Below are 57,671 nucleotides of genomic sequence, written 5' to 3' on the forward strand. Positions count from 1 at the left end.
TAGCCAGCTTGGTAGAGTCCCTGTACAGCCAACTTAGAAGTAAATCGCTCATCTTCGTAATAGAAACTTTGTCCTGGAAAGTTTTTTTTTAATTGCGTGCCGATCTGCTCTACGATCTTACCCATTTTAGAAGGTTTTCCATTCAAATGTTTGGGCATACCCATCACAAAGGTGACCACCTTTTCTTGTTGCAGATAATCTTTCAAAAAAAGCCATAAGATGGGGGGATCAATTGTTTTTAAAGGAGTCGCAATTATTTGTAAGGGATCCGTTACAGCAATACCGATCCGCTTAAGTCCATAATCTATAGCCATAATCCTACCTGATTTTTTTTCCATCATTTTTCTGATTTTGAAGGGGCTGTTTGGTCTGGGCTAGGATGCGCCTTGCGACGGTTTCAGCCGCATGCTGTGGTCCTAGTAATCGGCGAATCGTTGGATAGGCCGCTTGTTGTTTGGCTTTACCATTGCCCGATAAAAGGTTGGTTAAAGTTGCATGAAGTTTTTTATCTGTTAGCTGATATTGAATCAGCTCTGGAACAATTGGCTGGTTCATCAAAAGGTTGACCAACGAGATATGCTCTACCGTGATGATGCTTTTGTAAAGAAAGTAGCCTAATGGATGCAACTTGTAGACGACTATTTGTGCCAGATTAAATAAAGCAGCTTCTAAACTAGCTGTTCCAGCAGCAATGATCGCTACTTTTGCAACCGCCATTAGGTCATAGGTTTGGTCATAAATGACTTGAACCGTAGGGGGGCATAGCGCTTGATACAAACGGTTTGGAACCACACTTAATCCAGCTACTACAAACTGATAGGATTTAAAATAAGCAGCCTGCGCAACCATTAGAGGCAATAGACGCTGAATTTCATCCAATCTACTACCAGGTAATAGTGCTATAATCGGCCGATAGTCGAGGCGATTGTCTGCCATAAAAGAGGGATTGATGCGATGATCACCAACTTTTTGAACCAATGGATTACCGATATAATCAATCGTATGGTAGCCATGTTCCTGATAATAGCCTACTTCAAAAGGTAAAATGGACCACACTTGGTCTATATTTCGCTTGATTTTTGTAATTCTTTTTGGACCATGTGCCCAGATTTTAGGCGGTATATAGTAGTGTACTAAAAATCCATTTTTTTTAGCAAATGCAGCAAGCCGCATATTGAAGCCACTGTAGTCAATTAAAACGACAACAGCTGGCTGGTAGTGCTTTAGACTTTTTTGGCAAAACTTTAGCAGCTGCCATAAGGTATACCACTTTTTTAAAAAATCTATCCCCATATAGGCCACTTTTGAACCATCTACGCTACAAGGCTTACCGATCGCTTTAGACATAGCCTCCCCTCCACAAGACCAGAAATCGGCATGGTGATCTATTAATTTAATATGTCTAATCAAGTCAGCTCCATGCATATCGCCGGAGTGCTCACCCGCAATAACATAATAACGCATAGATAATTGGATTTTACATGCCAGCCCTGTCATATATGCTGGAGGCAATAGGCCAAATGAGGAATATCTGTTTACCACAGGCTACAACTTCGGTGAAGTTAAGCAATAAAAGTAAAAAATCTAATTTAACCTCGATTTGAAATTATACTTATTGTAAATCAGTAATAAAAAAGTTATACTTGTTTTTTGCTGCAATGTAGGTAACAAATATCTTTCCATTCTATTTGTCTATGAGCTATTATATATTTATTTGTTAATCAGCACAAAAGAAACCAATTTTGTATTGGTTAATGACTAGGTTTTTAAGTTTTTTTGTATAAAAAGCTTGCAAAATAAAGATTGGGATTTTAGGGTAAAGCCGTTGCAATTTTCTATTGCAACGGCTTTACTTTTAATCTTATTACCAAGATACAATGCTGTCATTTAATAAATCAGCCGCATAGATGTAGGATAAAAAACAACAAACTCTTAATATATTTGCTTTTGGCAATAGCCTTTATCATTGTATTGTTTACAAAATTAATAGTAAAAATCATCTATATATTTAAATGGCTCATCCAAAAAGATATACGGTTACCGCTGCATTGCCCTATGCAAACGGCCCCATTCACTTAGGTCATGTGGCAGGTGCCTATCTTCCTGCTGATATTTACGTGCGTTATTTAAGGCAAAAAAAAGCTACCGTAGTTTTTGTCAGTGGTTCTGATGAACATGGGGTACCTGTAGTCATTCGTGCCCAGCAAGAGGGAACTACCCCCCAAAAGATAGTGGACAAATACCATATGCTTATTAAAACAGCACTGCAGGAATTGCATATTAGTTTTGACATCTTTGCAAGAACTTCCTCGTCTGCTCATTATACAATAGCGTCTGACTTTTTTAAAGAATTGCACCAAAAAGGCATATTTGAAGTCCATGAAACGGAACAATATTACGATCCTGTTTGTAAGCAATTTCTATCCGACCGCTACATCAAAGGAAACTGTCCAAAGTGCAATCATCCAGGTGCCTATGGAGATCAATGTGAAGCATGTGGTAGCACACTTAGTCCAGAAGAGTTGGTGGATCCTATTTCTGCTATTAGTGGTGCAAAGCCTATTTTAAAATCAACCAAACATTGGTATCTACCCCTACATAAGTATGAAAATTGGCTTAAAAAGTGGATTTTAGAAGAACATAAAGATTTTAAAACCAATGTATATGGTCAATGTAAAAGCTGGCTAGACCAAGGGTTACAGCCCCGTGCCGTCACCCGTGATTTAGCTTGGGGCATTCCTGTTCCACTTCCTGAAGCCATAGGAAAGGTGCTGTATGTTTGGTTCGATGCGCCGATTGGGTATATTAGCGCAACCAAAGCTTGGGCTGAAGCACAACAGGTCGACTGGGAGCCTTTTTGGAAAGATCCTGATACAAAGCTGGTCCATTTCCTTGGAAAGGACAATATTGTATTTCATTGTATTATCTTTCCTGTTATGCTCAAAGCCCATGGCCAGTTTATTTTGCCGCAACAGGTAGCAGCGAATGAATTTTTAAATCTAGAGGGAGGAAAAATTTCTACTTCCCGCAACCATGCGGTTTGGCTGCATGATTATTTGGAAGCTTTCCCCGGTAAAGCAGATGTATTGCGTTATGTACTCTGTTCCATTGCGCCAGAAAACAAAGATAGCGACTTTACCTGGCAAGATTTCCAAGATAAAAACAATCGTGAACTGGTAGCCAACCTCGGTAATTTGGTACATAGAACCTTAAATCTGGTACACCAATATTTTGGCGGATTGGTGCCACCTAACATTGCGCTTAATGAGGCAGATCACGCTGTATTGGCTACATTAACGGCTTCTTTTACAGCAGTAGGTAAGGCTATAGAGCAGTTTAAGTTTAAAGAAGCACTCCAATTATGCATGGGTTATGCTACATTAGGTAATAAATATCTAACGGATAGGAGACCGTGGCATTTGGTAAAGTGTAATCCAGAGGAAGCGGCCCCTGTATTGCATGTCGCGTTGCAGCTTATTGCTACCTTAAGCCTGTTGATTAAACCTTTTTTACCTACAACCAGTGAAAAAATTGCGCATATGCTGGGGGTACAAGAAACAGGGTGGGACGATGTCGATGTAGCCCATCTTGTCAAATCAGGAAGTCCAGTAGCATCGCCTGTATTGTTATTTGAAAAAATTGAGGATACGGTGATTGAAGCACAACGGAAAAAATTATACAGTAGATCTACTGACCCAGTCGGATAAACAAATAATTGGCTTAGGAAACTATTTATTTAAAATAAAGCAGCTGTTTAAACTTATATAATAATAGTCTGTGCAAGGAGATAAGTATGCTCTAAAATCAATAGAGCGCTTATACAGCATGCTAGGCTGCTATTATGTAGGAAGCACTTAGCAATTTAATCTATCTATAAAATACTAATATAGCATGTTGCATAAAAAGCAAATCGAACAATGGGTATATCGTTTTGGTTACGATACAGATTATTCTAATGGACATCCATCTATATTGGGCAATAAAGGGTATGGCCTGGCACAAATGTCTTCTTTGGGCTTTCCGATTCCACCAGGTTTTACCATCATAACCGATGGTTGTAGGGATTATTATGCAAAGGGACAAACGATTGCCCAACCCATTTGGGATCAAGTGGTAGCTGAGATCCAACTACTTGAAAAAGAAACAGGTAAGCATTTTGGAGGTGGTCCTTTTCCATTGTTGTTGGCCCTACGTTCTGGCGCTAAAAGCTCTATGCCAGGTATGATGGATACATTGCTTAATCTTGGTCTAAACGATGAAACGGTGCAATTGTTAGGTCATGCTACCCAAGATTTTAGATTTGCCTATGATAGCTATCGCCGTTTTATAGAAATGTATGGACATATCATTATGGGCATCCCCCATCATCTATTTACAGCTGTACTAGATGGCATAAAACAACAAGACAATCTGCGTCATCAGGAAGGATTAAGTCTTAACGCGTTGCATACAGTTATTGATAACTATAAAAAAATAATTTGGACCCATACAGGTACTACCTATCCACAAAATGTCTTTGAACAGCTTAGAAAAACTATAGCGGCCATTTTTGCATCTTGGAATGGCGCAAGAGCAGTTACCTATAGAAGCTTAAACCATATAGATGATCAAGATGGTACAGCGGTTACCATTCAGTCTATGGTATTTGGCAATAGAGGTACAGATAGCCTAACAGGCGTTCTATTTACTAGAAATCCATCTACAGGAGAACGAAGTTTATTTGGTGAATATTTAATAAATGCCCAAGGCGAAGAGTTGGTTTCGGGTCTAACGACCCCTTGGCCCATCACTAAACAAGGTATACCATCCATTCAACAAGCTGACCATGCATTGGAAGAAAAATATCCCCTTATTTTTAGTCAGCTTAGCAACTTAGCGATTGAATTAGAAAACTATTTTAGGGAGATGCAAGATATTGAATATACCGTTGAACAGGGTAAACTATGGCTGTTGCAGACTAGAAATGGCAAGCGTAGTGCCAAAGCCGCTGTTAAAATAGCCATTGATATGATGCAAGAAGGTAAGATTGATGCAAAAGAAGTATTGAAAAGGATAGATTGTAACCACATAGAGCGGCTGTTGCATCCTACATTAGATGAGAGCCAAACCATCGAAGTATTAACCCAAGGGCTTCCTGCTGCACCAGGTGTTGCCTCTGGCGTAATTGTCTTTTCACCAGAAGAAGTAGCAGCCATTTCAAAAACAGAAAGTGTGTTATTGGTTAGGCCGGAGACTACACCTGATGATATAGGTAGTATGGCGATGGCAGCAGGCATTTTAACCACCAAAGGCGGCATGACGGCACATGCTGCTGTAGTAGCCAGAGGTATGGGAAAACCTTGTGTATGCGGTGCACATGATATTACCATAGATCGCCAAAATAAATGGCTGCTTATTGGCCAGACAAAAATCCCAGTGGGTAGTTGGTTGACCATTAATGGTACCACCGGGCAAGTGATAAAAGGTAAAGTAGCCACTATTAGACAGAAGCCTTTCCCTGAGTTTATAACCTTTATGCAGCTAGTAGATAAGCTCAAAAGAATGGAGGTAAGAGCCAATGCAGAAACTGTTCAAGATGGAGCCGTAGGACGATCTTTTGGTATGGCAGGCATAGGTCTTTGTAGAACAGAACATATGTTCTTTCATCCAGATAAGATGTGCCTATTTAGAAAAATGATCTTAACCTTTTCTAAAACATCCCGTATCGACTTTTTAACAAAATTGATGCCCATGCAAAAAAGAGATTTTAAAGCGCTTTTTCAAATGCTAGATGGCTTACCCATTACCATAAGATTATTAGATCCACCTTTACATGAGTTTTTACCTAGCCATCCAAAAGATCTGGCTGACTTAGCCTTGCAAATAGACTATCCCCTTTCTGAAGTAGAAAAGCGTATAGAGCTACTTTCTGAAGTAAATCCAATGTTAGGCCATCGTGGTGCTAGGTTGGCCATAACCTTTCCAGAAATTTATGTGATGCAACTTCAAGCCTTATTTCAGTCGGCATTAGAAGTAGAAAAAGTTGCATTAGAGATTATGCTACCCCTTGTTTTTGATGCCAAAGAAGTAATTTTTCTTAAAAATATCATAGAAGAAGTACATCAAAAAATAGCACCGCATATTGTATATAAACTTGGCGTAATGATAGAGTTACCAAGAGCAGCCTTACAAGCGGCAACCATTGCACCATTAGTGGATTTTTTTAGTGTGGGCACGAATGATTTAACCCAAACTACATTTGGTATTTCACGGGATGATGGCGTAAAGTTTCTAGAGGATTATCAACAAAAGGGGCTGTTGCAAGCAGACCCTTTTGTTACGATTGATCAAGAAGGCGTTGGCGCATTGATTCAAATGGCTGTGACGAACGGTAGGTCCACAAATCCAAGATTAAAAGTAGGCATTTGTGGTGAACATGGGGGTGACCCAGCTTCTATCCAGTTTTTTGAATCGATAGGTTTAGACTATGTATCTACTTCTCCCTATAGAGTACCTATTGCAAAGTTAGCTGCTGCAAAGGCAAATTTGCTCTAACCCTCTTATCCTTAACAAAATATACGGCTATATGTCCCTTATTTTAAGCATTGAAACTGCCACAACTGTCTGTTCTGTTGCGTTACATCATGGTGGTAGACTTATAGCCCATACTGCACTTTGCATGGATCGTTCGCATTCCGAATACTTAATGCCAATTATAGAAGCTTTATTAAACAATAGCAACTGTGATAAAAAATCATTGGAGGCCATAGCTGTGTCTGCTGGTCCTGGTTCCTATACTGGGTTACGGATTGGTACGGCAGTGGGAAAAGGTCTTTGCTACGGATTAGATGTGCCACTTATTTCAGTTTGTACGCTGGAAGCTATGGCCTATGGCATGCGTACATTTGTTGATCAGGGTACCTTACTATGTCCCGCCATTGACGCGAGGCGAACGGCTATTTATACCCTTATAGCGGACCAAGTTGGCCAAATCAAATCTCCTCCCCATGTAGCGCTATTGGATAATAAAATATACCGAGATGGACTTCCCAACCAACCTTTACTTTTTTTTGGAGATGGTGCATTGAAATGCAAAACATTCCTTGCAGAAAATAAAAATATCCGTTGTATAGCAGAAGTGGCTCCTTCTGCTATACAAATAGGCTACTTGGCTTTTGCTAAGTTTCAACAGCAGCTTTGCGCAGATGTTGCCCGTTATACGCCTTGTTATTTAAGCCAGTTTCAGGAAAAATAAAAGAATTTAGGATATTTATTTGGTTTTTTTTTGGATTAGCCTTAATATTGCTTCTATTAACTCATTAGTGAAACCAGATTAGCTTATAATAGCGTCAAATTACTGCTGATCAGTAAATTTCATGTATAAATGAATAAATAATAATAAAAAGTTCTTTACACACAATTTTTAACATTAATATGAAAAACATAAAAAAAACTTTAATGGCAAGCCTTTTGGCTTGTGCTGCATTTAATGCTAAGGCAGAAGTAAATCCATTTAGTTGGGGTGCTAAAATTGGCCCAAGTCTATCCTTTGCCACGGCGTCTGATGATACTAAGATTAATGGAAACAAAGCAAGTGGTAAGTTTTTTGATACCCTTTTTGCTCACGGTGGTCTCTATGTTGAATATGCATTTAACGATTATATAGGTATGGGGCTAGAAGCTGGCTATATGAAGCTAGGAGGAACCTTAACAGAAGACAAGTCCGCGAATGGCAATGATAATACCAATGAGGCCAATACCACTAATTCCAACCCATCTTCTATTAGCATGGCCAGCCATGGTGTGGCTATTCCGCTCCATTTACAATTCTATCCATTGGGTCGTGAAGAGGAATCAGGTATTTTAAAAATTAATGTAGGTATTACGGGCTATCTTCCATTTGCACCAACTTGCACAGAAACTAATAATGGTACAGAAACAAATATAGAGCTTACTTCGGAAAAAAAAGATGAATTACCAACTTTAAAAGGCGCTATTCATCTTGGCCTTGGGTATGAACTTCCATTTGGGTTATCTATTGATGCTAAGTATGGATACCAGATTTATGGTAGTAAACTTAAAGTAAAAGAAGGTAACTCTTCTCAAACTATATTTAATGCCAATAATCCCAACTTAAAAGACAATAAGTTTCCTATCCACCATGCTACGATTGGTGTAGGTTTTAATTTTATGTCTTTATTGACGTAGTAGGCTAGAAATAAAGCAGTAAGCCTTTTTGAGCTTATTTTTTATTTTATCTGGGTTAAATAGGAGCCAGCTGATGTATACATCAGCTGGCTCCTATTTAATAAGGGCCCGTTCGTCTAGGGGTTAGGACGTCAGGTTTTCATCCTGGAAACAGGGGTTCGATTCCCCTACGGGCTACGCTTTCATGCATATGCTACTTATTAAATCTTTTAAATTTTTAATAAAATTAATTTCTATATTAGAAGATATAGATAGCTGTTCATGTTGTGTAGCTACAAAAGCCTCTTTAAACCCTAATTTTTCCGCTTCTGCTATTCTGTGCTCTACTCTTTCTACCCCTCTTAGCTCGCCGCCTAGTCCAACTTCTGCTATAAAACATTTGCTATTGGAGATAACCTTATCCTTTAAGGAGCTTACAACTGCCATACAGATGGCCAAATCTAATGCCGTATCATCTACCCTAAGCCCCCCTGTAATATTTAAAAATACATCACGGTCATGTAGCCGCAAACCAGTCCGCTTTTCTAATACAGCTAGCAACATGTTCAACCGCCTGGGGTCACAGCCTGTAGCATTTCGTTGAGGATTTCCATACCTGGTTGCTGTTACCAATGACTGAATTTCAAGAATCAATGGCCTAGTGCCTTCTAAACAAGCGCCGATAGCTATACCAGGATAGTCCTGTTGAGAAAGTAGCATAGAGGAGGGATTGTTAACACCATGTAGTCCAGTTACTTTCATTTCATATATCCCTAATTCTGATGTAGGACCAAATCGATTCTTTATGATCCGTACCATGCGATATAAGCATGACTTATCTCCTTCAAACTGGAGCACTGTATCTACCATATGTTCCAATAATTTAGGACCTGCTAATCCACCATCTTTATTGATATGCCCTATTAAAAATAGGGCTACATCTTTACTTTTGGCATACTGCAACAATCGTGTGGTACAAGCCTTAATCTGATTGATACTCCCTACTGATCCTTCCTCTTCTTCATCATATAAGGTTTGAATGGAATCTATAACCAATAAAGTTGGTTCCAAATCATTTGCATGTTTGAGTATCTGGACTAAAGCAGACTCCTGTAGCAGAAAGCAGTTTGGTGAAGATAATCCAAGACGAGAAGCACGTATTTTAATTTGATTTTCTGTTTCTTCTCCAGATACATATAATACTTTAATCGCTTTTAATTGTAAGGCCATTTGAAGCAAAAGAGTTGATTTACCAATACCAGGCTCGCCGCCTAACAGTACTAATGATCCTGGAACAATCCCTCCACCCAGGACTCTATTGAACTCCGCATCTTCAGATAGAAGACGTTTACTAGTAGTCGGTTGAATCTCCTCTAATCTTTTGGGATAGTTGGGAGATGGTTGGTTTACCATGATACCACGTTTGGTATTACCGCTTGCACTAAATTGGGTGACCCTATTCCATTCTTTACACCCATCGCATTTTCCTTGCCATTTAACATATTCAAGCCCACAGTTTGTACAAAAAAATGTCATATAAATTTTGTTTAGCGCTGCCTAATATAAAACATATTTTATGCTTTAGTCCATGCCATTTCACATACCATTTGTGTGGTTTCGTTTACCTTAAAGCGTTCGTCTATTCTATGGCCTATTACCCATACAATTTGATCATTACTTATCATGACGCATACCCTTTCTTTGATGGCAATTGGTATTTTGAGATCAATTAATAAATCGCTGATCTTTTTACGTCCTTTCATACCAAGGGGATAGAAAAAATCTCCAGGATGCCATGGACGTATGATCAACGGAAACTGCAACTTATCATAGTCCAATGCTGCGATCATGGTTGTTTTTTTTAGTATATAGTTGGCATTTCTGTAACAATGAAAGTGCAAAAGATGATTCCTGTATGGAATGGATTGTGTCGTATCTGCAATTACCTTTTCTGGTAACCGTTCTATTTTTTTTTTGCTTACCAACCAATTCTCTCTATCTATATATAGTGTATATTCTATTGAATGGATCATTTTTCCACTGGTTCTAGTTGTTGTAAGTAGCTGTTTGATTTGTTTAAAGGTGAAGCCATAAGGACGCAATAGTTCAAATGTTACCGTAGTGGCCCATGGCTGATCGATTATGGAGTCCATGGCTAGGTAATGGATCTCCTCTTTAAAAGTGCTTACCTTTTTTTTTATCTGATCCATATGATTGTCAAACAGGTTTCCAATATCTTTCAATTGTATAGCCGTTGCTTGCATCGTTGACGCAAGCTTTGGATTGACTTGATGTAAAAGGGGGATCACTTTATTTCGAATAAAATTCCTTTGGTAATAGTTGCATTGATTGGAACTATCTTCTTCCCAATCCAACTTTTGTTCTTTTGCATAGTGTATAATTTCCTTTTTTCTAGCAAAAAGTAGTGGACGTATGATCTGATGGTGCATCGGCTGAATGCCATAGAATCCTTTAATACCTGTGCCTTTAATAAAGTTGAGTAGTATGGTTTCCATCACATCGTCCCAATGATGTGCTGTAGCTATTTTATCCCATCTATATTGTTGTAGTAGTCTATCAAAAAATTGGTAACGTAAGCTTCTAGCAGCCATTTGTATAGAAACCTTGTTGTTATGTGCGAAGCTTTTTGTGTCAAATCGAGTGGTATAAAAAGGAACTTCATAAAATGCGGCCAACGATTTTACAAATTCAGTTGCTACATCTGCTTCTCTGCCACGTAAATTGAAATTACAATGGGCTATAGCAAAAGGTAAGCAGGCCTTTTTAAAAAGGTGACAGAGTACCACAGAATCTACCCCACCACTTACTGCTAAAAGAGTGGTTTGATCCCTATCTACAATTAACTTTTTGTGGGCTAGAAAGTATAAAAAAGAGGTGAGCATAGTTTTAAAGTTGAAGCCTTTCCGATAAATAACAAACGATGCATATGGTTACCTTTATCTAAAGGAAGCATAAAATGAAGCAGTATAGTTGCCAAATTATATGTAAATTTATTCTAAAGTTAGGGAATATAGATCCCATCACCTACCATACGCTAGCTAGGCTAGGTAGTTTAGATTATTTTAATTTGTTATTCAAAGCATATGGCAGAGTGCATTAGGATGCCTAAAATGAGTGATACCATGGAGCATGGTATCATAAGCCGTTGGATCAAGAAAGTGGGGGATAAAGTAGCAGCTGGTGATATATTGGCTGAAGTAGACACAGATAAAGCTACTATGGAGTTGGAGTCCTATGAAGATGGTACATTGCTGTATGTAGGCGTAGCAGAAAAGACAGCTGCAAAGGTTAATGATATAATTGCCATTATAGGAGACCCTCAAGAGGATATTAATACGTTATTGGCCTCTACTGTTGCTATAGATGGGGATAGACCTGGTGATACGCATATAGATATAGATCTACCACCTATTCAATTGCCAATTGCAGATGGCCAAATGATAGCGGCTACTGCCGATATGCAGCCATCTTTGCCTTTAGATCGATTTATTGCTTCCCCTTTGGCCAAAAAAATAGCAAAAGAAAAAGGCTATGATCTCGCACAAATTCAGGGATCTGGTGAAGCAGGACGGGTTGTAAAGAAAGATGTTATCCATTTTGTACCCGATAGACTGGACCAAATTTCGATAAATGAGCAGTCTACTACAGCAGTTTATGAAGATTTCCCCATTTCTACTATGCGCCAAAAAATAGCAGAAGTGCTGACAGAGAGTAAAATGAATATTCCTCACTTCTACTTAATGGTTGACATAAATATGAATAAAGTAGTTGAGATCCGTGGAGAGCTGAACCAATACGCATCAACAAAAATTTCTATTAATGACCTAATTATTAAAGCTACTGCCTTAGCGCTTATCCAACATCCAAAAGTAAATGCTGCATGGTTGACTGATAAAATCAGAAGCTACCAGTATGTGCATATAGGTGTAGCAGTAGCCGTTGAAGATGGGTTACTAGTTCCTGTAGTGCGTTTTGCAGACCAAAAATCATTGGTACAAATTAGTAAAACGGTAAAAAAGGTATGTAAACAGGCACAACAAAAAAAATTGACGCCTAGAGATTATACAGGTGCTACTTTTACTATTTCAAATCTAGGTATGTTCGGTATTACATGTTTTTCGGCTATTATTAACCCGCCAGCGGCTTGTATTTTAGCGGTTGGTGCCATGCAAAAAATACCTATTTTTAAGGATGATCAGGTTGTTCCTGCACATATGTTACAACTTACATTGTCTTGTGACCATCGCGTCGTAGATGGCCATACAGGGGCATTGTTTTTAGCTACTTTAAAAGCGTTGTTGGAACAGCCATTGAGTCTATTACTATAAAAAACGTATCCATCTACCTGATAATAATCATATGATCCAAGTTAAATCGACTACTGTTTTAGCTATGATCCACAATGGAGCAGTAGTTATTGGTGCAGATGGCCAAGCTACATTTGGCCATACCGTTGCTAAAAGCAATGTTAAAAAGGTAAGAAAGCTTTTTGAAGGCAAGGTTTTAGCTGGTTTTGCCGGTTCTACTGCTGACGCTTTTACCTTATTAGAACGTTTTGAAGAAAAGCTGCAAAGCTATCATGGTAATATGAAGCGATCAGCTATTGAGTTAGCTAAAGATTGGCGTACAGATCGTATGCTAAAACGGTTGGAAGCTATGTTGGTAGTGGCCAATCGAGAAGGATTACTAATGGTTACGGGTACAGGTGATGTGTTAGAACCGGATTATCCCTTAGCAGCTATTGGATCAGGCAGTATGTATGCCCAATCTGCTGCCATTGCTTTGATGAAACATGCGCCTCATTTAACCGCTATGCAAATGGTACGAGAAAGTTTAACCATAACAGCGGATATCTGTATCTATACCAACCATAATTTTGTATTTGAGTCGATTCAAGATGAACCTTTGATGGTGTAAGTTTATAAAAGAATGGATCTACAAAAAAAATTACATACAGCTTCTATTCTATCCCATTATTTTCCTGAATTGACAACCAGCCAATTAGAACTTTTTAATCGTTTAGGAAGTATCTATAAAGATTGGAATACAAAGATCAATCTTATATCCCGTAAAGATATAGTCCATCTTTATTTGCACCATGTTTTGCATGGATTAGCCATTGCTAAGGTAATTACTTTTTGTGCCCATACTAAGATTTTAGATTTTGGCACAGGAGGAGGGTTCCCTGGTATTCCGCTGGCCATTATGTTTCCAGAGGTAAATTTTCATTTAGTCGATGCGACCGCAAAAAAGATAAAAGCTGTACAATCAATTGTAAGAACCCTTGGGTTAAAAAATATTAGTGTGGATTGGGCAAGAGGAGAAGACTTAAAAGGCGTCTATGATTTTGTAATCGGAAGGGGGGTTGCCCATCTAGCTTTATTCTATCATTGGGTAAAAGACAAAATAGCTAAGGAAAATAAGAATAGCTTATATAATGGCATACTATACCTAAAAGGCCCATCATCCGACTATTTACCCATATCTATGGATGTATATCCACTTCATCGCTTTTTTATTGAGCCCTTTTTTAGGGAAAAGTATTTGGTCCATGTCTATACTACATTAATAACCTGAACTCTGGATTTATTTAATTGATTTATAAAAGTTTTAGAATAGTATTTTATTCGTATTTTTACTAAAAAGTTAGCTACTTTACCTACTTATACAAAATAATTTATGACATAAAAACCTGATAACCAATATAATTTATATAAATATATTCTTTGCTATTTAGCTTTCCCACTGCCCAGTCCCACTCAACTGTAGTTTTACCTAATGCTTTGGCTAAGGTATCATTTTCATCCTTTAGATGAGCTATTTCATCTTTGTATACACTGAAACCGTTGCTATAGATAGTTATTGTAATTTTTGTTAAGTTTTTAGTGTTATTTTTTATAGTTTTCTGTGTTAAGGATACATAAATTTCACTATTTTAGGCAGGTTTGCCTAATAAACGTAAACTTTTAGGTATTTAAATTTTTTTTTAATAAAATGCACTTGGTATTTTTATCTATACGGTATTGTTTCAGGTAAAGCAACAGTTTAGAACCTAAGTTGTTTCTGTCAAAAATTATAAAACCCTACTATAATGAGGATTAATTTAAATCTAAGATTAAATCTTATCTTTTCATCTTTTATACTAGTTATTTCATCGTGCAGTGGAGTACGTAATGAAATGCATCCTTATAAGCAGCATTCCAATGACTCGATAATCAATGATCCAATAGTAATGGACTATAGTCATCCTTCTCAAAATAAAAATCAACGTATAACGCATCTAGTGATGCATTACACTGTAGCTGATTTAGAAGAATCATTGAAAATATTAACTGATCCTTTACGTTCTCTACGTGTTAGTGCGCATTATCTAGTGCCCAAAACAGCTATAGATAGCCAGAGAAAAGTTTTTAACTTGGTTGCTAATGAAAAGTCTGCTTGGCATGCAGGTATTAGTGGATGGGGAAAACATATCACTCTAAACAATACCTCTATAGGTATAGAAATAGTGAATGCAGGCTTATCTGATAAGCCGAATTTAACTAATGCAGAAAAATGGGAACCTTTTAGTGATTATCAAATGGAAACTGTTATATCTTTATCAAAACAAATTGTTCAAAAATACAATATTGAACCCACTAATGTAGTAGGTCATTCTGATATAGCATTACCCTATGGAAGAAAGCAAGATCCAGGTCCTGCCTTTGATTGGGAAAAACTTTATAAAAACGGTGTAGGTGCATTTTATAATAGATCTGAACTTGATATAAACGAACAATCTAACATAGACATTGAAAAAATTCAAGATCAACTGCAAATGTATGGCTACCGAGGAGTTGTTAAGACAGGTATTTTGGATGAAAATACTCGTCGAGCGCTAAGCGTATTTCAGATGCATTTTAGACCTAGTAGCTATTCAGGTGAACCGGATCCAGAGACAGCTGCTATTTTAAAAAATTTATTAGAAAAATATCATAATAAATAAAACATACTAATTAGGATTTAATATAACAAACCAATAAATATATCAATTAAGTAAGTAGCTATCAGAAAACAAAAAAAATACTGCTCGGATCTGTCCAGTTAAATGTGTAAATTATTTTTATATGTTTTAAATTCTATTAACGCGATAGAACTAAATCAAGTGCGGCTGCAGCTACCTTATCTTGAGCGTTGGCATGCGATGCCGTAAAAAGTTCCATTTGCTTGACTAATTTTAACTGCTGTGCTTCGTCATTAAATAATTCTACTATCTTAGGTATGAGTAGAAAAGGGCATTCCTGATCTGTAATAAGTATAACAGCTCCATGATGGGCCAATGACAAGCTGTTTTTAGTTTGGTGATCTTCTACCACATTGGATGATGGCACCAAAATGGTCGGTTTCCTCCATACACAAAGCTCTGCGATAGATAACGCGCCAGCTCTAGAAACAACAATATCCGCTGCTGTATAAGCCATTTCCATATTGCTTAAATAGGGATAACATTTTATATAAGGATAATCACTCATCGCTTTTTTAATCGGCTTAAAGTAGCGCTTACCTGTAATCCATATAATTTGTATATCCAAGTTAGACAACTGATCTTTCCATTCCAGTATCGTTGTATTCAATATTTTTGCACCTCCACTGCCACCAACCACAAGCAGACATTTTTTATTTTGAAAGGAAGAAAAACTAAAATACTCAAGTGCATCCATTCGGTCTTCTTGGAAGGTACAGAGCGAGGAACGTATGGGATTACCTGTATAGACTATTTTTCCCTTTTCACAAGGAAAAATAACATCTGGATAACCTGTACAAACTTTAGCCACCCATCTAGAAAGCAATCTATTGGTTAACCCAGCTACGCTATTTTGTTCTTGAATAAGGGTAGGAATTTTTTGCATAGAAGCTACAAACAATGTAGGGAAAGAAGCATACCCTCCAGTTCCAATAACCAAATCAGGTTTAAATGATTTAATAATACGCCTTGCTTGGTATAAACTTTTTAAAAGAAAAAAAGGCATTAATAGGTTTTTAAGGATACTATTCCTTTGGAATCCTTTTATACTAATCCGCACAATGGGATAACCAGCAGTAACTACCAACCCCACTTCACTACTTTTTTTTGTCCCTACAAATAAGAAAACTGCATCTGGAACCTGTTTCTTAATGCCATCCGCAATAGCTATAGCAGGATAAATATGTCCACCTGTACCTCCACAACCGACCAAAATACGCATAAATAGTATAATGAATTAATCTTTTAGGACAGGTGCTTGATCGATCTCTGCTGTGCCATTAGGCATTGTAATCGTATACTGAGTTAAATCCCTTGTAGCACGTAACCCAATCCCTTTTAACTCATGGGATTTGTGTGCTATTACAATAGGTAAATCTGTAAATATTATTTCTTGCTTCATATCGTATGACAACTGTTCTGTTCGGATGGTCAATTGTTTTTCTGGAACACTAATGAGAATGTTTCCTGTTATGATACAGAGGCTTTGTTCTTTATTGTAAAGAAGCTTATTGGCTTGAATATAAATAGGAGCTTTTTCTTGATCTACTTTATTGCTTAATATAGCGATTTTTATATCATCTGTTAAGGTTACATTTCCATTTTGGGATTGGCACATCTCATGTGCTTTAATGGTCACCTGTAACCTACCATTACAATCTGTACCCAATAACTCAAATTGAATAGTTTCCAGTAAAGGGACCTCATTTAGTACATCATTTTCAGCATAGGCTGGCGCGCATAAGCCGATTAGGATAAGGCATAATCGCGCGATCAGATAATTAGATCGATAAGCAAAAAATCTTTTTTGATCATTGTACTCAACCATAACCTCTAAAATATGACAAACTTTATTATGCGCGATGAGCAGTAGCCTATTTGGCCCATTCAACTGCTAAATAATTGATCTCCCCTGTAGTAGGTTCCATCACCTGTATAAGTACTGCTTCTGCCGTTGTAGTTCGAATGATTTCAGCGAAATCCACTATACTTTTAACCGGTTGTTTATCAAAAGCAAGTACAATATAACCTTTTTTAAGGCCAGCAGTTTTAAATTTACCCTTGGTAACCTCTTGGACCAGGACGCCACCTGTAAGCTTACATTTTGCTTTTGTTTTTTCATCTATATTCTGAAAAATAGCACCTTCCGCTTTTAATGTATTGTTTTTTAGTATTATTTGTATGGCATCAGGTGCTTTTTCTAACAATAAATTGACGCGCTTTTCTTTACCCTTACGATATAAGATAACAGTGAGCTGATCACCTGGTTTGGCACAACCTATGATTTCTTGTAAATCTGCACTTTTATAAATTGGGCGGTTATTGATTTGTATAATCACGTCTTCTTTTTGCAATAACCTTGTACAAGGACTATGCTCTTGAACTCCATCAATATAGACACCAGTGGTTGCTTGTAAGCCCAATTTCGTGGCCAGTTCAGCATTCATATCCCGAATAGTTACACCCAATAGTACACGTTGTACGGCACCATACTGAATGAAATCATCAGCTACTTTTTTTACCAAAGAAGAAGGTATAGCAAAGCCATATCCTACAAAGGAAGCTGATCTAGTTGCATAAATAGCTGTATTAATGCCTACTAATTCCCCGTATAAATTGACCAATGCACCACCACTATTACCTGGATTGAGGGCTGCATCGGTTTGAATAAAAGATTGAATACCTAATTTGCCACTATCATCTAAATATCTAGATTTGGCACTTACGATCCCTTTGGTAACAGTAGAATGTAAATTAAATGGATTACCGACTGCTAAAACCCACTCTCCCACCTGTAGCTTATCGGAATTACCTAGTACCAAAGTAGACAGATTAGATGCTTCAATTTTTAAAAGTGCTAAATCTGTAGCAGGGTCTGCACCAACTAATTTTGCTTTATAACATCTATTATCATGTAAGGTTACTTCGATTTGATCGGCCCCGTCAATCACATGATTATTCGTAATAATGTATCCATTACTGGTATAAATAACCCCAGAACCATTAGAAATTTGGGGCCGCTGTTCATATTCCTTAGGAATCAATAATCCTTCTCCAAAAAATTGTTTAAAAAATTGCTCTAATGGTGTAATAGCTTCTCGTTTTAGGATTTTAGGATCCTGAGAGGCTTTGATGTACACCACAGCTGGTGTGGCTAGCTTAGCGGCATAGGTAAAATCAGGTAGAGCGGGTAGTGCAGATTTACCTTCTGGTAGGAATAGCCTATCTTGCAGTGGCTGAGTAGGCTCTACAATATTAACTTGCTGGAGACGCGTAACGGGCGCTAAGCTTTTTTTCCCTGCATAAGACGCAACCAACCATACCCCCATTATAACGATAATAGCAGTACCAAATAATTTTTTAACTGCGGCATGCTTATTAAGCTGTTCGTACATAGCAATTTTATTTTTGTATTTTTACATATTATTTTCTTGTGCCCTAGAAAGGGATGGCATACCAATCGAACTGGCCTACCAAAAAGGCTACCAAACCTACGCCAGCAAAAATCTAAAATATTTTTGACCTATACAAAGATGCATCAAATATTACGGATCTACAACAGCCTAACTAGGCAAAAAGAAGTGTTTCAGCCCCTTAAGCCACCTTTTGTGGGCATCTATTTATGTGGTCCCACTGTCTATGGGAACCCACATCTAGGTCATGCACGTGCAGCTATTACTTTTGATATAGTTTTTCGTTATCTGCAACATTTGAACTATAAAGTGCGATATGTGCGCAATATTACAGATGTAGGCCATTTAGAAAGGGATTTAGATGAAGGAAAGGACAAAATACAACAGCAAGCGGATCTAGAGGCGGTAAGTCCAATGGAGGTAGCGCAACGCTACACCAATAATTATCGTAGCAATATGCAACAGCTTAACGTATTACCTCCCAGCATTGAGCCGTGTGCAAGTGGACATATTCCAGAGCAAATTGCCATGATTGAAAAGATTATCGAAAATGGGTTTGCCTATATCGTAGATGGATCGGTTTATTTTGACCTAGCCAAATACAACCAAATGGAGCATTATGGCAAACTTTCAGGAAGGATTATAGAAGCGGCTCGCTCAGGAACACGTGCATTGGCGAATCAAATAGACAAAAAAAACCCAGTAGACTTTGCTTTATGGAAAAAAGCAACACCTATGCATATTATGCGTTGGTCTTCTCCATGGGGAGAGGGTTTCCCTGGATGGCATATAGAATGCTCTGCCATGTCGGCAAAATATTTAGGTAAACAATTTGACATACACGGGGGGGGAATGGATTTGCTTTTTCCACACCATGAGTGTGAAATAGTTCAAGCACAAGCTGCCTTAAAAACGAATTTGGCTACCTATTGGCTCCATAATAATTTGGTTACGATTGACGGGGTCAAAATGGGTAAATCATTGGGTAATTTTATTACATTAGATGAATTTTTTACGGGCAACCATAGGGCTATAGATCAACCCTATAGCCCTATGACATTACGCTTTTTTATACTACAGGCCCATTATAGAAGCACACTTTCTGTTACCGTAGAGGGTCTAAAAGCTGCTCATCAGGGATATCGAAGATTAATGAATGGTTGGTATTTGCTTGCTCAGCTCCATCACGAAACAATTGCCTTGTCTACCGAAAGTGGTGCATTAGATAGAGCGATCTATGAAGATTGTGCAGCTTGCTATAGGGCTATGAACGATGACTTCAATACGGCAAAAATTTTAGCAAGTTTATTTAATTTATTAAAAAAGATAAATGGATGGCACAATGGAACACTACGTGATGCATCTGTTTCAACAGCGGCATTCAACCAATTGCGTAGTACCTATTCTACCTTTATGATAGACCTCTTAGGGTTAAAAGAAGAACGTGAAGCCACTACCGATGAAATGATGGAAATCATACAAACCATTTACCAAAAGGCCAAGGCAGAAAAGCGCTACCATCAAATTGATTTTATACGCCATTCGCTGCATAAAATGGGGATTGCCATACAAGACCACCCGAATGGCATACACTGGGCATACCAGTAGATTATAGTGGACTGAAAAAATAGGACAATAAAATTCCTAAAAATTTGTCTTAAAAATCAGTCCACTACCTCCGCAAATTTAAAGCACAAAGGAGCTTTTTTAATCCTTTTTCTAATCCCTAATCCAGAATTCACGTTTATCCATTCAGTGCACAAGTGGGCATACGATATATCGAAAATTATCTTATATTTGCATGCTATAAGATAGAACAAACCGTTTAATCGCCTTTCTACCGGTATAGTTGCTGTTTGGAAGCGATATTTTCCCGCTAAAATAGGCTAAAAAAGCAAATAAAATTACATGATTGTAATCAATGATCTTACCTATCATTTGGGCAAGCGAACTTTATATGATTTAGCTTCGTTACATATTAAACCCAAGGATAAAATTGGCCTAGTAGGTCCTAATGGGGCTGGAAAGTCTACTCTGTTAAAGATTATTACCGGTACGCTTACACCAGATAGTGGCAAAGTCACTAAAAGAAAAGAATGTTCCATTGGTTTTCTGAATCAGGACTTACTTTCTTATCAATCTCAGGATACCATTCGGAATGTAGCCATGCAAGCTTTTAGTGCAGCATTGACTACGCAAAAAAAAATTGAGTCTTTGTGTCAACAGATGGAGGTAAACTATTCCGACGATTTGCTGATGCAACTATCGAATCTTCAAGAAACCTTTGAAAGAATAGGAGGATATGATATACAGTCAAGAACAGATGCGATGTTAGAGGGTATGGGTTTTACGACCAAGGATTTAGACCGTTCGCTTTCTGAGTTTTCAGGTGGATGGCGCATGCGGGTTATGTTTGCCAAATTGCTTTTACAAGAACCCTCTTTGTTGATATTAGATGAACCAACCAACCATCTAGATTTGGTTTCGATTAAGTGGGTAGAAACCTATTTAAAGAATTACGATAGTGCTTTTATAGTAGTTTCGCATGATAGAAGCTTTTTAGATGGTACAACTACTAAAATTGTAGAGATTTCTGATAAAAAATTTACTATTTATGTAGGGAACTACAGTGACTACGCCATACAAAAAGCAGAAAGGAGTACTTTACTAGAAAACGCCTATGCCAATCAACAAAAACAGCTGAAACACGCGCAAGAATTTATAGACCGTTTTAGAGCAAAGGCTAGTAAAGCAAAACTGGTCCAGTCTAGGATTAAAGCATTGGATAAGGTAGATAAGGTAGAAGCACCCACTATGCATCGTAAAACGATAAAGTTCCAATTTACGATCAAGCAAAATCCAAGTAAAATTATTGCTGTAATAGAAAAAATAAATAAGTCTTATGGTGCGGTAAATATTCTAAAAGATGCGACCATACAAATTGACAGAGGAGATAAAATCGCTTTAATTGGTGCAAATGGACGGGGTAAAACTACGTTGCTGCGTATTATAGCTGGACATGCGCTAGCCGAGCAACAACAAAGAAGTTTTGGTAATAATGTAGAGATGGCTTTTTATGCGCAGCATCAGTTAGAAGCCTTGAATATAGAACATACCATTATAGAAGCTTTGCATGCGCATAATAGCAATGAACGCACTGAACAAGAGTTGCGTGCCATAGCGGGTATGTTTCTTTTTACTAAAGATGATGTATATAAAAAAATAGCAGTGCTTTCTGGTGGCGAAAAAGCACGGGTTGCCCTAGCAACGGTACTGCTTTCTCAAGCAAACTTTCTAGTACTGGACGAGCCAACCAACCATTTAGATATGCAATCTATTGATACACTCGGACAAGCCCTACAGCAATATGAAGGTACTTGTTTGTTTGTATCACATGACCGTAACTTTATCCAACAGTTAGCCAATAAAATTTGGTATATTGAAAACAAAAAAGTAAAGGTATTTCCCGGAAGTTATGAAGCATTTCAAGAAGTAGTGGATCTAACCTAAAGGGAAATCAAATGTAGTTTTTTATACATCTATCTAATAAGTCCTCTGTTTAGGTAAAAAAAGCCTCTGCTATAAAAATCTTTTTTATACTAGCCTAAAAAGGTATAAAAAATACCTATTCTGATATAAATCCATTTGCTTGTCGCTCCCAAAGTTTTGCAAAATATCCATTTTTAGCTAATAATGCTGGTATAGTTCCCTCTTCAACAATGATGCCCCTATCAAAAACTAAAATCCGATCCATATCATTTATAGTAGACAAACGATGTGCAACAACCAAGGCAGTTGCACGCTGAATTACTTTTTTTAAATTTTCTTGGATCCACTTTTCCGTAATAGAATCTAGTGCAGAAGTAGCTTCATCCATAATGAGTATGGGTGCATTTTTTAAAATAGCACGCGCAATGGCAATACGTTGGCGTTGCCCTCCAGAAAGCTTTACACCACGTTCTCCAACCATCGTTTGAAATCCTTCTTTCATATTTTTTATAAAATCAATACAATATGCTAATTTTGCTGCTTCCAGTACCTCTGTTTCTGTGGCATCTAAACGACCATATTGGATGTTTTCAAAAATCGTCCGGTGAAAAAGAATCGGATCTTGAGGAATCATGGCGATTTGTGCGTGTAGAGAATCTTGCGATACTTTTGAAATATCCTGATTATCTATTAATATTTTCCCACTATTTAGGTTATACAAACGCAATATTAGATGAACGAAAGTAGTTTTTCCAGAGCCAGATAGACCCACCAAACCGACCTTTTCTCCACCTTTAATTTGAACAGATATTTCGTTAAATATATTCGTCTTTTCTTTATAAGAAAAGGTAACCCGATCCAAACAAATAGCCGCTTGGTTAATAAGTAGGGGACGTGCATTGGGGTGATTTTTGATCTCGTGTGGCGCACTTAAAATGGAAAGTGCAGCATTAGAAATACCGATTTCTTTGGCAATTTGTGTGATATGAAAAGTACTATGCCAAATTAATCCCATTAGATTAAAGAAAGTCATTGTAACTAGTGAACAATCCCCTATGGTAATCCAGTAGTTGTTCCATGCATAAATCAATGTAGAAAATGTAATTACCACAAAAATAAAAGTAAGCCATCCTTTATAAAAATTAGCTTTTTCAATGGCCCAAGAGGCCTGTTCAGATTTTTTTATTTCATCTGTTTGATATTTATTCAAATACTTTAGTTCGTAAGATGTGCGTGAAAATAAACGTACGGCCAACATAGCACCCAGGCTATCTACTATTTGGCCATCTAGTTCAGAGATAGCTTCTGCATGCGTTTTGGCTGTATGATTTATATCTTGCATGTTTAAAATGGTTAATGCCACAAAAATGGCTACAAAAACCAATAAAATTAGTCCAAAAAGAGCATGTATCTGCAGAACCAGTCCCAAGGAAATACAAAAAGTAAGTATGGTAGAGAAAAAGTTACATATGAAAATATCTAAAATGTGCGCACATGCACGAGGCAACTCTGCAATTTTATTGGCTAGTCCACCTGTAAAATGTTCAGAAAAATAGCCATGAGCGTGGCCTTGTGTATAGGTAAGGATGCTTTCTCGAATATCCTTTCGAAATCTCGGCCAAACATACATAGATACCATACCATAGAACCTGTTGGCAATTTCCATGAGCAACCAAGAGGTAAACAATCCCATTAGGGGAAAAGCTAGTAAGTTAAAGGGTGCATCTATACCTGGACTAAGTAATAGAAGCTTATTAATCAATACTTTAACAAAGTAAGGGCACAATGATTCATTCAGTGGCCAAAATATCATGGTAAAGAACATAAAGCTGAAATGAACCGATTGCCGTTTTACAAAAAAAATAATAAAAGGAAAGAGCTTTCTCGGTAAGGCATTCATTTCTTTAGGCATTGTAGTTATCTAGTTAATGGGTAATCAAAATGTTTTAGAATAGGAACGTTGTGTGTTAAAGATATAGGACCTAGTCTTCCTATATCAGTTGGCCCATAGCATGGGTTCAACCCATTATTTTAGAATAATATTTGATAAGAATAGCATTTGGTATAGACTTTGTATAAGTTATGGATTACAACAGCCGTTAACACTTTTTATTAATCTGAATAGACCAAATAAATATCGCTAAAAAGAATTATGTAAACAATATAGATGATTGGGGAAGTTCTGCTGATTCTGTCGCCTTTATTTTAAATAAATGTTATCCTGCTATTTGCATTTAAAAATTAGTGGCCATGTTTGCTATTATCCTAATAATTATGGTTTTGTTTCATCTGTAGCTAATTTTCTATAGTTCTCTCTTTTGTTAAATTTTGGGTGGTGGATACTTTTGAATTAATTTGTTTATTTTTTTCTTAAACTGGTTGCCTCTATCTTCAAAATTTTTAAATAAGTCAAAGCTAGCACATGCTGGGGATAAAAGGATTACTTCTCCAGGTGATGCAATCGATAGTGCCATATGTATGGCGTTATATAGGTTATCGGTTTCTTGTATGGGCAATCTTAGCGGACCAAAGGCTTTTATAATGAGGTGGTTGTCTTTTCCCAAACAAATGATTGCTTTTACCCGCTCTTGTAGAATAGGCAATAGTAGGCTATAGTTGTTTCCTTTATCTACTCCTCCTGCTATCCAGATAATAGGTTGGTTAAAACTAAGCAATGCAGCCGTTGTAGAGCCTATATTAGTCGATTTTGAATCATTATAACAGTCTATGCCTTGTGGGGCACCACACCATTCTAATCGATGGGATAGCCCATGAAACTTAGGTAAAGCAGCATAAATGGTTGCAGGTGCTACCCCTGCTAATGCCGCTGCTGTAATGGCAACCATAGCATTGTATTCATTGTGTCTACCTGGTAAAGCGATTTGTTCCCTGTTAATACAAAAAGAGGTGCCATCCACATTACAATTGCATAGCCCATCGCTATTCCAAATAGAGGATGGATGAATAGGGTGCAGTTCGGGTAAAATATTTTGTGCTTGAAGATATGCAGCAGTGATTGGATCCGATTTGTTATAAATAAAGTGGTCTAATGGAGTCATATTGCGCAATATATTCAATTTAGCTTTTGCATAGGCTTCTACAGAATAATTGTATCTATTCAAGTGGTCAGGTGTAATATTTAATAGGCAGGCAATATTTGGTTTAAAATTTTTAAGACTTTCGAGTTGAAAGCTGGAAAGCTCTAATACATAGTAGTCATAACTATCTTTTGCAAGACACCTTGCAAAACTATACCCCATATTCCCAGCCAAAGCTACATCGTATCCTGCCGCATGGAGCAAATGGTAGATCAGGTGTGCTGTAGTACTTTTCCCATTTGAACCCGTTATAGCTATGATCCTACCTTTTGCATAGGGTGCTGCAAAGGTTATTTCATCTATGATGGGTATACGGTATGCATGAAGCTGCTGAATGATTGCAGTTTCATGGGGTATACCAGGACTTTTAATGACTTGATCAGCCCCTTTTATTTTTTCTATCGTATGGTGGCCTTCTTCAAATGGAATGGCATAAGTTTTCAGTAAATGTTTATAATCATCCTTAATTATACCTATATCCGAAACGAATACCTCTATGCCTTTTTGTTTGGCCAGTAGTGCTGCTCCTGTACCACTTTCTCCTCCACCTAGTATAACCAATCGCATACTTGTATGATTTAAATAGTATTTTTTGTTTTTGGCTGAGTCAGTCTATAGGTTACATATTGATACACTGCTAAGAGAGCGCCAATCGCTAGTATGATACGCGTTATAATGGTTAGACTATTTATGGCTAAATCTAGTGGCTCATCTAATTTGAGATACATGATAGATATTGCGCATAAATTGTGTAGTCCATGGGCGATCATAGGATAAATAATGTGTTTGGTGTGGTAGTATAGATGGCTCAGAAAGCATCCCATCACAAAATACAATAGGTTATTCCGCATATTACCGTGCATCAGACTAAAGGCTAACGCACTAGTTAGCGTGATCCATAATCTGGTAGAAATGATTTTGTAGAGTAGTTTTTCTAAAATACCTCGAAACAGTAGTTCTTCTAAAATAGCAGCCAGGCAGCTTATTTCTATAATCCCATGGTATAAAAAATAGATCCTACTACTAAAATGTCGTATAGACTGTACATTAGGATACCATAATGCTTCTTGAATACTGCTTAGCAACAGTAAGCCAAATGTCATGGTCAGTTGCAATAATACCGTACCAATCATTAATTTGTAGCGATAGGGTACTATATCATCTTTTATGCCCTTGTTTTGTTGTAGATATAAATAATAAATAAAAGCAAGGCAACAAATGATGATGCGCAATATAAACTGCTCAAGTGTGTAATGGTGGCATAAAGGTTTATGCGTTGACTCGATCCATAGGATAAAAAACTTAATAGGCAGATAAAGTCCTATACAAAATAGGGTTAATCGTTTGAGTAATCTAATTTTTAACCACATGGTTGCTATTTTTTACGTATATTTTCATTGAGTTAAAGTTAAAAAAATGGATCATGATCTTATCAATGGCCCCTGTAGCGTGCTCAAAAAACCAGAAGAGCAGCTTGATAAAGCCTTGCGGCCCCTTCAATTTAATGATTTTTTTGGGCAAGAAAAATTAGTCCAAAATCTACAAATATTTGTAGCAGCTGCTAAGCAGAGAAAAGAAGCTTTAGACCATGTGTTGTTACATGGTCCTCCTGGTTTAGGTAAGACAACATTGGCCTATATTATTTCCTATGAGCTGAATACCAATATAAAAGTTACCTCTGGACCTGTATTGGATAAACCAGGTGATTTAGCTGGCATTTTGACCAGTTTAGAGCCTTCTAATGTACTTTTTATAGATGAAATTCATCGTCTGAATCCCATAGTAGAAGAGTACTTATACACTGCCATGGAGGATTTTAAAATAGACATTATGTTGGATGCAGGTCCTAATGCACGTAGTGTACAATTGTCACTTAATCCTTTTACATTAATTGGGGCGACGACCCGTTCAGGTTTGCTAACCGCACCGCTACGGTCCCGTTTTGGTATTAATGCGCGATTGGATTACTACCATACCACATTGCTGACTAAAATTGTTCAGCGGGCCAGTAGTATATGGGGTAGCCCTATTGATCAAGAAGCTGCTTATGAAATTGCCAGGCGCAGTAGAGGCACCCCACGTATAGCCAATAATCTGCTGAAACGTACCAGAGATTTTGCGCAGATTAAGGGGGATGGACACATTACCCAAGCTATCGTTGCATTAAGTTTAACTGCTTTGAACGTAGATGAGAATGGACTTGATGAAATGGACAAACGGATTCTTACCAATATTATTCAAAAATTCAAAGGTGGTCCCGTAGGGCTTACCACTATTGCAACTGCTTGTCTAGAGGAAGCAGAAACCATAGAAGAGGTATATGAACCATTTCTTATTCAAGAAGGATATATCAAACGCACGCCACGTGGAAGAGTCGCAACAGAAGCCGCCTATAAGCATTTGGGATTGCCTTATACCGCTGATGTTTTCGACAAATAGCGCCCGTTTTGCCTTTGTTTAGCACATTATTGTGTAGCAAGATCTACCTATATTTGTATAGGGTGATTTGGTTGGATAACGGCGGTTATGTACAATAATCTATAGGGTCAATATTTTCTCCATATTTTATTTATAATCAAGTAGTAAAATGGCAGGACATAGTAAGTGGTCTAATATAAAACGTAAGAAGACTATAAATGATGCAAGAAAAAGTAAAATATTTACAAAGCTGGTTAAAGAGCTAACCGTAGCCGCCAGAACGGGCGGCGCTGAACCAGAATTTAACCCACGATTGCGTTTGGCCATTCAAAATGCCAAAGGGGCTAATATGCCGAAAGATGCCATATTACGTGCGATTAGTAAGGCAAGTAGCCATGATGTAGCTACTTATCATGAAGTAACCTATGAGGGATATGGGCCACATGGAGTTGCCATCATGGTGATCTGTATGACCGATAAAGTGATTAGAACAGTAGCCAATGTGCGGGCTATTTTTGCGAAATATGGAGGCAGTTTAGAAAAAAATGGTGCCATTACTTTCTTGTTTGATTACAAAGGCTTCTTTACCATTCCTTCTGTTGATATTAAAGATTATGATAATTTTACCTTAGGGTTAATAGAAGCAGGAGCAGAAGCACTAGAAAACAATGGTGCATTTGCCCATGTAATTTGTGCAGTAGAAAATTTTGGAAAGATACAAAGACACTTAGAAGCAGAGTATATTGCACCAACTTTTGCTGGCTTAGAGTATATCTCTCATACTTTTGTTCAAGTAAGTGATGCTACATTGCCCAAGCTTATAAAGCTTATAGATGCGTTAAAAGATGACGATGATGTACAAAAAGTTTACCATAATATTGCTATGCAACCAGATCAGGAAGCTTTATGGGATTAAAAGACTAAAGCTGTCGTTTAATTTCTTTTCGCTCAAAACCCTCTATAATATCTCCTACTTCAATTTCGTCAAAATTTTTAATATGTATACCGCATTCAGAGACAGATTTTACCTGTTTGATCTCTTCTAGTCCATGCTTTATAGTCTGAATGGGACCTGTAAATACAATTTGCTCTTTCCGAATGACACGTATGGGGTTAGATTGTTTGATAAAACCTGTTTGAACTTGACATCCTGCAATATTACCAATTTTTGAAAAAGTAAAGATCTTTTTAACCTCTGCTCGACCTGTAGGTACTTCTTCGATAGTAGGTGCTAAAAGTCCCTGTATCGCATTGCGTACGTCATCTATAACACTATAAATAATTGAATAGTATTTAATCTCTACCCCTTCCCTTTCAGCGAATTTTTTAGCTTGTGCAGATGGTTTAATGTGAAAAGCAATGATAATAGCTTCAGAAGCAGCAGCAAGGAGTATATCAGACTCTGAAACGGCTCCTACACACTTGTGTAAAATATTTATCCCTACTTCTTCATGGGATAGGCTAAGCAATGCATCCGCCAATGCTTCAATAGAACCATCCATATCCCCTTTAATGATAATATTAAGCTCCTTGAAGTTGCCTACGGCTAAACGACGTCCAATTTCATCTAGGGTAAGTTGAGATTTTGTTCGCAATGCCTGCTCACGCAACATTTGTTGCTTTTTTTGTGCCAATTCCCCTACTTCTTTTATACTACCCATCACACGAAAGCTATCTCCTGCTCTGGGCGGACCATTTAATCCCAATACTTGCACAGCTGTAGCGGGAGGCGCTATTTTTTGCGCTATGTTTTGGTGGTTTAACATCGCTTTTACCTTTCCATAGTAGACACCCGCTAGCATAATATCGCCTAGCCGTAAGGTGCCATCTTGCACAATACCAGTAGATATATATCCCCTGCCAGGATCTAAGAAAGACTCAATAATTGTCCCTTTGGCTTTTCTAGAGGGTATCGCTTGTAAGTTTAACAGAGAAGCTTCGAGAAGAATTTTTTCTAACAGTTCGTTGACACCTTGCCCTGTTTTAGCTGATAGCTCTTGGCATTGGTATTTTCCACCCCAATCCTCCACTAGAATGTTAAGATTAGCCAAATCTTTTTTAACCTTCTCTGGGTTGGCTTGCGGTTTATCCATTTTATTGATGGCAATAATAATAGGACAACCTGCTACTTGCGCGTGACTGATCGACTCTTTAGTCTGGTTCATAATGCTATCATCTGCAGCGATCACAATTACAATAATATCGGTTACCTGTGCACCCCTGGTACGCATAGCTGTGAAAGCTTCATGGCCAGGTGTATCTAAAAAAACAATCTTTTTGTTTTGATCGGTAATAATAGCATAGGCTCCAATGTGCTGGGTAATACCGCCAGCTTCTTTTGCAGCTACTTTTGTAGTACGAATATAATCTAATAATGAAGTTTTCCCATGGTCTACGTGTCCCATAATCGTTACAATAGGTGGACGTTCTACAAGTGGACCACTGGTCTCTTCTATATCTTGATAGACTTCTTCCTCTTGTATGGCAACAAATTCTACACTATAGCCAAACTCATCGGCAACTACAGTGATGGCTTCTGCATCCAGACGCTGGTTGATCGATATAATCATACCTAAGGACATACAAGTAGAAAGTACTTCATTTACCGTAGTGTCCATAAAAGAGGCGAGTTCGCTCGCTGAGATAAATTCCGTAATTTTTAAGATTTTTTCTGCTGTTTTTTCTTGACTTTGACGTTTTTCTTCAGCTTTTAGATGAGCGTTACGCCTATCTTTTTTATATTTAGAGCGTGTGGCATCGCCGGTACCTTGGTTTAATTTTGCTAAAGTTCTTTTGATTTGACTTTCTATTTCTTGGGAAGATACCCCTTCTTGTTCTTTTGGGCCTAATTTTGTTTTAGAATCTTTTTCTTTACGAAAGGTATCCGAGTTTATATTAAAATTAGCTAATCCTGTTTTTTTACCATTTATAGATCTAGCTGTAACAGCGCTATCTATACCCTTTTTGAACCTATTTTGTAGTTTTGTACGCCCTATTTTAGATGTACCGATGCCAGCGTTGGATTTTTGGGGTAGAGAACCACTGTTCTGATGGTGCCTTCTAAAAGTAGGTTCAGGTAGGGTCATTTTACCTACGATAGTAGGTCTTTTAAGTGGTTCTGAAAAAGATATTTTATCTGGCTTAACAGGGACTGGTTCAACGCTTTCTTCTAAATAAGCTGCCTTAGCATCGGCCTCCGTTATTATTGAAGGAGGAGGTATTTCTGCAGTCTCAATCGGAGTGGAACGAACCGTAGAAGGGACTTTAGCTTTCGTTTTTTCAGTAGTCAAGTCAATTTTGCCAACTGTTTTTAAACCAGGTAAAACTGGAATAGAAGCTTCATAATGGGCAGGTAGGAGAGGGGAGGGTTGTTCTCCTATTTTCACTTTTACTGGTGTAGCTTCTTTTTGTAGGACTCGTGCTGGTTCTTTACTTTTTGCACCATCATGCTTATCAGATGGTGCAACGATATTTAGGTAGGTTTTACCAATGATTACATGTGCAGCTTCTTCTTTATCCATACCAGCTGAGACAAATTCAGTAGCTAATAGGTTAAATTGTTCGATCGTTATTTTAGCATTAGGCTTATTATCTACCACAAATCCTTTTTGAGCTAAAAAAGAAGTAAGGGTCTTTGTTCCTACATTTAATTTTCGAGCCACTTGGCTGAGTCGCATGTTTTTTTCTTGATTCATAGGATGTATTACGCTACCTAGCGGATGTATTTAGGTCAACGATTGAGCGCTTGATCTAATATAGCATAGATTTCGTCTATTGTTTCTTGTTCTAAATCTATACGTTGCTCAAGAGTTGCTCTGGACAAGGTTAAAACACTTCTAGCGGAGTCTAAACCAACTTTATGCAGTTCTTCCAAAATCCAAGGTTCAATGGTGTCATTAAACTCAGAAAGTGGAATATCATGCTGTTCTAAATGGTTGGACAGATCCCTATACACATCTAGTTCTTTGCCAATTAACCGACTGGCTAGTTTAATATTTTGGCCTCCTTTACCAATTGCTAGTGCTACTTGATTAGGATCCAAGTAGACAGAGATCCTATCGTTGCTTTGCTCAATTCGATTAATACATGCAGGGCTGAGGGCACGTGTAATATACAATTCTAAGTTATCAGTATAATTAATAATATCAATGTTTTCATACTGAACTTCCTTGACAATGCCGTGTATACGAGATCCTTTGATACCTACACAAGCGCCAACCGGATCGATTCTGTCGTCAAAAGTTTCAACCGCTACTTTTGCACGCGCACCGGGATCCCGTACAATTTTTTTTATGGCAATAAGACCATCCTGGATTTCAGGAATCTCATTTTCAAATAACTTTTCTAAAAAAATAGGTAATGTCCTAGAAAGTATAACACGAGGTATTGCATTATTAATTGTTACCTTGGAGACAACCGCACGAATATATTCTCCTTTTTTAAACTGATCCTTAGGTATTTGTTGTGATTTTGGTAAAAAAAGCTCATTGCTTTCGTCATCTAATAAAATGATTTCATTACTCAAAATTTGATTTACTTCAGCTGTAATCAAAGAACCCACCAGTTGTTCATATTTATTATAAAGGGATTCTTTTTCCAGTTCTCGAACCTTTTGTACCAGCATTTGCTTAGCAGTCAGAATCACCCTTCTGCTAAAATCGGAAATTTTCATTTCTTCAGATAGTTCTTCTCCTAGTTCAAAATCAGCCTCTATTTTTCTAGCCTCTGAAAGGGGTATTTTATCAGGGGCGCACCCATCTGTTGCATTATCTGCTACTACTTCACGAAAACGCCATATCTGGAGATCTCCTTTATCAAGGTTGATAATTATATCAAAATTATCACTATTCCCAAATTTGCTAAGCATAACTGCACGCAATACATCTTCTAAAATACGTATGACGGTGGGGCGATCAATATTTTTAGATTTGGCAAATTCTGCAAATGACTCTACTAATTTATTATTATCCATGTGTCACTAAACATAAGCATGTATCAAGGTAAAATATGCACAAAAAGCAGCATAAACCGCACGTCTGCAAGATAAATGGCTTTACCAGGGCTAAAACTAGGTTACGCGTTTTACTTTTTATTAAACGTTATTATAATGTACGGTAGGGATTAAAAATAATAAATTTATATTATTGCAACTAAAAATCTAATCCTAAATAGATGCCATGCAGCACCCTACACAACAAAATTATACTTTTTTAACATAATGCCAGTCTACAGCAGTAATATTAAACGCCAGACAATATACAAAAAATATCTCTAAACTATTTTAGCTTCTCTTAGAAATAGTAAAATAAACTTTGAATAAGCTATCGATCTCGGCCATTTTTTTTATATCTATTATAGCGAATGCCGGCCAATTCTTTTTGTAAATGTATCAGTTCTGTATCGATTACGCCTTGACCGATGCTTAATAGAATGCCTAATGCAATACCCGTAAATAAAACGGAAGTGCCACCCATACTCACAAATGGTAAAGGAAGGCCTGTAACAGGGCCGAGACCTACTGCAATTGACATATTCAATAAAGATTGAAATACAATTAAAAGAGTTATACCTATAGCTAAAATCCCCCCATAATAACTAGAAGCTGTAGGCAACAAAGCAATCGATCTATATAGTAAAAGTAAATAGAGCACTATGACAAATATACCGCCTATAAGGCCATACTCTTCAATTAAGATGGCATAAATAAAGTCTGAATAGGGGTGGGGTAAGAAGTTGCGTTGGGTGCTATTACCGGGCCCTTTACCCAAAAGTCCACCTGTTGCAATAGCAATATAAGATTGTTCGGCTTGAAAGGAGAGATTACCTTTCATAAATCCCTCTATTCGTTTAAGGGCTGTTCTCCCACGTTGACCCCAGATTAATGCGCCGCCTCCAACTAATATACCAGTAAGTACAATAATGAGTAAATACTTGATAGGGATTCTACCAATGAACATAAGGGTCAAGCAAGTGGCAAATAATAGAATGGCACAAGAAAAATTGGTTAAAGCAATTAACCCACTAATGAGGCCAGACCAGATTAACATAGGCAAACAGGCAGATCTAAAGCAGGTAATATTTTTTTGTTGCTTGGCTAGCATATGGGCGATCCGTATAATAAGGGAAAGTTGTGCCAGGTCAGATGGTTGAAAAGATTTATTAATAAAAGGAATATTCAACCAACGCGAAGCTTCATTTAATTTCAGTCCATATTGCCAGGTTACAAGCAAGAGTGGAATGGACATCCAAAGGGAAACTTTAGCGATAGCGGCATAGTAGCGGTAATCAATCCGGTGGCTTAACCACATAGCAGCTAATCCGCCACCTATAAGCAGCGCCTGCCTTATTAAATAGTATTCAGTATTGTGATCCATTTGTCTATAGGCTAAAGAACTAGAAGCGCTATAAACGACTAGAATACTGAGATGGGAAAATATAAAGGCAATGCCCCATATAATGGGATCTCCTTTTAGTTTTTCTTTAATCAACTGCTTCATAGGCAATGCACTATATCCTAATATCCCCTTACTTATATGCACTTAGTTAAAAGTAGGGTAACCGGACTTTTTTATTAGTCTATGGTATTTTTTTGATAGCATAGTTACTGCTGCAATCCAAGTGATGCAAATTAAGATAAATAATAGCATTGAAAATGGCGCCAGTTGATTGGGCTGTGCCGTAGCAAAAATAGTATAACAAATGACTTGTACAATCGCACCTACAGATTTTCCTATTTTGCCACCTAGTATGTCCACTGCTGCTTTGCCTTTTGTACCCATCTCACGGTCTAAAGGAATGTATACCATTTCTTTGGTTGCATCAAAGAAAGCGTATTTAGTCCCTTTAGCCAATACGTTTTGTAGACCACCTATAGCTATAATAATTGTTAAGGTAGATATACCCATTATAGTCTCTGGTAAAAAATTCAAATTCGTCGCTACTATAAAAAGAAAAAAAGAGCTGCCCACTACCAGTGTTGTAATGGGTGTAACCAGTGCTGCACCTAGCCAACTTAGTTCCCGAATGATTGTATTGCCGAAGCAAGAACAAGTAAGGGTACAAATGCCTGTCCAGAATAATACTTTTCCTTGATAATTAATAAAGTTTGCAGGGTCTTTTTTATAAAAAAGGCTGGTTTCATAGTACCAGAGTCCTTCTATTAAATGAACAACTGTGGAGTAAGAAATCATCAATACACAGATTAGGCCAAGGTATTTAGACTTGGAAACTAATTTAAAACTTTCATACAGACCCAATTGTAGTTTGGTATTTATGTGAACGGCTTTACCATAGATGATATGCTTTTCAATATACTTGTGTACAAATAGGATAAAGAGACACAAGAACATAATAACCACTGTAAGAGCAGCTATTTTTAGTTCTATTTCTGTTTTACGTACCCCTAGAAAGGGCAATAAAAAATGATCGCTACGAGAAAAGTAAACCATAATACTGCTGGAAATAAGTAGATTAGCTTGTCCAACTAAGTTCCAAAAAAAGTAAAAGTGGCTTGCTTCTTCTGTTTTAGTTATAGTATTAGCCAGCTGCCAATATAATAAGGTAAAAACAATCATAGGCCAAAGTTCACCCATTACATAGAAAAGCACCAATGTCCATTTCCCCCACATCATGAAAAACCATTTAAAATGGGGATGGAGCGTAATACAACCATCTACCATACAAGGATCAGGCTGTAGTAGCGCTTGATAAGGGAATAAAAAAAAACCAAATAGGATGAAAAAAAAGAGGAAAAAAAGTATAATGCCTCTGAAGATCTTTTCTGTAGTCGTCTTATTGCATAAGAGTGTATAGATCACTACAAATACAATCCCTGAGGGCATTTCAATAAATAGTTTGATAAAACTCAATACCTCTGCTCCTATTAAAGTAACGACAAGACTATCTTTTATGCCACGAATTAAATTTTGATTCAGTAGAATAAGAAACATTAAGATAGCCATAGAAAAAATTTTTTTTAGCGTACTGCTCTTAATAGGCCAGTGCGTAGAATACGATTTTTTTAATAGCGCGATTACTTGTTTCATATTTATTTTTATATTATAAAATGTATTGCACAGATCAAAAATGGTGGTATCACAGCTGGACTGTAATCTTTAGAATTTTCCCAAGAAAAGCATTACAAGACCGTGGGCAATACAATAGGGGACGATTTGCAAAATGCGCATGGTTAATCCATTAAAGATGGTAAAAAATTTCTTTTCTACTGTAATGTTATGTTTTAAGCGGCCTATCCAAGTCATACGCACCTCGGCACCACAATTTTGTGTAGCGATTAGATCAAAAGGCATTGTTAAGGCAGATACAGCTATACCCAATAAAGTATTAACCAGTATATTGATTCCTATTCCGTTTATATCTTTTGTAAACGCATAGGCTAATATGCATGGAGAGGCACTTAGTATATTTCTTAAAAGAACAGGGGTAAAAATATCCATAATCCTTTCTTTTCGCTTTATAAAAGGACCTTTATTGGCGGCAATTTCTTTTATTTCGCTGTATACGGTGACAATTGTTTCAACTATTCCCGCTAAGAAGCATTCCCAGCTAACCAATAAGGTAAAATAGGTTATTGGATAATAGTTAATAGAGCAAAGGAAGAGCCATTGCGAAAGTCCAAAGGATAAAGCAGCTATAACCTGTCGAAATGCATAAGTATGGGCACCTGAAAAAAACAATTTGATGTTTCTACTATGTATACATCTATTAATAATCGAGGCATAGGATTCGCCCGTTTCTTGGTGGACTACTTTTATAAATTGAGCAGGTGCTACTAGATAAGCTACCATCATGCAGACTATACCATGTGCAAGTGGATCAAAAAAAAAGCGATATAAAAGTGTATTATGCTGCATAGCCATAAATGATATAGATAATTTGGGTTGATCTATACATCTAGTGTGTCACTAAATGTGATACAAATAGATATATTTTTTAGGTATACAACCTAATCTTGTATTTAGTTGCTGCGTTGTATGCGAATTATCATTTGTTCAGGGGAAATGCCATGTGCATTTTGCAACGGGGTTAGCAACAGATTCTAAATATAAACTTTTCAAAGGATTTTTTCAATGGAGGCTGACCAGGTTCATAGCTAAAATGGCCGTAAATAGACAATTTCGGAGAGTTACCAAAAATAAAAAGGTTTTTCCTAATCATTTAGCTGTTTTTAAAACCTTATATCTAACTATTAACTACATGAGCAGAAAGTGGACTACACCTATTCATAATTGGAGTGAGGCTATGGCACATTTTTTAATTAAATTCGAAAATAGAATCTAAAACACAAAAAAATAATTTACACAATTAAATGGACAGAGCCCAACAAAAATTAAACATAGATGCGACAAAGCCCTAAAAAGTGTATGCAGTTTGCTTTTGTGCATATTTTCTTAGCTATATTCTATTTGTTTGCTGGATGTGGTATGGAACAGTTCAGTGGGCAATCGCTTGATTTAGCTAATTCATTTACTACTTTTCCTCCTTACTTTTCTATACAGGCTGTTTTCAATTTTATCAAACCACACCATTCTTTTGGTGGACGTATAGTTTGCTCTGTAGCCTATGATCAACAAATTCATTTTATCGTAAAGGGTCCTTTCGGGATAGAGGTCATGCGTGGCCTTATCGATAAAAAAGGTGTGACCGTTGTCGATCACTTGCGTCATCTAGTCTACCAATGGGATTATAAGTGTATCAACCAGTCATATCATTTCTATTGTAATTATTCATTTATTCAGTCATTGCTTTTAGGCACACTTGCTAGATCTGTTGATCATAAAATATCTATACCAAATGTATTACCTGCTCCTTTAGCCTACATTTATGATGCATTTACCAGTAAGGTTATAGGCATTGAATTAGTTGATAGACAACAGGGATATTGGTTTAGAGCTTTATATCAACATAAAGTAATCAAGAATAAAACTTTTTTATATGGGATTAAAATAGATTTTTCATTAAGAGATAGGAAACAGCCTAATAAAGGCAGGATAATTTTACATAAACTCCATTTTAAAGGGCTTAAAAAGCCGAATATTCGTTTAAAGATACGTGGTAATTATCGTAAAATAGTAGTATGCCCACAGAGCTGGTAAATGTTCATGTCTCCCTTTTTAAGTGGGTAAATATTTTCTAAGTTACCTATTCCTGTATCAACTAATCTAACAAAATAAAACAGTTTTAAAAGTAATTTGAATATATTTTTACATGCTGATTTTAAATGTAAAAATATATATCGTTCTCTATCTACTTTATTCATACATATACGTTATGTTAAAAAAGCATTAGATTTGTTTATAGACTAGAAAAAATATAGCCTAAACATGCTGATCCTATTTGATCAAAATGTCATTTATATCAAAAATTTCTTTTATTCTTCAATACCAAATAACAGCCCCACATAAAATTAAAAAAAATCCATTTTATGCTATTAGATTTCGAAAAACCAATTGTTAAACTTGAAGAAAAGCTTGTCAAGATGCAAGAAGCAGCTAAAGCGCAAAATGCACCGGCGCTTATGGCCTCAATTGCTAAATTAGCCAATGATATCAAGGCGTTACAAACGAAAACTTTTCAAACTCTAACCAGATGGCAACGGGTTCAGTTGGCCCGCCATCCAGATAGACCTTATACACTTGATTACATCCAGCAGATTACAGAAAAATTTTTTGAACTACATGGAGATCGTTTTGTAGGTGATGATAAGTCAATCGTTGGTGGTTTTGGTACGATAAATGGGCAAACTATGATGTTAATTGGCCACCAAAAGGGAAGAACTACCAAGGAGCGACAATTCCGCAATTTTGGCATGGCCAATCCAGAAGGATACCGCAAAGCACTTCGTTTGATGCGTTTAGCGGAAAAATTTAATAAACCTATTATTACCTTTATAGATACACCAGGTGCCTACCCAGGTGTGGAAGCAGAAGAACGTGGGCAAGCAGAAGCGATTGCTAGTAATATTCAAGCTATGTTTGGATTACGTGTGCCTATTATATCAATTGTCATTGGAGAAGGTGCATCAGGTGGTGCCTTAGGAATTGCAATAGGTGACTATGTACTTATGTTAGAACATGCGTGGTATTCTGTGATTACACCTGAATCTTGTTCCTCTATTCTTTGGAAAAGTTGGGATTATAAAGAACAAGCTGCAGAAATGTTACAACTAACTGCCAACGATATGTCTAATTTTTGTTTGATAGATGGACTGATCAAGGAACCAATAGGAGGTGCCCATAGAGATTTACCAACTGCAGCACGACTTATTAAAGAAAGTATTCTAGATCATTTAGAAAAACTATCCAGCAGGTCTATTGAAAAATTAGTTCAAGCGCGAACGGATAAGTTTTGTGCAATGGGAAGAATAGGCTGAGCAATTTTTTTGGTAGGGGAAGTGGATCTATTTATATAGAGCAGTGAATCGTTATGGAGATACAGTTTACTTTTTTCTAAGTGAGCGTATCAGATAAATTAGTAAATCGTATTGAATTTATACTTACAGGTGGTCAAGTTCATGATAGTCAATGTGCTCAGGCCTTTAATCGTCGTAAATGCAAGCATACTTTCTTTGATCAAATAAACAAGCTCATTTAAAAAGACTTAAATCTTAGCAAAAGCAATACTTGGAAAAATAGTGCGCATCGTTACTAATTTTTAAATTGAAATAGGGAGTAATAATAATATTTTTTTAGAACAAATGCAATAAAATCTTTTTTCAACTAGGGCAATTCTTTTTCTTCGAAAAACTTACTAGAAAAGAACTTACCTACTACATAACCTATACATGCAGCAGCGATTATTAAAAAAAGATCTTTTTCTAATTCTATCATTAAAAGAAGAATTTTCTTTTTCTCGTAGACTACTAAAAATAGATCTAGATACAAAAGTAAATACAAACAACTACATAGGATCCATCTTGTGGAAATTGATTTTTCATTTTTTATTTTCTTTATCCAAAGTCCACCCAGTACAATAGCTCCTACTGATAATAGCAACAGTAAAAAAGAAAAAATTGGATATAAAAGAAGATTGGTTAAAAAATTGTAACACAGTGCCAACCCACCTAATATGTTTTGAACGGCACCCCCAGAATGGGTCTCCTTTTTGAGTATTTCATCTAAAGAATCAGCAGGCATATCTTGTTCATTGGTAGTATCTGATTCTATATCGCACAAAGTTTGTACAGCCACCTCCCCTTTGTGGCAAGAGCTAATAGTATGACTCCATTTAAAATTTATTGTTATACAAGCAACTATGCTCAGTAGATAAGGTAAGAAGTGCATAAATTTTCAGCTTAATTACTTTTTTATAAGTGCTTTTTAGATTAGATTAATGTGAAAGCAAGTCGATTGTCTCCATATTTCCCTTACTTTTAACCCAATATCTTAATTTTTGGAAAAAGATCATAGTTTAAATATATGAATATTCAAAAAAAGCTTAATATTTTATTTGCCAGAAGAGGCACCTGCCATGCTGAACGATTACTTCCTCAATTAGTAGAAAGCGATCTATTGATTAGTGATAGACAGCTTAGTGATCACCTTCGCTTTCTTTATCTGTATACAGATTTATTAGCCTACTACGACAACAACAATCAGCGAATAGATCAAAATATCTGGCGAAGATTTCTAGAGCAGGATGATACGGTTGTACGTTCTCTAATTTTACATACCAATATTGATACATTAAAAAAACGTATTCATGAAGATTTTTTAACACTACGGCGCACGCATAGAGGCATTTTAGATGGCAAGTCTATGGAGACCATATTGTCCGTGGCGCAAGAGCTGATTATATTATTGGATTATTGGCATAAAAACCTATCCAATGAGGATGTGGTTCGAGTCAAACTAGCTACCATTATAGATGAAGAAATCAATACCCATATCACTAAAATATATGGGTTGCTCCAGCAGTATCATAAAACCAGTTCTATTCAATCTTTTATAAACTTTTCTACTTTTCTTTATCAGAAGTGCCATGATACTTCTTTATGGCAATTAAAATCCGATTTGCTTTATGATGAGCTAAAGGGTAGGCAGCTTAATGATGATCAAGTTATTGATATTTTTGATGATTTTTTTGACGCAGTTTTTAATACTATTTATACTTTAAAGGCGCTATCTGCTAGCGATTATTTTGACACTCTTTTTTCTAAAAACAAAGAGCCGCATATGGCACTTTTGATAGCTTTTTTACAGCTGCTAGCCTATGCAGATGCGCACCTTAATTACATCCCACAAAGGACCTTAGACCACTACTATAGGCATGTATTAAAATTTAATAATAATCCTTCCATTCCGGACCAAGCTTATGTACATTTTGTGCTTAGTCCCAACCATTCTTTTGCTTTTGTACCAGAAGGAAGCCTGTTGGTTGCAAAAAATCCAGTTAATGGTGAAGATATTTTGTTTGAAACAAAAAGGAATCTAACCGTAAATAAAGCCAAAATTTCTGAGATTAATACGCTATTTACTACTAAAAAAATTGATAAAGAAGGATATCAAACTATTGAATTATCTGCTGCTACTTATAATAACGAACTATTGCAAACCCTTCCTTTTCAATTATTCCCTACGTTAAAAGATAATAAAGTAGCCAGAAAGCAAACCAACCAACACTTGGCTTTATTGGTTGGTTCTCCTTTATTGTACCTTGCTGAAGGCAGTCGTACCATTTATGTAAAATGGAAGTTTAACTTTGAGTCTTTTCAGCTATTAATCACGCGAAATCCAAATAAAGAAATTAATAATGAAGAATTTTTAAAACAATTGTCAGATATCTTTCACAGCATGTTAAGGGTACAAATTACTACTAAAAATGGATGGTTGGATATACCAAAAGAATTTGTAGCGATACAGTTTATCCATGATACCTGTTGCCTAGATATGACACTATCTCTAAATACAGAAGTACCACCAGTTGAAGCGTTGCCTACCGGATATGAAGGGAGTATAGTTAATCCTGGTACCCCTACTTTATCTATTGGCATACGTGATGGGGCATCACTTACTGGTTTGCATCTTTTAAGTGGATTGGTACTGGAAAGAATAGATCTAAAAGTTAGTGTACAGGGATATCGTGGATTAGTTCTTCAGAATCAATTAGGTATTATTGATAATAGTCAAAATTTTGAACCTTTTGGCCCGTTAGCCAAACTAGACAGTAGTTTTTATATAGGAAGTGGCGAAATTTTTTCTAAAAATTTGACTGATTTGAAAATACATATCAAATGGGATAGTCTTCCTACTATAGAAGGAGGGTTTAAGAGTTATTATGATGCTTATCCTATTAAGGTGAACAACGATGACTTTAAAGTAAGTATAGCCTACCTAAACCATCAGCATTGGAATCCATCTTATGTTCAAAATAGGCAGCGTGTATCTCTTTTTCAAATTGTTAAAACCAATAAAGGTAGTGAGCGATTAGATGATCTTAGAACCATTAGTGAAATTGATGTAGCTGCATTACGGATTACTAAAACAAATACGCCGTTAGATGTTTCCGTTTATGGTCCTAAAACAGCGGCTGGCTTTTTAAAATTACAATTATGTACACCTGAGCAAGCTTTTGGCCATGCCATTTATCCTAATTTGATGAGTAGTGTACTCGTTAAAAACGTTCAGAAAAAGCAGGAAGAAGATGCCATTATTTTGAATGAACCTTATACACCCCGTATCAAGACCATTACCGTAGATTATGAAGCAGAGGAGTCTATTGTATTGACTTCTCCTCCTGGAGAAGAGGAAGAAAAGTATCTAAACAGTTTTTTTCGTATTGCTTCTTTTGGCTATTTAAAACTATTTCCCAGCAGGTTAGTGGCACCAGTTATATTATTGCCATTGATACCAGAGCAATTTATAGCTTTTGGCATAGAAGATCTCAATGGTACAAATTTATCCATGCATATAGTCATTCGTGAAAATAGTTCAGATCAAGAAACCCCCAAACCCAAATGGTTCTACTTATATGATAATATTTGGGAACCGTTTGAGGAAGCGATTGTTGTAGACGGCACCAATGGGTTATCCAAGTCTGGCATTATGATCTTTGATTTATCTAAATTGCCTAGTGATCTCAATAAAAATAATACCTGCATGAAGCCAGGATTAACTTGGTTTAAAGCACAATTTATCAATGATATCGGCATCCTACCCACTATAATAGGCGTTTATATACAAGCCGTTGCTGTATCAAGGTTTATGGATAAAAATGGAGTTTTCTCTGCTCCAGTGTTACCCGAAAAAGCGATTCAACAGCTCCAAAACCCTATAGAGGGTATTGAATTGATCCTACAACCTTGTCAAAGCTTTGGAGGAAGACAGTTTGAAAATCATGAAGCTTTATATAGACGGGTTAGTGAGCGGTTAAGGCATAAAAATAGAGCCATATCGGTCTGGGATTATGAACGAATTATCCTTGAAAAATTTCCAGAAATTTTCAGAGTAAAGTGTATCAACCATACCTCAAAAAGCAGGAATAATATGGTAAATCCTGGTCATATAACCATTGTAGTGATGGCTAAAACAGATCTTAATGTGGGTATGCCTATGATAAGTAGGCAGCTATTAGCTGAAATTAAAACATATATTCAAAGTGTAAGTACTCCATTTATAAAGTGCGAAGTAGTAAACCCCACTTATGAGGATGTAAAGGTTAATGTTACAGTTAAGTTTAAACCTGATTATGAAAAAGGATTGTTTTTAAACTTACTACACCAAGATTTATATAACTTTTTTTCTCCATGGTTATTGAACCCATCGGAAGATGTCCAGTTGGGAGGCAGTATACCTACTTCTAAAATTATAGACTTCATTAATAACCGTTATTATGTAGAAGGCATAGGAAATTTTTCTATATTAAAGTATGCTGGTAAACCTCCAGACTTAGCGTTAGATAAGATAACAACCTATGATAGTCATTTATTTGCCAGCCATCCATGGTCTGTCATGGTTTCTTCAAAAAAGCATAAAATAGCTGTTGTGGATACATTTGATACTGCTATGAAATTGCGTCACGGTAGCATAGGTGATATGGCTATTGCTGAAGATTTTATAGTAGGTCCATGGCAAGTGCCTAAAGAAGAAGAACCATTCCCATGTATAAATCAATATAGTCCTATACCAAGCTTAGAAGAATACTGTTTAATCACTAAAAAATATATTAAAACCGATCATGGCCATCACTAGTAGAGAAGAACTAAAGAAAAGCTTTGAAAAGGGATCTATTCCTACCCAACGTGATTTTGAAGATTTGATAGATTCTATGTTCCATAAACAAGATGATAAAATTTTTTCTCAAGATTATGGCTTAAGTTTATCTCCTAAAGGTAGTTCCGCTAAGTTGATAACCTTTTTTAATAACTTAAATGATTTTAAACCTACCTGGAGTATTGAACAATATCCTAAAAATACGCCAGCTTTTGGGTTTAATCTTGTTGATAAAGAAGGAGAGAGTAGATTCCTTGTCCAGTCTAATGGTCATGTTGGCATAGGCACCACTAATCCATCAGAAAAATTAACTGTAAATGGTAACGTCAGTATGCATGGGCGTAGGGGAGCATATGCTTCTGGTGAAGTCCCTGGAGATGGCAGTTGGTATAATATTACACCTCCATTAAATGCATGCCATGCATTTGAAGTCATTGCTAAAATTGGTAAAAAAGGACGTGGTTTATATGCGATGAGTCATGCTATAGCACTCAGCACATTTGGAGATTCCAGCAATAAGGTTAGTACCGTAAAGGCCTATTATGGAAGTTTTAGAAATAAAATTAAGTTTCGCTGGGCTGGAGATACTTTTAACTATACTTTGCAAATAAAAACCCAACGTGACTATGGAGAAGATAGTATGATTAAGTATTATGTGACCAATTTGTGGTGGGAGGAAGAAGAATGCGAAGCTTTCCACCAATAACATTGGTTATGTTGCGTTTGTTTTAAGGAGTAAGTTAATTTAGTATTTTTAGTTAAAAATTGACTAAAATCTTTACTATTAGGCCGAGATTATTGCGATATTTTAGCTGTTTAGTTCCGTATAATTGTAGTATATTATATGGTTCAACAAATAATGGGAAAAAATACAGAATATTTTAATACTAATCCAAACCATTTCTTACTGGGACTAAACAGTTAACTTTACATCTTTACTGTAACAACCTATACGAATCACACACCTAAGGGGTGTTTTCCAATCATTTTTCTATTCTTGTATTCGACTTATTTTTTTTAAATTGCCGAAGATATTCGGGTTACTTTTTTTTACTTTTTTTTATTCCAATTTTTTATGTGTTGCTTTATAAGCTTGTTATTATTCCTTCTCAAGGCTTTAGTTGTTATGATTCCAGTGTCCTTCTTGGAGGGATCCTCTTGTTCTGCTGAAAAACAAGAAATGGAAGTTTATCATCCTAGATGGTCTGAGTTAAATGAGCCAGAGGAAGATTTGCCTGAAGATAAGTGTCTGGTTACCAAATTAGATTTAGGAAAGTTGCGCTTTCATATTGCACATGGCCAACAATCCATTCATCCCGATGATGCTGGTTTTAAGTGTAGTAATAATATGGTTCATATCGATGAAGTCGACAATAAAGTTGACGATGAAAAAGCGTTTAACTGGGTATTAACCCCTAACTTTTATGGCCGTGTGACATCGGAAAAATTTCCTAAAACGATAAAATATGGTATGAAGTATAGGGTTAATCATGATGATGAAGAAGGTGGTATACCAAAAGAATTTTTGGATGAATGGTGGACTGTAGATCCTATAAAAGGGGGCACCAAAGAAATCATATTGATTATTTCTAAAGGAATAGAAGGTAAATTATATATAAGCAAATCACTACAAGAAGCCTTAAAAAATAAAAAACAAAACAATGAAATTCAAGATTATGAAATTTTAACCACTAAGCATGCGGTAATACGGCACAATAAGTATGTTAAAGAAGGGAAAAAGGTTTATACTTTTATCCATATAGCTGGCTAAAAGAAGCCTTCTATTCTAGATATAATGGCTTATTTTTAAGTAGTTGGCTGATTGACAAAGTTTTGGCATGCCCCACCATGGGCAACATATGGAGTTTTTCTATGACCATTGTTTGATAACTAGATAGATCTCTGATGCTTGTTTTTTAGCTCCGATTAATTGTCCTTTTTGAATGATTCTAATATTTTCTATTCCTTTTATAGTATAGGCTTTACTTATTTGGAATTCCGCATGTTTATATTTTTTCTATTTAACATAATATTAATTATATAACAACTTTATTAAGTTGTTAATAATATTATTTACATAAAACATATAATAAAATTATTTTATAACATCAATTATGGATTAGAGTTTGTGTAATCAATTCTATGCCTTTTTCCATGAGCTTTGCAAATAATTCTTTACTGAGGTACCCCTTATCGGAAAATACTTTTCCCATTAAATTTTTACATAAATTTTCTACTGGCCATCTATCATTGGCCTTAAAATAATTTACACACTTAAATGGACAGAGCCTTCGGTAATTCAGATTCTGCTAACTTTTAAAAAAAACACAAAAAGTTTTAAAAATTAATATTTAATCTGATAAACAATATAATTTGTACCCTATTATAGTATTTCTTTTCAATTTTGTAAATATTTTTTTAACTTAACTAAGTGAGTATGTATGAGGCTTATATAAAAATCCATATAACAGACTGAATGTCAGACTTATATATTGCGCTAAATAACATTACCTCTTCTAATTGCAAGCCATCTTTAAGTATAGCCTTGGCTATATTGTATTTTTCGTTTAAAACTTTAGTGCCGATATTTACTATCATCTGGCCATTATTGCGCTATTTTAAATGTTTTTTTTCATCGTCGGGTCATTTTGTTATTTGTCTATATAAGAAATGTCCTTTTTTTTAATTTATAGGTCTTCTTGCAAGAGATGATCCATAACAGGGGCGAAAAGATTGATCACTATACTTTACTAGGTTATAAAATTTGTTCCTCTCATAGATCAGGGACTAAGAAAGTTGGAAGTTAAGGTAATAGCTTTTGAGCTGTTCGCTAGACTAATCGCCCTATGATAGACAAAACAAACACAGATACAAGAGATTTAAGTATAATACACAATTTAGTTTCTTAAAATAAGAAATCAGATAATTATGTATAAAAAGCATCTACACAACCTTTCAATATATAAGATGATTTAACTAGGTATATTATTATAAGTAAGATAGATAGAAATAAAAAGGTTTAAAAATAAATAGAATATATTATATAAAATAATTGATTATAAACTTTAAATATAATTTATATGAAAAAAATAAAAAGTAAATCACTTTTATGTATTGGTCTATTAAGCGTCAATACCTTTTTTTCTTGTACCAATACAAGACAAGCAATGAATCAAAATAAAGAAGAGAAAGGACTGCTCAAAAAAATTACCACTTTTTCTTGTACCAATACCAAACAAGCAATGAATCAAAATAAAGAAGAGAAAGGACTGCTCAAAAAAATTACCACAAGACCGACCGCAGGAAATATGAGAAGAGCGTATAATACGAACCCTAAAAAAATTATTTATTTAGCAGCAGCAGGAGCAGCTACGATTATTGGTTCTGCTGGAGTAGCAGCTTATTCTTTTTCAAACATGTCATCAGAAGGATCGAATATAGCTGGGTTTAATAATACTAATTTTACAACTATATCTCCTTACCACTATGAATCATCAACCCTAGGTACATTCAACCAAACCGGTTGGAATAGTAATGATTCTACAGGTTCAACATTAGCATACAGCGCATACGAACCATCAAATATAACGGTTCCTACTTATTATCCTATTGATCTAGCAATACATCAAAGAAATAATGAAGACCTTGAATCTTTATTGAAAAATTCAGGAAGTAAAGTCAATGAAATAAATTCTCCTGCGGGTCCTCCTCTTACCCTTTCAATAGAACTAGATAATTTAAAAGCATTTAAAATGTTATTAGCACATCCAGATATTGACGTTAATAAAATAAATAAGTATAGCGAATACCCTATTCATAAAGCAATATCTCGATGTAATCGAGATATTCTTACTTTATTACTTAACGACGGAAGAGTTAACATTGATGTAAAAATCGGTAAAAATACCAATCTTGTCGAATTTGCACGTGAATCAAAATGCGAGAAAGTTATAATTAAAGATCTGATATCTGCTATAGATAAACAAAAAAAACAGAATATATCGGACCTAAAAATTAAGACAAAAAAATAAGAAATTTATTTGGCTGTTCTGTAGCCTGTAAATCATTTTATGTAAGTTCAGTGTTAGCTCTATCCATTTAGAGTAGTCAATATTTAATATAAAAATCAGTAAAAAATGACTTACAGGCTCTGAATGCACAGGTACTGTGTTAAATTTATATAATATATAGATTTAGCTATTTTTAGCTTACCCTTTTCTTCCCCTATTCGGATTCCTTCTTGTCTACCTTCTTGTCTACCTTACAAATACTTGAATAATAGGGTTGAACAAAATCATAGGTTTATCAAAAAACGGATAAAACCCATGTTGGTATTTAAGAGTTTCCATTCGGCTAACATTACCATTACAGGAATAGAAAATATTACAATCATTCAAAAAGGACAATTAATCGGAGCTAAAAAACAGGTATCTACTTTCGAGAACTTCGCTAAACTTATGGCCGTATAATAATCAAAATTAAAGACAAGGGGGAGAACTATACAAAATTAACTACAGATTTGACAGAACCTGAAATACTATTTTAACCAAATAAACGTATAGATAATGAATAAATTTTATTAGATTTGGGACATCGTTTTATCCAATTAATTATACTATTTTAATATACTTATGAAAAAATACATTCATCCGGAATATAGACCAGTTGTCTTTTTAGATACTTCTAGTGGTACTAAGTTTATGACACGTTCTACTATACATACATCGGAAACTATTGAGTGGGAAGATAAAAAAACATATCCTTTGTTTAAAGTAGAAGTTAGTTATGTTTCCCATCCTTTTTATACAGGTAAGAAAATTTTTGTAGATACAGCAGGTAGGATTGAGCGTTTCAATCAAAAGTACAAAAAGAAAAATGCTACTACTTAAATGGGCTAATATAAAGTCTATTTTTTGTTCTAGTCAATAAATATAATTTGGTATTAAACTTAGTCAATGGTGGAAATTAAAAGACCTTATTAGTCGTTATCTCAAATTTTTTTTGATGTTTCCAGTTTTAACTATATCTGTTAAATCAATTTTTTGCATCAGCTATTATTTTTTTGTATGATTTCCAATCAAAAAAAGCAATCTAGTATATTTCTTATATGCATCAGCTTGTTGTAGATATATGCTGTTGCTAAAAAAGGGGAATAGGCTAGGTCTTCAAGTAACAAAGATTTAAATCTATTATTTGATATGCAATTTGCCAAGATACCTGATCACTATGCTTTTAAAAATGGTTTAATAAGAGTCGCTTCTACGGATAAGGTAGCACATGCGCAGCTTTTTATAGGTCCTACTGGTTCTGCAAATCTTGCTTTAGCATTAGCCTTTGCTACTTATTTAAATTGCATCTTCCCTAAGAAAACAGATGCTTGTGGCAGTTGTTTTTCGTGTGCCAGCATGGAAAAATTGACCCATCCAGATTTGCTGCTAGTTTTTCCTAAAAAAACTAGTAGTGCAATTTTTGATTCGAAATCAGATAGAAATTATCTAGAGGCATTCCGTGATTTGCTTAAAAAAAATCCTTTTTTGAGCTTAGAAGAGTGGATTACTGCTATGTACTTCGATCGTAAGCAATGTCAAATTAGTAAAAAAGAAGTTAGTAAAATTATCCAACAACTTAGCTTAAAACCTTTTATGGGGCCATATAAGGTTGTCTGTATATGGCTACCAGAATATCTCCATCATACAGCAGCTAATGCACTATTAAAAACCTTAGAAGAGCCACCTCCATCTACTGTTTTTTTATTGGTTGGTTCCAATAGTGAAAAAATATTACCAACCATTAGATCACGTGTTCAACATCATGTTATTCCTCCTTTTTCCGAAGAAGCCATTGGGCAAATGTTGCGAAATATCTATAGCGATTTAGATAGCCATCGATGTAAAGAAATAGCATTTCTAGCTCAAGGGAATCTGTCTAAAGCTTTTCAATTGATCGAGCAAAGTGTTGGGGAAAACTTTGATTATTTTAGTCAGTGGATACGTTGTTGCTATAGTGGTAATTTGATTAAATTAGTTGCGCAATCTGAAGTATTTTGTAAACTATCTATTGAAGCGCAAAAGAATTTTTTTACTTACGCACTACAGATTAGTAGAGCTACCTTATTGGGCAAATTCAATGATCCACTTTTTCAAATAGGTTTACCTGCTGAAGCAACGTTTATCAAGAAATTCGGTCTTAATGTAACTATAAACCAATTAAAAAATATTATAACACAATTGATACAGGCTTATTATTATGTAGAACGAAATGGCAATGCAAAAATGATTTATCTTCATATGTCCATTCAAATCATAGATATTTTTTCCTCCGTTTAGCTATTGGCTCTGGGTTCTGTCGCATGTGTAGTTAATTTTGTATAGTTTTCCCCCTTGTCTTTAATTTTGATTATTATACGGCCATAAGTTTAGCGAAGTTATCAAAAAAAGAGATCCATCATTGAAACCATTATCGATCAGCTTAAAAACATTAGACAGATAGAACATTCCAGACATATAAGTATACCTAATTTCTTTGTCAATTTAATAGCTGGAATTACAGCTTATGGACTAAAATAAAAAACCTGCTATATCCAATATATATACAACTGGTTTACAATAACTCTAATCTAGAATTGACGTTAGTAAAGATTTTAGTCAATTTTTAACTAAAAATACTAAAGCAACTGACTCCTTAAAACAAACGCGACAGAACCGGGAAAACTATACAAAATTAACTACAGATGCGACAGAACCGTCCTATGCGCTAAACAGAAAGAGAGTGGGGTTGTAATAATTCTTCTAGGCTATAGGCTTGCTCTAAGCAATAGTTGCCTATTTGGGTTCGGCATAACGCATGGAGGTAAGCTCCAACGCCTAATTTTTGTCCCAAATCATGGATAAGGCTTCGTACATAGGTCCCTTTGCTACAAACTAATTTGAAATCGACAAATGGTAGATTAAAGGCTGTCAACAAGAAAGCATGGATGGTAATAGAACGTGGGAGCAAGGCCACTGTTTCTCCTTTTCTAGCCATTTTATAGGCTCTTTTTCCACCTATTTTAATGGCTGAATAGATAGGAGGTATTTGTGTTATAGACCCAACAAAAGTAGCCGCAGCAGCACTTACCATCTCTTCAGTGATGTGCTCACAACTAGAATGGCTATTAAAAGGTGTTTCTAAATCCATAGATGCTGTAGTCTTACCCAGCAGCATTTGGCCCGTATAAACCTTATCTAGCCCTTGAAGGGTGCTGATTTTTTTAGTTTGCCTGCCACTACATAACAAAAGTAATCCTGTAGCTAGGGGATCTAAGGTACCCGCATGACCTATTTTTTTTATTTGTAATGTACAACGAAGTTTCTTTACGACATCAAAGGAAGTCCACCCCAAAGGTTTATGAACCATAAAAATAGCCTCAGAAAGGTCATTTTGTAGTTTATGCATATGAATGAATATGAATGAATATGTATATATTACAGACTAGGCTTAGAAGATGGCACTGCTGCAAGCTAAATAAAAACTATTTCTTTAGATTTATAACAATATTGTGTACCATTCCGTTCGGCTACAACCAACTCCCCTGCCCTATTCACAGATAGTATACGCCCTTCTAACCATCTATTTGCGGTTGCAAAGGGATAAAATCCTGTTTTACGGTAGAGTCTGTTGACATACTTTTCCCAAAGTAAATGATCCATGCCGTTTTGTAGCTGAGCATAATAACTACCCAAGGCATCCATAATATGGGCCAACAATAAAGCTCTATCAAAGGGCTTTTTTGTATGTATGGCCAAGGAAGTGCAATTAGCAGAGTCAAAATACAGTTGGTTAACGTTTAATCCAATACCAATCACTGCTGCTTTTATTTTATAGCCCTCTCCTATATGGGTTTCAATTAATATACCACCTAACTTTTTATCTAAGTAATAGAGATCATTGGGCCATTTTATAGCCATCCCCTTTGCCAAGTGGTCTACTAGTGCATCATACATTGCTAAACTAGTAATAACATTCAAGGCAAATACCCCGTCTATTGTTAGCCATTCCGGATATAAAATAAAAGAAAAAAGAATATTTTTACCTGATTCTGAAATCCATTTACTACCACGTTGCCCTCTGCCTTTATATTGATGATCTGCAATAAAAACGGTTCCTTCTGCTGCATGTAGTAGATAGGTTTGCGCCAGGTCGTTGGTAGAAGCACAACTTTTGTAATAAAATGAAGCCCTATCAAATGGGGAATCAGTCTGAATAGCATCATTCAATGGGTCAAATAGGTCATGCATGGGCATATAATTTATATCCACTACTTTTTATTCTAAAAGTGAAAATTTGAGACAACTGCAATAGAAAATTGCAACGATTTTATGATAAGGCTATGTCGCACCTACAGTTAATTTTAGAACGGAATTTCATGTAGACAAATAGCAAAATTACCTCTGCTGAAGAACGATAACCTTTAAAATAGGGCATTAACCTAGGGCTAATAGCAAACATTCCCACTAAAGGGTTAAACAAAAAGCATAATTTAAGCGTTTTTTAAAACAAATCCAGCACAACTAAAAGCTATACAAAATCAATCATAGATGCAACGCAATCATTAATTTTATTCTTTTATTTTTTATATTAGGGCTTTAGCGATGCCAACGGCAAACAGCCATATTATATAGTTTGCCAACCAAGTTAATTTGATAATATTACTAATTGCTACCAAGTAGGCAAAAATACTGTTATTTCTTGTACTAATGTTTATATACAGAACAATAAAAAGCTTAGTAAAACCTGACTGCATAATTTTTGTAAGTACGAATCAATATGAAAGGTAATATCAAAGCAATTGGAAATTTTTTAGCAGTACTCCTTGCCTTACTCTCCATAGGTATGCATTGGGGTGTTGTAGTCATACCCATCCTTGCTGGGTATAAATTTAATATGTTATGCATTGCATTCCTACTCCTATTTTTATCCACAGTTCTTTGATAAATAAGCAGTACTAGCATGCATTTATTAAACATACTAGAAATAGTGATTTTTTAAAGCAATCGAACAATTTGCATTGTAAAAAATAAGTAGAACCATAAAACATAGAACCTCTATGACCTATTACACAGAACAAGGATTAGAGCGCATGAAGAAAGAGCTAATTTGGTTAAAAAGCGAAGGGCGCATTCAAGTAGCCAATGACTTGGCAGAAGCTCATAAAAAAGGAGATCTAAGTGAAAATGCGGAATATGATGCTGCTAGAGATGCACAAGGATTGTTAGAAGCAAAGATTGCTGCTTTAGAAACTTTGGTGGCCAATGCCAGAGTACTACAAGCAGACGAAATTGACTTATCTCGGGTTACTATTCTCTCTAAAACACGCGTTAGGAATAAAAAAACAGGTACAGAATCTGTTTTTATGCTTGTATCTCAGGGAGAAGCTGACCTAAAGCAGGGTAAGATTTCTGTTGAATCCCCTATGGGAAAAGGATTACTAGGTAAAAAGGTATCTGAGACTGCTCAAATCGATACTCCCTCTGGTATCATTGAATTAGAAATTTTAAAAATCGGCTTAGATCTTTAAAATTATTCACCCAAACCTTACACAAGAATTTGCTGCAATCTTTTATTTCTATTAATTTAGCAAGTATATAAAAATAGTTTTAGAAATATGGCTTTACGGATAACAGAAGCATGTATTAATTGTGGTGCATGTGCAGTTGAGTGCCCTAACACCGCAATATATGAAGGTGGAGCGGATTGGCAATGGGCTGAAGGTACGCAGTTGAAAACAGTGGAAGCAGGAAAAGCATTATTGGATGCAACTACGCCACAAACACCCTATACAGATGACACATTTTATATTGTTACAGACAAATGTACAGAGTGTGTTGGTTTTCATGAAACACCACAATGTGCAGCAGTTTGCCCAGTAGACTGTTGTATATTAGATCTAGATCACCCAGAAACGAAAGAAAGATTGCTAGAAAAAAAGAAATTTCTACATGGATGTTAAAAAGTTTCACCAGAGCCAGGATATATAATATATACAAATTAACTATACAGTGGAATTACAGAGAGGATTAGATGAGGTTTATTCCAAAAGAGTAAATGCAGGAAAAAGAGTTTATTTTTTTGATATAAAGTCAACCAGAAGCAAAGACTATTATCTTACCATCACAGAAAGTAAGAAAAGAACAGAAGTGGATGGAATGGCTTACGAAAGGCATAAAATTTTTTTATATAAAGAAGATATAAATAAATTTATTCGTGCACTTAATGAAGTAGTTGATCACCTTAAAACTACGCTAATGGCGGACTATGCATTCGATCAATTTGATCGGAATACAGAGCAAAACCCAAACAAATAAGCTACTTAGATCAAATTAATACACATTCAGAGTGCTTGTAGCCGTCATATTAAAGTTTTTGATTTTATACATTGACCTATGGCTTTAAAATGTGGACTTGTTGGGTTGCCGAATGTAGGCAAATCTATGTTATTTAATGGTTTATCAAATGGGAATGCAGCTTCTGCGAATTTTCCTTTTTGTACCATAGAGCCTAATCTAGGTATGGTAATGGTGCAAGATCCACGTATGGAGCTGCTCGCTACATTAGCAAGCTCTAAAAATAGTATACCTGCTGTTATAGAATTTGTAGACATAGCTGGATTGGTCAAGGATGCCCATCAAGGAGAAGGTTTGGGTAATAAATTCCTTAGTCATATTCGTGAAGTAGATGCAATTGTACATGTGATCAGGTGTTTTGAGGATAAAGATGTATTACATGTAGCTGGTGGTGTAGATCCCGTTTTTGACAAGCAAATTATAGATCATGAATTACGCTGCAAGGATATCGATAGCTTAACCAAAAGGTTAAATAAAATGGAGCAATTTGCTAAGCATGCAGCAAAGGCTTCACAAGATGGCTATAAGCTATTGAACCTATTTTTAACAGCACTTAAACAAGGGCGTAATGCACGAGACATTCTCGTAACAGCAGCAGATCACCGATTGATTGATGATTGGCAATTACTTACTTCAAAACCTGTTATTTACTTTGCCAATGTAGACGAGGCGACCATACTTGGGAACAAGAACCCTCACTTATCTGCTCTACAAGAGGTTATTAGCGAAGAAAATAGTAAGATGATTGTGGGCTCAACTGCATTAGAAATACAACTTAATGCATTAAGTGGTGAGGAAAAAGATTTTGTCTTACAAACATACAACCTTAAAGCAGCTGCATTAGATACCCTAATTCAATCGACCTACTCGTTGCTTCAGCTTATCACCTATTTTACAGTAGGTCCACAAGAAGTACGAGCATGGACCATTCAAAATGGTACGAAAGCAGCTCAAGCAGCAGGCCTGATTCATACAGACTTTCAACGTGGATTTATTAAAGCAGAGGTTATTGCTTTTGAAGATTATCAAAGCTATAAAAGTGTACATGGTTGTCGTGAAGCGGGAAAGCTACGCATAGAAGGTAAAGATTATATAGTCCAGGATGGTGATGTAATGCTTTTTCGTTTTAATGTGTAGGTAGGCTAAATGGCATATATCAAATGAATGCTACCTACCTTCTTCTAATCTGTACCATAGTGGTAGCTTTATTTTGTAAGAAAAGCAGACTTACCTACTTATGGATAATCGCTACAAATTTAGTAGCGTGGTACCAAGGTGTAATCAATAGCATCGGTATCTTTTTTTTAGCGCTATTTATCTCTATTAGCTACATATATTTACATTTCCCACTAAGCAAATGGACAAAAATTTTATTACGTACTATATTATATATATTTATATTAGCTATTGCATTTCATTGTATTCCAGGTTTTTTTAATATATCGGCCATCCATAGAATAAAGCTATCCACATTATCTACGCCTTTTTCAATGGATCTAAACTTTGATCAGCCCATGGTTATGCTAATGGTTTATTGTATGAGTGACCTATCTACTTTAGAGAAAAGTAATCACCTAAGCTGTGAACAGCTCATAAAGCATACCGTTGTGCCGTATATATGCTCTATTCCATTTATTTTTATACCCGGTTATCTAAGTGGCCTTATATTATTCGACCCCTTCCTGACCAATATATTGTGGATATGGATCATGCATAACTTTTTTTTAGTTTGTATGACAGAAGAAGTACTTTTTCGTGGTTGTTTACAAAGGGCACTCCAAAATGGGTTAACGCGTTATGGAGTGCACAATGGACTATGGGCCGTTATACTCACTTCATTCCTATTCGGCATAGTACATTTCAAGGGAGGCGTTATCTATATGGGACTCGCGACTATAGCTGGTTTTTTGTATGGATATGCCTATTACAAAACAGGTAAAGTAGTATGTGCGATGACCGTCCATTTTGCTGTAAATCTACTGCACTTTTTACTATTTACCTATCCCATGGCAATGGTTAAATAAGATTGTTTCTTCTAAAGAAGCAAAGCCTAATGATGGCTTTGGCCGTTTAAGTCTAGTGGTCATCATATGCATGTATGATATAATTGAATAATATATTTCCAAACCATTAAAAATTTTTCTAATGCTTATTTTCTCATTATAAGAGTATACTAGTATGCTATATAATTTTAATACTTTATTTTAACCAATTTTATGTTAGCACCTCTAAGCAGCTGTTTGCCCAAACCATCCATCTATAATTTAACTGAAAAAGAATTGATGCTTTGGTTGACAGAACAGGGTGAAAAACCTTTCCGTGGTGGCCAAATTTGGAAATGGATCTACCAAAAACGGGTCAGTAGCTTTAGTGCAATGAGTGACTTAAGCGTAACCACTCGATCGCTACTAGATAAACATTTCTCATTGACTTCCATAGTAGAAGATAAGATTCAATATGCTAAAGATGGAACGATTAAATGTTTACTGAAACTGCATGATGGCCATTTAATTGAAACAGTTTTAATGGAACATAGCTATGGGCTATCCATTTGTGTTACCACACAAGTGGGTTGTAATATTGGTTGTACATTTTGTGCCAGTGGCCTCCTACCCAAGAAAAGAGATTTAACAGCAGGCGAAATAGTAGAGCAATTGCTCCATATGCAAAAAAAGTTGGATACAGCGCCTGGGCAAAAAAGAATTAGCCATATTGTGGTGATGGGTATTGGAGAACCATTCGATAATTATGATCATCTTTTGCGCTTCATACATATTGTCAACCATGGGAAAGGCCTCGCTATTGGTGCACGACATATTACGGTCTCTACCAGTGGACTAGATCGCAAAATCAAAGCTTTTGCAGATGAATGCCTACAGGTCAATCTTGCCCTTTCCTTGCATGGAGCCAACAATATACTACGTACACAGATTATGCGGCTCAACAAAGCCATTCCCATAGAAAAACTTATGGAAGCGATAGATTACTATTTGGAAAAAACAAATAGACGCGTAACTTTTGAATATATTCTACTAAAAGATATAAATGACTCAGAATCATGTGCTTTTGAGTTATCCAATTTAATATTAGCACGCAAGCAACGCCACTTGATTCATGTAAATCTTATTCCCTATAACCCGGTAAATGAATTAGTCCATTACAAACGCAGTGTGCCCAAAACCATTTATCATTTTATTTCTACACTGCGTGCACAAGGCATTTATGCAATCGTGCGTGGAGAACATGGTACAGATATTGACGCTGCTTGTGGACAATTACGGAGCAAACAACTACACTACAAACCAAGCCATTAATTCATGTAGTAACTTTTAGTATAAATAATTTAAAAATGGTAACTTGATGTTTCTGCTACTGATTAGCAAGCAAATATTTACATTAAAATGTCCAAGATTTTTTACTTAAATATCGAATATTATGAATAAAACAGCTGT

The 57,671-nt window shown here is 36.0% G+C and carries 46 protein-coding genes, 1 tRNA gene and 5 pseudogenes (2 of these 52 cut by a window edge); 31 read left to right on the forward strand and 21 right to left on the reverse strand.

Translation table 11 applies throughout. From position 1 onward, the window contains the following. Both ruvX and lpxB read right to left on the reverse strand, forming a co-directional pair. Positions 1–341, reverse strand: partial view of a Holliday junction resolvase RuvX gene (gene ruvX / locus ACRRVD_RS00440; RefSeq protein WP_432461223.1) — the 5' portion only. 94 nt of this gene lie to the left of the window's left edge; the window shows 341 of its 435 coding nt (coding positions 1–341); the start codon lies at positions 339–341; its stop codon lies beyond the left edge, outside the window. Next, a complete protein-coding gene (gene lpxB / locus ACRRVD_RS00445) occupies positions 319–1,464 on the reverse strand; it encodes a lipid-A-disaccharide synthase (protein WP_432461224.1) in 1,146 nt (381 codons plus the stop codon). The genes ruvX and lpxB overlap by 23 nt, the downstream gene beginning before the upstream one ends. 548 nt (positions 1,465–2,012) lie before the next feature. Between lpxB and metG the strand changes: the two genes are divergently transcribed. From metG to ACRRVD_RS00470, 5 genes are all read left to right on the forward strand, one after another. Further along, positions 2,013–3,707 (forward strand): methionine--tRNA ligase, encoded by a 1,695-nt coding sequence (gene metG, locus ACRRVD_RS00450; protein WP_432461225.1) that lies wholly within the window; start codon positions 2,013–2,015, stop codon positions 3,705–3,707. 184 nt (positions 3,708–3,891) lie between these two features. Beyond that, the gene (ppdK, locus tag ACRRVD_RS00455; RefSeq protein WP_432461226.1) at positions 3,892–6,534 is read left to right on the forward strand and encodes a pyruvate, phosphate dikinase; all 2,643 of its coding nucleotides are present in this window, start codon (positions 3,892–3,894) and stop codon (positions 6,532–6,534) included. A 31-nt stretch (positions 6,535–6,565) separates the two neighbouring features. Further along, on the forward strand, positions 6,566–7,234 hold the full coding sequence (gene tsaB, locus ACRRVD_RS00460) for a tRNA (adenosine(37)-N6)-threonylcarbamoyltransferase complex dimerization subunit type 1 TsaB (protein ID WP_432461227.1): 669 nt from the start codon (positions 6,566–6,568) through the stop codon (positions 7,232–7,234). A 203-nt stretch (positions 7,235–7,437) separates the two neighbouring features. After that, positions 7,438–8,187, forward strand: coding sequence for an outer membrane beta-barrel protein (locus ACRRVD_RS00465; RefSeq protein WP_432461228.1), 750 nt, complete (start codon positions 7,438–7,440; stop codon positions 8,185–8,187). 105 nt (positions 8,188–8,292) lie between these two features. Further along, positions 8,293–8,364: transfer RNA gene (locus ACRRVD_RS00470), tRNA-Glu, on the forward strand. Here the strand turns inward: ACRRVD_RS00470 and radA are convergent. Next, the gene (gene radA / locus ACRRVD_RS00475; RefSeq protein WP_432461229.1) at positions 8,362–9,702 is read right to left on the reverse strand and encodes a DNA repair protein RadA; all 1,341 of its coding nucleotides are present in this window, start codon (positions 9,700–9,702) and stop codon (positions 8,362–8,364) included. The two genes, ACRRVD_RS00470 and radA, sit on opposite strands and share 3 nt — an antisense overlap. 38 nt (positions 9,703–9,740) lie before the next feature. Further along, on the reverse strand, positions 9,741–11,069 hold the full coding sequence (tilS, locus tag ACRRVD_RS00480; RefSeq protein ID WP_432461230.1) for a tRNA lysidine(34) synthetase TilS: 1,329 nt from the start codon (positions 11,067–11,069) through the stop codon (positions 9,741–9,743). A 201-nt stretch (positions 11,070–11,270) separates the two neighbouring features. Between tilS and ACRRVD_RS00485 the strand changes: the two genes are divergently transcribed. From ACRRVD_RS00485 to ACRRVD_RS00500, 4 genes are all read left to right on the forward strand, one after another. After that, positions 11,271–12,515: a dihydrolipoamide acetyltransferase family protein gene (locus tag ACRRVD_RS00485; protein ID WP_432461231.1), complete on the forward strand. Its 1,245-nt coding sequence runs from the start codon at positions 11,271–11,273 to the stop codon at positions 12,513–12,515. Between the two features lie 31 nt (positions 12,516–12,546). Further along, entirely contained in the window at positions 12,547–13,104 is a 558-nt protein-coding gene (gene hslV / locus ACRRVD_RS00490) for an ATP-dependent protease subunit HslV (RefSeq protein ID WP_432461232.1), read from the forward strand. Positions 13,105–13,116: 12 nt separating this feature from the next. Next, positions 13,117–13,764 (forward strand): 16S rRNA (guanine(527)-N(7))-methyltransferase RsmG, encoded by a 648-nt coding sequence (locus tag ACRRVD_RS00495; RefSeq protein ID WP_432461233.1) that lies wholly within the window; start codon positions 13,117–13,119, stop codon positions 13,762–13,764. A 601-nt stretch (positions 13,765–14,365) separates the two neighbouring features. Next, positions 14,366–15,172 carry an N-acetylmuramoyl-L-alanine amidase gene (locus ACRRVD_RS00500; protein WP_432461234.1) on the forward strand — a complete coding sequence of 269 codons (807 nt, stop codon included), beginning with the start codon at positions 14,366–14,368 and terminating at the stop codon, positions 15,170–15,172. 136 nt (positions 15,173–15,308) lie between these two features. Here the strand turns inward: ACRRVD_RS00500 and murG are convergent, their stop codons facing one another. The 3 genes from murG to ACRRVD_RS00515 are packed head-to-tail and all read right to left on the reverse strand — an operon-like array spanning position 15,309 to position 18,585. Continuing rightward, positions 15,309–16,412: an undecaprenyldiphospho-muramoylpentapeptide beta-N-acetylglucosaminyltransferase gene (gene murG / locus ACRRVD_RS00505; protein WP_432461235.1), complete on the reverse strand. Its 1,104-nt coding sequence runs from the start codon at positions 16,410–16,412 to the stop codon at positions 15,309–15,311. Between the two features lie 15 nt (positions 16,413–16,427). After that, the gene (gene lptC, locus ACRRVD_RS00510; protein WP_432461236.1) at positions 16,428–17,081 is read right to left on the reverse strand and encodes an LPS export ABC transporter periplasmic protein LptC; all 654 of its coding nucleotides are present in this window, start codon (positions 17,079–17,081) and stop codon (positions 16,428–16,430) included. After that, positions 17,065–18,585, reverse strand: a complete 1,521-nt coding sequence (locus ACRRVD_RS00515) for a Do family serine endopeptidase (protein WP_432461237.1) — start codon at positions 18,583–18,585, stop codon at positions 17,065–17,067. Before ACRRVD_RS00515 ends, lptC begins: the two co-directional genes overlap by 17 nt. A 138-nt stretch (positions 18,586–18,723) precedes the next feature. On the opposite strand from ACRRVD_RS00515, the gene cysS reads away from it, so the two are divergent. Both cysS and ACRRVD_RS00525 read left to right on the forward strand, forming a co-directional pair. Continuing rightward, positions 18,724–20,211 carry a cysteine--tRNA ligase gene (cysS, locus tag ACRRVD_RS00520; protein WP_432461358.1) on the forward strand — a complete coding sequence of 496 codons (1,488 nt, stop codon included), beginning with the start codon at positions 18,724–18,726 and terminating at the stop codon, positions 20,209–20,211. 300 nt (positions 20,212–20,511) lie between these two features. After that, entirely contained in the window at positions 20,512–22,113 is a 1,602-nt protein-coding gene (locus ACRRVD_RS00525; protein WP_432461238.1) for an ABC-F family ATP-binding cassette domain-containing protein, read from the forward strand. Between the two features lie 115 nt (positions 22,114–22,228). On the opposite strand, the gene ACRRVD_RS00530 is transcribed toward ACRRVD_RS00525, so the two are convergent. From ACRRVD_RS00530 to ACRRVD_RS00540, 3 genes are all read right to left on the reverse strand, one after another. Continuing rightward, on the reverse strand, positions 22,229–23,992 hold the full coding sequence (locus ACRRVD_RS00530; RefSeq protein ID WP_432461239.1) for an ABC transporter ATP-binding protein: 1,764 nt from the start codon (positions 23,990–23,992) through the stop codon (positions 22,229–22,231). A gap of 421 nt (positions 23,993–24,413) precedes the next feature. Further along, complete coding sequence (murD, locus tag ACRRVD_RS00535) at positions 24,414–25,757, reverse strand: UDP-N-acetylmuramoyl-L-alanine--D-glutamate ligase (protein ID WP_432461240.1); 1,344 nt, start codon at positions 25,755–25,757, stop codon at positions 24,414–24,416. 11 nt (positions 25,758–25,768) lie between these two features. After that, positions 25,769–26,560: a CPBP family intramembrane glutamic endopeptidase gene (locus tag ACRRVD_RS00540; protein ID WP_432461241.1), complete on the reverse strand. Its 792-nt coding sequence runs from the start codon at positions 26,558–26,560 to the stop codon at positions 25,769–25,771. A gap of 46 nt (positions 26,561–26,606) precedes the next feature. On the opposite strand from ACRRVD_RS00540, the gene ruvB reads away from it, so the two are divergent. Beyond that, entirely contained in the window at positions 26,607–27,629 is a 1,023-nt protein-coding gene (ruvB, locus tag ACRRVD_RS00545; RefSeq protein ID WP_432461242.1) for a Holliday junction branch migration DNA helicase RuvB, read from the forward strand. 148 nt (positions 27,630–27,777) lie between these two features. Beyond that, positions 27,778–28,524: a YebC/PmpR family DNA-binding transcriptional regulator gene (locus tag ACRRVD_RS00550; RefSeq protein ID WP_432461243.1), complete on the forward strand. Its 747-nt coding sequence runs from the start codon at positions 27,778–27,780 to the stop codon at positions 28,522–28,524. A gap of 4 nt (positions 28,525–28,528) precedes the next feature. On the opposite strand, the gene infB is transcribed toward ACRRVD_RS00550, so the two are convergent. The 5 genes from infB to ACRRVD_RS00575 all read right to left on the reverse strand — a co-directional run bounded on the left by infB (position 28,529) and on the right by ACRRVD_RS00575 (position 36,481). Then, complete coding sequence (gene infB, locus ACRRVD_RS00555; protein ID WP_432461244.1) at positions 28,529–31,303, reverse strand: translation initiation factor IF-2; 2,775 nt, start codon at positions 31,301–31,303, stop codon at positions 28,529–28,531. 35 nt (positions 31,304–31,338) lie between these two features. Further along, positions 31,339–32,580, reverse strand: coding sequence for a transcription termination factor NusA (nusA, locus tag ACRRVD_RS00560; RefSeq protein ID WP_432461245.1), 1,242 nt, complete (start codon positions 32,578–32,580; stop codon positions 31,339–31,341). Between the two features lie 349 nt (positions 32,581–32,929). After that, positions 32,930–34,147, reverse strand: a complete 1,218-nt coding sequence (locus tag ACRRVD_RS00565) for an FtsW/RodA/SpoVE family cell cycle protein (protein ID WP_432461246.1) — start codon at positions 34,145–34,147, stop codon at positions 32,930–32,932. Then, the gene (locus ACRRVD_RS00570) at positions 34,148–35,653 is read right to left on the reverse strand and encodes an Npt1/Npt2 family nucleotide transporter (RefSeq protein ID WP_432461247.1); all 1,506 of its coding nucleotides are present in this window, start codon (positions 35,651–35,653) and stop codon (positions 34,148–34,150) included. It abuts the gene before it with no gap. Between the two features lie 69 nt (positions 35,654–35,722). Continuing rightward, positions 35,723–36,481, reverse strand: coding sequence for a hypothetical protein (locus ACRRVD_RS00575; RefSeq protein WP_432461249.1), 759 nt, complete (start codon positions 36,479–36,481; stop codon positions 35,723–35,725). Between the two features lie 486 nt (positions 36,482–36,967). Between ACRRVD_RS00575 and ACRRVD_RS00580 the strand changes: the two genes are divergently transcribed. From ACRRVD_RS00580 to ACRRVD_RS00590, 3 genes and pseudogenes are all read left to right on the forward strand, one after another. Then, the gene (locus tag ACRRVD_RS00580) at positions 36,968–37,723 is read left to right on the forward strand and encodes a DUF4292 domain-containing protein (protein WP_432461251.1); all 756 of its coding nucleotides are present in this window, start codon (positions 36,968–36,970) and stop codon (positions 37,721–37,723) included. Positions 37,724–38,052: 329 nt separating this feature from the next. Beyond that, positions 38,053–39,000 carry an acetyl-CoA carboxylase carboxyltransferase subunit alpha gene (locus ACRRVD_RS00585; protein ID WP_432461253.1) on the forward strand — a complete coding sequence of 316 codons (948 nt, stop codon included), beginning with the start codon at positions 38,053–38,055 and terminating at the stop codon, positions 38,998–39,000. Positions 39,001–39,016: 16 nt separating this feature from the next. Further along, positions 39,017–39,088, forward strand: a pseudogene (locus ACRRVD_RS00590) (IS6 family transposase); the annotation flags it as partial. Positions 39,089–39,346: 258 nt separating this feature from the next. Here the strand turns inward: ACRRVD_RS00590 and ACRRVD_RS00595 are convergent. Then, on the reverse strand, positions 39,347–39,910 hold the full coding sequence (locus ACRRVD_RS00595) for a hypothetical protein (RefSeq protein ID WP_432461255.1): 564 nt from the start codon (positions 39,908–39,910) through the stop codon (positions 39,347–39,349). A gap of 135 nt (positions 39,911–40,045) precedes the next feature. On the opposite strand from ACRRVD_RS00595, the gene ACRRVD_RS00600 reads away from it, so the two are divergent. The 3 genes from ACRRVD_RS00600 to ACRRVD_RS00610 all read left to right on the forward strand — a co-directional run bounded on the left by ACRRVD_RS00600 (position 40,046) and on the right by ACRRVD_RS00610 (position 45,608). Beyond that, positions 40,046–43,816 carry a baseplate J/gp47 family protein gene (locus ACRRVD_RS00600; RefSeq protein WP_432461256.1) on the forward strand — a complete coding sequence of 1,257 codons (3,771 nt, stop codon included), beginning with the start codon at positions 40,046–40,048 and terminating at the stop codon, positions 43,814–43,816. Next, entirely contained in the window at positions 43,803–44,543 is a 741-nt protein-coding gene (locus ACRRVD_RS00605) for an adhesin (RefSeq protein ID WP_432461257.1), read from the forward strand. The genes ACRRVD_RS00600 and ACRRVD_RS00605 overlap by 14 nt, the downstream gene beginning before the upstream one ends. A gap of 420 nt (positions 44,544–44,963) precedes the next feature. Next, positions 44,964–45,608 carry a hypothetical protein gene (locus ACRRVD_RS00610; RefSeq protein ID WP_432461258.1) on the forward strand — a complete coding sequence of 215 codons (645 nt, stop codon included), beginning with the start codon at positions 44,964–44,966 and terminating at the stop codon, positions 45,606–45,608. A 355-nt stretch (positions 45,609–45,963) separates the two neighbouring features. Here ACRRVD_RS00610 and ACRRVD_RS00615 read toward each other — a convergent pair. Together ACRRVD_RS00615 and ACRRVD_RS00620 are read right to left on the reverse strand one after the other, a co-directional pair. Further along, a pseudogene (locus tag ACRRVD_RS00615) lies at positions 45,964–46,095 on the reverse strand (transposase); the annotation flags it as partial. Positions 46,096–46,285: 190 nt separating this feature from the next. Next, positions 46,286–46,435: a hypothetical protein gene (locus ACRRVD_RS00620; protein ID WP_432461259.1), complete on the reverse strand. Its 150-nt coding sequence runs from the start codon at positions 46,433–46,435 to the stop codon at positions 46,286–46,288. A gap of 482 nt (positions 46,436–46,917) precedes the next feature. On the opposite strand from ACRRVD_RS00620, the gene ACRRVD_RS00625 reads away from it, so the two are divergent. The 5 genes and pseudogenes from ACRRVD_RS00625 to ACRRVD_RS00645 form a co-directional block, all read left to right on the forward strand. Continuing rightward, complete coding sequence (locus ACRRVD_RS00625; RefSeq protein WP_432461260.1) at positions 46,918–47,868, forward strand: ankyrin repeat domain-containing protein; 951 nt, start codon at positions 46,918–46,920, stop codon at positions 47,866–47,868. A gap of 234 nt (positions 47,869–48,102) precedes the next feature. Next, positions 48,103–48,306, forward strand: a pseudogene (locus ACRRVD_RS00630) (DDE-type integrase/transposase/recombinase); the annotation flags it as partial. 162 nt (positions 48,307–48,468) lie between these two features. After that, entirely contained in the window at positions 48,469–48,726 is a 258-nt protein-coding gene (locus tag ACRRVD_RS00635; RefSeq protein WP_432461262.1) for a type B 50S ribosomal protein L31, read from the forward strand. Between the two features lie 309 nt (positions 48,727–49,035). Beyond that, entirely contained in the window at positions 49,036–50,163 is a 1,128-nt protein-coding gene (locus ACRRVD_RS00640; RefSeq protein WP_432461263.1) for a DNA polymerase III subunit, read from the forward strand. Positions 50,164–50,268: 105 nt separating this feature from the next. After that, positions 50,269–50,446 (forward strand): annotated as a pseudogene (locus tag ACRRVD_RS00645) (transposase); the annotation flags it as partial. 144 nt (positions 50,447–50,590) lie between these two features. Here the strand turns inward: ACRRVD_RS00645 and truB are convergent. The 3 genes and pseudogenes from truB to ACRRVD_RS00660 form a co-directional block, all read right to left on the reverse strand. Then, positions 50,591–51,271 carry a tRNA pseudouridine(55) synthase TruB gene (gene truB / locus ACRRVD_RS00650; RefSeq protein ID WP_432461264.1) on the reverse strand — a complete coding sequence of 227 codons (681 nt, stop codon included), beginning with the start codon at positions 51,269–51,271 and terminating at the stop codon, positions 50,591–50,593. A gap of 65 nt (positions 51,272–51,336) precedes the next feature. Next, positions 51,337–52,113 (reverse strand): biotin--[acetyl-CoA-carboxylase] ligase, encoded by a 777-nt coding sequence (locus ACRRVD_RS00655; RefSeq protein ID WP_432461265.1) that lies wholly within the window; start codon positions 52,111–52,113, stop codon positions 51,337–51,339. A gap of 100 nt (positions 52,114–52,213) precedes the next feature. Continuing rightward, a pseudogene (locus tag ACRRVD_RS00660) lies at positions 52,214–52,324 on the reverse strand (IS6 family transposase); the annotation flags it as partial. Positions 52,325–52,922: 598 nt separating this feature from the next. Here ACRRVD_RS00660 and greA point away from each other — a divergent pair. The 7 genes from greA to ACRRVD_RS00695 form a co-directional block, all read left to right on the forward strand. Beyond that, positions 52,923–53,393, forward strand: a complete 471-nt coding sequence (gene greA / locus ACRRVD_RS00665) for a transcription elongation factor GreA (RefSeq protein WP_432461266.1) — start codon at positions 52,923–52,925, stop codon at positions 53,391–53,393. Positions 53,394–53,480: 87 nt separating this feature from the next. Continuing rightward, on the forward strand, positions 53,481–53,825 hold the full coding sequence (locus tag ACRRVD_RS00670) for a 4Fe-4S binding protein (RefSeq protein ID WP_432461267.1): 345 nt from the start codon (positions 53,481–53,483) through the stop codon (positions 53,823–53,825). Positions 53,826–53,874: 49 nt separating this feature from the next. Then, complete coding sequence (locus ACRRVD_RS00675) at positions 53,875–54,180, forward strand: DUF3276 family protein (RefSeq protein ID WP_432461268.1); 306 nt, start codon at positions 53,875–53,877, stop codon at positions 54,178–54,180. A gap of 78 nt (positions 54,181–54,258) precedes the next feature. Then, a complete protein-coding gene (gene ychF, locus ACRRVD_RS00680) occupies positions 54,259–55,356 on the forward strand; it encodes a redox-regulated ATPase YchF (protein ID WP_432461269.1) in 1,098 nt (365 codons plus the stop codon). Positions 55,357–55,379: 23 nt separating this feature from the next. After that, entirely contained in the window at positions 55,380–56,243 is an 864-nt protein-coding gene (locus ACRRVD_RS00685) for a CPBP family intramembrane glutamic endopeptidase (protein WP_432461270.1), read from the forward strand. A gap of 192 nt (positions 56,244–56,435) precedes the next feature. Then, complete coding sequence (gene rlmN / locus ACRRVD_RS00690; RefSeq protein ID WP_432461271.1) at positions 56,436–57,533, forward strand: dual-specificity RNA methyltransferase RlmN; 1,098 nt, start codon at positions 56,436–56,438, stop codon at positions 57,531–57,533. 121 nt (positions 57,534–57,654) lie between these two features. Then, a protein-coding gene (locus ACRRVD_RS00695) for a malic enzyme-like NAD(P)-binding protein (RefSeq protein WP_432461272.1) crosses the window boundary here: on the forward strand, positions 57,655–57,671 show its 5' portion. 1,267 nt of this gene lie beyond the right edge of the window; only the first 17 of its 1,284 coding nucleotides appear in the window; the start codon lies at positions 57,655–57,657; its stop codon lies off the right edge, out of view.

The organism is Candidatus Cardinium hertigii (assembly GCF_050864915.1).
GTDB classification, from domain to species: domain Bacteria; phylum Bacteroidota; class Bacteroidia; order Cytophagales; family Amoebophilaceae; genus Cardinium; species Cardinium hertigii_D.

Coding starts and splice junctions, on each gene's coding strand:
- ychF (WP_432461269.1), top strand. CDS start 54,259: ATGGCTTTAAAATGTGGACTTGTTGGGTTGCCGAATGTAGGCAAATCT.
- ACRRVD_RS00600 (WP_432461256.1), top strand. CDS start 40,046: ATGAATATTCAAAAAAAGCTTAATATTTTATTTGCCAGAAGAGGCACC.
- ACRRVD_RS00640 (WP_432461263.1), top strand. CDS start 49,036: ATGCAATTTGCCAAGATACCTGATCACTATGCTTTTAAAAATGGTTTA.
- ACRRVD_RS00620 (WP_432461259.1), bottom strand. CDS start 46,435: ATGATAGTAAATATCGGCACTAAAGTTTTAAACGAAAAATACAATATA.
- ACRRVD_RS00515 (WP_432461237.1), bottom strand. CDS start 18,585: ATGTACGAACAGCTTAATAAGCATGCCGCAGTTAAAAAATTATTTGGT.
- tilS (WP_432461230.1), bottom strand. CDS start 11,069: ATGCTCACCTCTTTTTTATACTTTCTAGCCCACAAAAAGTTAATTGTA.
- ACRRVD_RS00540 (WP_432461241.1), bottom strand. CDS start 26,560: ATGTGGTTAAAAATTAGATTACTCAAACGATTAACCCTATTTTGTATA.
- ACRRVD_RS00485 (WP_432461231.1), top strand. CDS start 11,271: ATGGCAGAGTGCATTAGGATGCCTAAAATGAGTGATACCATGGAGCAT.
- infB (WP_432461244.1), bottom strand. CDS start 31,303: ATGAATCAAGAAAAAAACATGCGACTCAGCCAAGTGGCTCGAAAATTA.
- ppdK (WP_432461226.1), top strand. CDS start 3,892: ATGTTGCATAAAAAGCAAATCGAACAATGGGTATATCGTTTTGGTTAC.
- rlmN (WP_432461271.1), top strand. CDS start 56,436: ATGTTAGCACCTCTAAGCAGCTGTTTGCCCAAACCATCCATCTATAAT.
- ACRRVD_RS00585 (WP_432461253.1), top strand. CDS start 38,053: ATGCTATTAGATTTCGAAAAACCAATTGTTAAACTTGAAGAAAAGCTT.
- ACRRVD_RS00595 (WP_432461255.1), bottom strand. CDS start 39,910: ATGCACTTCTTACCTTATCTACTGAGCATAGTTGCTTGTATAACAATA.
- murG (WP_432461235.1), bottom strand. CDS start 16,412: ATGCGTATTTTGGTCGGTTGTGGAGGTACAGGTGGACATATTTATCCT.
- ACRRVD_RS00670 (WP_432461267.1), top strand. CDS start 53,481: ATGGCTTTACGGATAACAGAAGCATGTATTAATTGTGGTGCATGTGCA.
- ACRRVD_RS00525 (WP_432461238.1), top strand. CDS start 20,512: ATGATTGTAATCAATGATCTTACCTATCATTTGGGCAAGCGAACTTTA.
- ACRRVD_RS00635 (WP_432461262.1), top strand. CDS start 48,469: ATGAAAAAATACATTCATCCGGAATATAGACCAGTTGTCTTTTTAGAT.
- greA (WP_432461266.1), top strand. CDS start 52,923: ATGACCTATTACACAGAACAAGGATTAGAGCGCATGAAGAAAGAGCTA.
- tsaB (WP_432461227.1), top strand. CDS start 6,566: ATGTCCCTTATTTTAAGCATTGAAACTGCCACAACTGTCTGTTCTGTT.
- ACRRVD_RS00605 (WP_432461257.1), top strand. CDS start 43,803: ATGGCCATCACTAGTAGAGAAGAACTAAAGAAAAGCTTTGAAAAGGGA.
- lpxB (WP_432461224.1), bottom strand. CDS start 1,464: ATGCGTTATTATGTTATTGCGGGTGAGCACTCCGGCGATATGCATGGA.
- ACRRVD_RS00500 (WP_432461234.1), top strand. CDS start 14,366: ATGCATCCTTATAAGCAGCATTCCAATGACTCGATAATCAATGATCCA.
- cysS (WP_432461358.1), top strand. CDS start 18,724: ATGCATCAAATATTACGGATCTACAACAGCCTAACTAGGCAAAAAGAA.
- ACRRVD_RS00610 (WP_432461258.1), top strand. CDS start 44,964: ATGATTCCAGTGTCCTTCTTGGAGGGATCCTCTTGTTCTGCTGAAAAA.
- radA (WP_432461229.1), bottom strand. CDS start 9,702: ATGACATTTTTTTGTACAAACTGTGGGCTTGAATATGTTAAATGGCAA.
- ACRRVD_RS00625 (WP_432461260.1), top strand. CDS start 46,918: ATGAAAAAAATAAAAAGTAAATCACTTTTATGTATTGGTCTATTAAGC.
- ACRRVD_RS00570 (WP_432461247.1), bottom strand. CDS start 35,653: ATGAAACAAGTAATCGCGCTATTAAAAAAATCGTATTCTACGCACTGG.
- ACRRVD_RS00655 (WP_432461265.1), bottom strand. CDS start 52,113: ATGCATGACCTATTTGACCCATTGAATGATGCTATTCAGACTGATTCC.
- murD (WP_432461240.1), bottom strand. CDS start 25,757: ATGCGATTGGTTATACTAGGTGGAGGAGAAAGTGGTACAGGAGCAGCA.
- hslV (WP_432461232.1), top strand. CDS start 12,547: ATGATCCAAGTTAAATCGACTACTGTTTTAGCTATGATCCACAATGGA.
- nusA (WP_432461245.1), bottom strand. CDS start 32,580: ATGGATAATAATAAATTAGTAGAGTCATTTGCAGAATTTGCCAAATCT.
- ACRRVD_RS00550 (WP_432461243.1), top strand. CDS start 27,778: ATGGCAGGACATAGTAAGTGGTCTAATATAAAACGTAAGAAGACTATA.
- truB (WP_432461264.1), bottom strand. CDS start 51,271: ATGCATAAACTACAAAATGACCTTTCTGAGGCTATTTTTATGGTTCAT.
- ACRRVD_RS00530 (WP_432461239.1), bottom strand. CDS start 23,992: ATGAATGCCTTACCGAGAAAGCTCTTTCCTTTTATTATTTTTTTTGTA.
- ACRRVD_RS00580 (WP_432461251.1), top strand. CDS start 36,968: ATGCGACAAAGCCCTAAAAAGTGTATGCAGTTTGCTTTTGTGCATATT.
- metG (WP_432461225.1), top strand. CDS start 2,013: ATGGCTCATCCAAAAAGATATACGGTTACCGCTGCATTGCCCTATGCA.
- ACRRVD_RS00685 (WP_432461270.1), top strand. CDS start 55,380: ATGAATGCTACCTACCTTCTTCTAATCTGTACCATAGTGGTAGCTTTA.
- ACRRVD_RS00495 (WP_432461233.1), top strand. CDS start 13,117: ATGGATCTACAAAAAAAATTACATACAGCTTCTATTCTATCCCATTAT.
- ACRRVD_RS00575 (WP_432461249.1), bottom strand. CDS start 36,481: ATGCAGCATAATACACTTTTATATCGCTTTTTTTTTGATCCACTTGCA.
- ACRRVD_RS00465 (WP_432461228.1), top strand. CDS start 7,438: ATGGCAAGCCTTTTGGCTTGTGCTGCATTTAATGCTAAGGCAGAAGTA.
- ruvB (WP_432461242.1), top strand. CDS start 26,607: ATGGATCATGATCTTATCAATGGCCCCTGTAGCGTGCTCAAAAAACCA.